Genomic DNA, 57,671 nt, shown 5'->3' with positions numbered 1-57,671 from the left:
GCGTGGCCAGGACCCAGTTCAAGGCGGCTGGCGGTCGGCGGATACCCGCGGTCGTGCCGCTGTTGGCCGCCGTGATGGCCGCCGGGGCGGCGCTGTTCGCGGTCGGCCGAGCGACCGCACCATCCCCGCCGGCCGCACCACGGTACGCGGATCGGGTTGTCGATGGGGTGCCGGTGGGGTTTCCCGGCACACCCCGTGGGGGTGGCGACGCGGCGGCGGCGTTCACGACCTCGCTGGCCGTCCTCGCGGCCACCCCTGCCGACCAGCGCCGACAGGTGATCGACCAGATCGTCGAGGGGGACCCGTCGTCGGCTGCCGTACCGCTGCTCGGGGCCGAACCGCAGGGGGAGACCGGCCGGTCGATCGCGCAGACGGTGGTGGCCCGCGTGTGGGTGCCCGACATGAAGCGCGACGCGGTGGTCCCGGACGGCCGTGAGGTGTCGGTCCGGTTGATGGTGTTCTCCCTCAGCGGCACCGTTGCCGGTGCCGTGCCCGCCCAGGCCGGAGCTGTGCCCGGTGAGGACACCGGCCTGGCCGGCGGCTGGTACGTGCAGGGGGTGACGGTCCGCTGGTCGTCGGACCGGTGGCGCGTGGTGCGGGCGGACCGGCCGATCGCGGTGCCGCCACCGGACCAGCGCGGCACCTTCCGCGACGGCAGCCCGAGGGACACCCGACTGCTCTCCGACGTGGCGGGCCCCCGCTCGTGGGTGCCGGGAACGGTGTGACCGATGAGGTTCGGTGTCCCGGTGCTCAGGTGGGCGCAGGTCGTGGCGGTCGGTGTCGTCCTTGCCGCAGGTGTGATGGTGGCACCGGATCGGGCTGCGGCGGCACCGGATCGGGCTGCGGCGGCACCGACTCCGGAACCGTCGCCCCCGGCCGTCTGTTCGGTGCCGGACGGCCCCGCCCGTTCCATCGTCCCGGGTTCTGCGCAGCCGCCGCAGGTGGCCTGGTGCCTGCCCTGGGCGCGGTGGGACGACGGCCGAGGCTGGGTGACCGAGTGCAGCGAAGCCGACAGCGCCGTCGACCAGGACCGCTGTGACGCCGTGTCGATCACGTTGGCGTCGCCGCCGCCGGACGGCACGCCGTCCGTGCTCGACGACCGGTTCCCGCCGTCCGGTGAGCCGGCGGTGCGGTGCGAGCAGTTCGCCGACCGTGCCGCTGAGGGCGGTGGCGACGCTCCACGGTGGGCGGCGAAGGAGGACCGGTGTCGGGCGCTGCGGGAGTCGCTGCTGCCGTACTCGTCGCTGCGGTCGAACCAGGGCTGCGGGCTCCTCGATGTGGGATGCCAGGTGGGGTCACAGGTCGAACAGGCGGCGCGGGCCGGGTTCGCCGGGCTGGCTGACGTCGCGGTGGCCGGGTTCGCCTGGGCGTTGAGCAAGCTGGCCGAGGTGGTGTTCGTGGAGTCCTCGGCGACCGCTGACGAGGCGTTCTACGGCGTGTACAACGACCTCAGCGGCGTACTGATCATCATGGTGATGTTGATCTTCATCATCTCCACCGCGATCAACGGGCTGCGGCTCTCCGGTCCCGGGCCGCTGTCGACCCTGGGCGGGCTGGTCCGGGCGATCTTCGGGATCGCCTTCGTCGGTGGAGTCGCGTACCTGCTGATGGCGGCCTGGGACGAGGCCACCGTCGCGCTGATCTCCCGCAACCAGGAACGCGACTGGCAGCCGAGCTTGTGGGTCGAAGCTCTCAACGGCCTCACCGCCGACACCGGCACCATCCTGTTCGCCTTCGTCGTCGCGGTCATCGGTGTCGTCGGGTTGGTGCTGGTGTTCGTGATGCTGATGTTCCGGTCACTGCTCGCCGCCGGAGCGGCCCTGTTCGGGGCGATGGCGATGACGGGCCAGGTGATGACCGAGACCCGGTCGTGGGGCCGCAAGTGGTTCTGGACCTGCAACGCCCTGGCCAGCTCCAAATTCTTCGTCGCAGCGCTGTGGATCTACGGGACCCGAACCGCGTACGAGAGTGACGACGTCCTCAACGTGCTGCGAGGCATGTTCGTCATCGTCCTGATGGTGCTCGCCCCGTGGATCCTGCTGCGGCTGACGAGCATGTGGGACGGCTATCTAGCCGACGTCGACGCTCGGGGCTTCCTGACGTCGGCGGCCACAGCGGTGGGCCTCGACGCCACCCGCCGCTTGGCCGATCCGGGCACCGACGGCGGCGGTGACGGTGGTGGTGACGAGGGTGCGGCGCGGCTGATGACCGGCAACGCGGACGTGATCCCCACCAGCCCCGGCTCCGGCCCCGACGTGTTCGGCACCCGGATGGTGCCCGAGGCGGTGGAGGCGTCACAGGGGCGAGGTGACAGCGGCCAGGTCGGCGCGCCCGCCGCTGGCCCTGGCGAGAGCGGGAACGGCGAGAACGCCGGGGAAGCCGCCGGAGTGGAGCAGGACTCCCGTACGGCGCAGGGGGACGTCGCCCAGGGGCAGGTCACCCTGCCCGGCGACGCCACCGGCCGAGACGGCGCGGTCCCGGTGACCCCCCGCGCGGCCCTGGACGACCAGACGAGCCCGCCGCCTGCCGCCCGTGATCAGCACACCCCGCCAATCGGCGAGAGCGGCGCAACCCACTCCACACCGAACGGTCCGACCTCACCACCGGCCGGCGACGACCCGCCGTCCGCCACCCCGAACAACGGGGACGCGGCGGGACCCGCGGCCGGTGGACGAGGTGGCGCAGCGGCCGGCGGACGAGGGGCCGCAGCAGCCGGTGGCGCAGCCGAGATCCCGATCGTCCCGATCTAGAGGAAGGAGGCAGAGCATGACACAGTTCCACTTCCCACCGAGGTCCACCCGGGGGTCCGTCCTGGGCTTCTCATGGGGCCAGGTCGGCACGGCGGTAGCCGGGGTGATCAGCCTGGTCGTCGCGGCGAACCTGCTGGCCGCAGGCCACCAGAGCGCCGCCGGGGGCCTGCTCCTCCTGGCGCTCCTGCTGATCACCCTGGGCCTGCTCCGGATCCGAGGCCGCCGGGTCACCGAATGGGTGCCGATCGTCGTCAGTACGGTGATCCAACGAGCGGCTCGTCAGGACCGCTACCGGGGCGGGATGTTCGCCGCGAACCCGGGCACGGAGCACCTGCACCTACCGGGCCCTGCGGCCGGGTACCAGTGGCTCACCGCCGTCGCCGCCGACGGGTTGACCGAGGTGGGGCTGCTGCGCCACCGTCGGGAGCACACCGTCACCGCCTCGCTGTCCTGCACCGGCAGCAACCTGGTGCTGGCCGACACAGCCGTGCAACACCAGCGGTTGACGTCGTGGGCGGACGTGCTGAACCTGCTCGGCACCGAGTTCGCCGACAGCGGGCTGACCCGGTGGGCGCTCACCGCGCGAGCGGTGCCGGACGTCCGTAACCGGGCGCAGCGGTACCTCACGGATCGGGCCACCGACGCCGGCGGGATGGCGTACCGGTCGTTGGCGGAGCTGACGGCGGCGGCTGCCCCGACCACGCAACGACACGAGGTGTTCCTGACAGCCGTGTTCGACCTGCGGAAACTCTCGGGCGAGATCGACGACGCGGGTGGCACGGACACCGCCATCGCCACCGTCGTCCTGGACAAACTCGCCGGCGTCCAGGCCGCGGTACGGGAAGCGGGGGTCGACACCAACGGGTGGTTGACCACCCACCAGTACGCGGCGGTGCTACGTAGCCAGATCGACCCGGACAGCGCCGAGGCGGAGATCGCCCCGCACACCGCCGGGCCGATCGCTGCCGAAACCGTCGGCTGGTCGACGTACCGGCACGACTCAGGCATCTCCCAAACCCTCTGGGTGTACGAAATGCCCCGACAACCCGTACCCATGACGTGGATGACCCCGCTGGTCGCCCGGACGGTGGGGCGGCGCACCGTGACGGTCGTGGCCGAGCCGGTACCGGCGCAGCTCGCCCAGCTGGCGACCCGCCGGGACAAGGTCGCCCGGGCGGGCGACGAGGTGACCAAGCGGCGGATGCGGCTGGTCCGCACGGCCCGCGAGGACGAGGAGGCCCGCGCGGTCGAGCAGGTCGACCGGGAACAGGCAGCAGGTCATGTCCGCTACCGGTACGCCGTCCTGGTCACCGTCACGGCGGGCACCGAGGAACAGCTGCGGCACGACGTCCGGGCGGTGACCCGGGTGCTGGGCCGGGCCGGCTGCCAGGCCGTGGTGCTCTACGGCGAGCAGGACCAGGGGTTCGTCGCCGGGGCGCTGCCCCTGGCCCGAGGGCTCAAACCCCTGCGGGGGTGGTTCGCGTGAACCCGGTTCCTCGAGAGGGTTCCTGGTCGCAGCGGATCACCCAGGCCGCCGCAGACCGGGACCTGACAGCGGCACACCGCGCGCATCTGCGAGAGAGCCGTGCGCTGCGGCGGCTCTCCGAAAGGCTGCTGGGGCCGCCCCCGGTCGACGGCCGGGGTGCGTTCGGGCGGGCAGCCGGGCGGGTGTACTGGCGGCTGCGCCTGCCGCCGCTGACGACCACCAGCGCCCAACTGTGCAGCGTGTACCCGTTCGTCTCCGACCCGGGTCTCGGAGTGGACGGCCCGCTGATCGGGCAGGAGGTGTACTCCCGCTCCGGGTTCGTGTTCAGCGTCCACGAGTTGTACCGGGCCGGGATGCTCAGCGCCCCCAACATGGTGGTGACCGGGGAGATCGGGTCGGCGAAGTCGTCGCTGCTCAAGACGATCGCGTTCCGGGGCGTCCCGTTCGGGGTGCGGTTCTTCCTCGTCGACGTCAAAGGGGAGTACGACGGGCTCGCCGCCGCCACCGGCATCCGGCCGGTCCGGATCGGCCCCGGATCCGGTGTGGTCATGAACCCCCTCGCCGGGATCCGACGCCAGCAGGGGCAGGGCGAGACGGAGTGGCTGCAGATCCAGCGGGCCCGCCGGCTGCTCCTGTTGGAAGGGCTCCTGGAGATCCAGCTCGGCACTCCACTGTCCGAGGCGGAACGGTCCCTCATTGAGTACGCCCTCGACGCAGTGACCCGCTCCGACGACGGCACCAGCCCTCACAGGCAGGCCACCCCCACCCTGTCGCGCGTGCTCACCACCATGAGCGACCCGACGGCGTGGGGATACCGGCTCGCCGACGTCCACTACGACATCGACCAGTTCACCGCCGACAGCCGTCGGGTCCGCCTCGCCCTGGAACGACTGATCACCGGGGCGCTCGGCGGGATCTTCGACGGCCCAGACGCGGCCACCCTGTCTGTCGACTTCGACCAGCCGGGCGCGATCCTGGACCTGCGGTCGGTGCGGACCTCGGACCAGATGACGGCGATGGCGATGACCTGCGCCCAGTCGTGGTTGGAAGCCGAACTCACCCGCCCGGACGCACCCCCACGGGTCTGCCTCTACGACGAGTTCGCCCTGGTCAGCCGACACCTCGGTTTGATCCGGCGGATGCGGGAGCAGCTGAAACTCGCCCGTGCCCTGGGCACCGCGAACATCCTGGCCTTCCACCGCTTCACCGACCTGGCGGCCAGTGGCAGCGCCGACTCCGAGCAGGTCCGCATCGCCCGTGGGCTCATCGAGGACACCGGCGTCCGGGTGTCCTACCGCCAGGCCCCAGGCTCCCTCGACGCGGCCCGCGAATTCCTCGGCACCACCGACGTGGAGACCAACCTGCTGCTGCACCTACGGCGGGGCGTCGGGCTGTGGAAGGTCGGGCTGCGGTCGTACGTCGTCAAGCACCAGCTCTCCTCGATCGAGAAGGAGTTGGTGGACACCGACTCCCGGATGCGGCAGGCCGCCACCCCGACCAGGGGCGGGCCGACGTCGGACCACACCCGTACCGGGCAGGTGCGGTGATGGCCAGATCACTCATGTCTCCCGGACATCGCCTGCCCCGGCGCGGTGTGGCCCGCGCCGACATCACCGTCCGCCTGGTGCTGCTGGGCATCACCGTGCTGCTGGTCATGCTGGGCGGCGGCACCCTGTGGTCGGCCGGTCAGGTCGGCGGGCTGCTCACCCACGGGCGGTGGCCCGACAGCCGTCCCGGCGACGCGCCCGGCGTCGTGGTGCGGATCGTCGTCCACCCGGGCAACCCGGCCCGGGCTTGGCCCCCAGCCGCCCGACCCGCCCTGCCGCCGACCCCTGTGCTGTACGGGCTGTGGGCCGCCCTGTTCAGCGGCGCTGTCGCCGGCTTCGGCGTGCCGACGGCGCGGGTGGCCCGGCGGCGGGTACGCCGACAGGGCTTCGCCACCCGCAAGGACCTCGAACGGGTGGCCACCGCCGGTGCGGTGCTGCGACGCGTCGACGTCCTCCGCCCCGGCCTGACCATCCGCGACACCGACCCACCCGACCTGGCGCAGGCGAAGGCTCGGCGGCGCGACGACCCGCTCGAGGTGGCCCGGTTCCTCGGCAACCACGCCCTCACCGGGGAACCCCTGTACCTGGCCAACGAGTACACCGAACTCCTCGCCGGGGCAGCCAGGTTCGCGAACAAGACCTCCCGCTACATCATTCCGCGCGTCGCCGACGCCCGAGGTGCGGTCGTCACCACCTCGACCCGGCTCGACGTCGCCGCCGTCACCTACGACCTGCGCGCCGAGGTCGGCCCCACCTGGATCTTCGAACCGCAGGGGCAGATACCCGGCGTGCCCCGGCTGCGGTGGTCACCGATCGAGGGCGCCGAAGACCCGGACATCGCCGCGCTGCGGGCGAAGGGGTTCGCCGCCGGCGCCGGGCTGAAAGGCAGCGTCGAGAACGGGCAGTACTTCCAGGACCAGGCGGCGGCGATCATCCGGGGCCTCCTGCACGCCGCCGCCCTGGACGACGCCACCACGATGACCGACGTGGCGGGCTGGGCGGCCAACCCCCACGACTCCCGGGCCGAACGCATCCTGCGCCACCACGGGCAGACGGTGTGGGCGGACCGGCTCGCCTTCCACCGCGAGTCCACCGGCCGTAGCCGCGACGCCATCCAAAGCGTCGTGTTCGGGGCACTCGACCCGTTCAGCAACCCGCGGATCCTGCACGCCTGCTCGCCCCCGCGCGGTCAACAGTTCCGGCCCGAACAGTGGCTCGACGAATCCGGAACCCTCTACCTGGTCGGCACCCGCAGCAGCCAGTCCCTGGTCGCGCCCCTGTTCGCCGCCGTCGCCGAAGACATCATCTACCGGACCCTGCAACGGTCCTTCACCGCACCAGGCGGACGGGTCGAACCCTGCCTGTACCTGATCGGCGACGAGATCACCAACATCGCCCCGCTGCCCTCACTCCCGGCGTTGGCCTCCGAAGGCGGGGGAGCGGGCATCGCCCTCTCCATCTCCTGCCAGAACACCCACCAGCTCGAAGAACGGTGGGGACGCGACGGCGGCCAGGCGCTACGCGACGGCGCGAACGCCCGCTTCGTCCTCGGTGGCACCCAGGACGTCTCCGCGCTGCGCGACGCCCAGTCCCTGCTCGGCCAGGTACGGGAGCTGTCGTCGAGCGCGAGCTGGGGCGGCGGCCGGGCCAGCGTCCAGGAGAACACCCGCCGGGAGAACATGATCGACCTGGCGGAGCTGCGCACCCTGCCCACCGGACACGGCCTGGTCCTGCTCGGCAACATGCCCCCGGTCGAGGTGGTGCAACCGGCGTGGTGGGAACGCCCGGACGCTGACCGGTTCCACGCCGCGCAGGCCGCGTTCACCGACCGCCTCCAGCGAGGTGCCTCATGACGGACCGGTCCTTCCTGTTCGAACTGCCCGAACCGGGACAGGCGACCCCGCAGGAACGCGCCACCGGGGAACTGGCCGACCTCATCGACACCTTGCGCGCAACCGTGCACCGGCTCGCCGAGTCACACGTGGCACTCACCGAACGGGTCGACACCTTCGCCGCCCCGACCGCGTGGACACCGGCCCGGCACTGCTGGCGGGAACTCGACGGCGACGCCGCCCGCGAACTGTGGGAATGGCTGACCACCTGGCTCCGATGGCTGGCCGACCGGTACGGACTGGCCCAGGACCTCGGCCCGTGCTGGCCCGCCCACCCGGCACTGGTCGAAGAACTGACAGCGCTCTGCGTCTCCTGGCACCACGCCTACTCCGGTGCCGGCGACCCGGACGCGAGCATCCGCTGGCACGAAGCACTGCACCGTGCACGACACCGATGGCAGCAGTGGGACACCACCCGCTGCCGACACGGACACCACACACCCCGCAAACCGGACACCGTCTGGGCGCAACCCTGGCCGGACGACGCCGACCAGGCCGTCACCGACGACATCAACGCACGACTCGTCCACCCGTCGACGGAGGACACCCCATGACCCATCCCGCAGAGGTCACGAGCGTGTGGGACTGGCAACGGTTCGAGGCCGCTCTCGGTGGCCTCCGCACCGGCGTCAACACCCTCGACGACTACGTCACCGACATCCACGAAGCCCGCGACGACTGGCGCGACGACGAACAGGAGAAACACCGATGGAAGGGCACCGACCAGACCGTACGCCGCGACAACGAACTCGACTGGGCAAGCGACAGGTACCTCGACGGAGACCACACCCGCGACGTCGACGACTGATCACGCCGACCCCCGGTGACCCGATGGCCGACATCGGCCGGACCCTCGACCGGATCGGCCGAGACATCGACACCCTCGTCGAGCAGGCCACCCGGTCTCCCCACCCCGACGCCCGGCAGGTACTGGTCACCGTGCACCACCGGCTTCGGCGGCTCTGCCGACAGCTCAACGCCGCCCTCGACCCGGCCCGCGGCCGCCCGGAGGCAGAACGGTGAGGCGCGCAGCGGCTGTCGGAACGGCCACCGTCGTCCTCCTCACCGCCTGCGGCGTACCCGAGGACGGACGGGTCGGCACCCGCCCACCGGTGACCGCACCACGCGGCGACGACCCGACACGGGAACCCGACGGTCTCGGCCCCACCGGCACCGTCGCCCCGGACCCGGCAGCCGTGGCCGCCGCGATCCGGTTCGTGCGGGCCTGGGCCCGCCCCCACCTGAGCGCCGGCCGATGGCTGGCCGACGTCCGAGCGTACGCCGTCCCCGGCTACGCCGACATCCTCGACACCGTCGACCCGGCCCAGGTGCCCGCCACCCGCGTCGTCGGACCCGGCCAGGTCGCCCTCGCGATCGCCGACCGGACCGACGTGGACGTCCCCACCGACGCCGGCTTCCTCCGGGTGACCGTGGTACGAACCGAGGGTCGGTGGCTGGTCGCCACCATCGGGAGGCGAGACCAGGGCGGTGCCCGGTGAACAACCGGGGCGTCGGGCTACTGGCTGCCCTCACCGCAGCCCTGCTGCTGTGCGGGCTGCCCCTCACCGTCGTCGTCACCGAAGACACCCCGGCCGAAGCGTGTACGCCGAACCGACCGCCTGCCTCGACCGGTACGAGCACGGCCGTCGGGGTGTGGAACGAGGAACAGGTCGGGAACGCCGCCATCATCGTCGCCGTCGGACGGGACCTCGACGTGCCGCCACGCGGATGGGTCGTCGCGGTGGCCACGGCGATGGTCGAGTCGAGCCTGCGGAACCTGGATGGCGGTGATCGCGACTCCCTCGGCCTGTTCCAGCAACGCCCCAGCCAGGGGTGGGGAACCCCTACCCAGATCCTCGACCCCGCCTACGCGTCGACCGCGTTCTACGAGAAGCTGCTGCGCCTCGACGGCTGGGAACAGATGCCGCTCACCGTCGCCGCCCAGCGGGTGCAGATCTCCGCCTTCCCCGACCGGTACGGCGAGTTCGAACAGGACGCCGAGCAGGTCGTCGCCGCCGTCGCCGGGGTGGCCACCATCACCGAACTACCCGGGGCCAGCCCCGCCGGGTGCCCAGGCCCGGCCGCGATAGCCGCCTCCGGCTGGACCCAGCCCCTCGACGCCGTGGTGGGCAGCGGGTACGGCCCCCGCGCCGGCCGCCTCCACGCCGGCGTGGACATGTCCGTACCCCACAACACCGTCATCCGCGCCGCCGCCGACGGCCAGGTCATCTGGTCCGGCTGCGACCCGAGCACCGGCAACTGCGACATCGACGGCAGCCCGACCACCAGCGGCTGCGGATGGTACGTCGACCTGATCCACGCCGACGGCTTCGGCACCCGCTACTGCCACCTGATCCGCCGCCCCGACGTCACCGAGGGAGACACAGTGCAGGCCGGCCAGACCATCGGCCTGGTCGGCAGCAGCGGACGATCCTCCGGCCCGCACCTGCACTTCCAAACCCACGAGGGCGCCTGCCCCGGAACGCGGTGCGACCTCAGCAACGCCAACTCCACCGACCCCGAGCCGTTCATGCGCGACCGGGGCGCCCCACTCGGGAGGTGAGACCCCACAGCCACCCAACCAGCAGGCGACCAGGAAACACCACGGGGGAAACGCACATGGGAAACAGCAACAGACGACCTCGCCGGATCGCCGGCGTCTACCGTCCAACCCTCCGGCGGGCACCCGGACCGCCTCCACGGCCGGGACCCCTTGCTCAGTTGTTCCGGACCGCGAACACGATCCGCGCCCACCTCGAACGCGCGGTCCTACGCGACGAAGGCATGACCTGGACGTCGTACGACGTCCTCGTCCTCGTCTGCGCCCGCCGCGTTGTAGACACCCGGACGGCAGCGGCCGAGATCGGCATCGCCAAAGCCACCCTGACCCACACCCTGGTCACCCTGGTCGACCACAACCTCGTCCGCCGCGACCTGCACGAGAACGACCGCCGCCGGGTGGTCCTGCGCCCCACCACCCAGGGAATGGACCTCGCCCGCCAGTTGCAGGCCCGGGTCGACGCCGAACAGGCCCGCCTGTTCACCGAACCCGGCCTGCCCACGGGCGACAGCCTGGCCCGGGTGCTCCGAGCCCTGGCCACCCGAACCCGGCACGCCCAGGACAACTCCGGCTCGCCCTGATGCAGCACCCCCCGACCAGGGCTGTACTGCCCGTCGGGTTTCTCGTCTGCGCGATTCACAACCTCGGTGAGGAGCAGCGTGTCCACCTACGCACCACCAGCCCCATCGCACGTCCCCGCCGCCGCGCCCGGCTGGCGCCTCGGCCTGCTCTACGGTCCTGCCATCTACGGCGTGAGCGCAGCCGCCGTCGCCCTCCCCGTCGCCGCCCACGACCTCGGCGTCCGAGCCGCCGTCGCCGTGTGGATCCTGGCCGTCCACGCACTCGGCCTCGGCGTCGGTGCCGCCGTCGCAGGCCGAGCGACCGACCTGTGGGGTCCACGCCGGGTTCTCAGCATCGGCATAGGACTGCTCGCCACCGGATCGGCGACCTGCCTACTCGCGGCCACTCTCACCGTCGTGGTCACCGGCCGAGGGCTCCTCGCCGCCGGATCAGGTGCGGTCACCGCCACCGTCCTCGCCCTCGGAGCCCACACCCCAGAGGACGAACGGCCCGCCACGCTTGCCCGGATCGGAACCTTGATGGCCCTCTTCTCCGCCACCGCACCCCTCGCCGGAGCACTCGCCACCACCGTGTCGTGGCGGCTGGCGCTGGTCCTGCCCGCCGCCGCCATAGCGGTGATCCCACTCTGCTGGCCCCTGACCCGCCGCCATTCCCGCCGCCCGGGCCGCGTCGACTGGGCAGGGGCGGCCCTGCTGACCCTCACCGCCCTGGCCCTCCTCCTGGCCACGCAGTCTGCGGTCGTCCGACTGCCCCGGACCGCCGTCCTCGCGACAGTCGCGACTGCGTGTGCTGCCGGGGCGCTGCTCATCCTGCACACGAAACGCCATCCGGCCGGTTTCCTGCCAGCCGTCGTGGTCCGCGATCCACGCCTCTACCAGTTCGGTCTCATCGGAGCCGGCGTCTACGGTGGTCTGTTCGCCTGCGTCTACGCCGTCCCGCAGATGCTGACCCGCCTCGGGCACAGCGCCGAGATGGTCGGGCTGCTCCTCCTTCCCGCAGCTGCCGCAGGGGTCATCCTCGCGCGCCTCGCTGCCGCCGCGAGCCGCCACCTGCCCCCGCACCGAGTGCTTGCCGCCCTGGCGGCGGTGTTCAGCATGGCGGTGGCGCTCACCGCAGCAGTGGCCCCGCATCCCGCCATGCTCGTCGGAGCAGCGACACTGGCCTTCGCCACCTTCGCCGTCGCGCAGATGGTCCTCACCGCCGCCATCGCCGCCCGAACCGGACAGGACGTCCGAGGGGCGGCTGTGGGCGTAATCAACCTGATCTTCTTCCTGGGAGGCGCGTTCGGGTCCGCAGCCTGCGCGGCCATGTGGGACCCCTGGGGACTACCAACCGCGTTCGCCGCCACAGCTTTGCTTCCGGCCCTAGCCAGCATCAGCATCGGAATCCTACCCACCGCAGACCAGCCGGATACCAAGGGATGACCGACTGAGACGAAGCCGGTGCAGAAGCTGGCCGACAGGTCCTACGCCTTCAGGGGTCGGGTCATTGCGTCAGCGAGGTCGTGATGAAGAGATCTCCCGGGGTCCTAGCCCGAGGGACCGCAGTGGTCCATCGCCTGCCGGCAAGTGAGACAGGAGCAGGGGAGGCACAATTAGACCAGAACAACAGCCTAGTGAGTGCCTCGTCTTGGAACGTTGGTCGTGTAATCCGTCGGTTCTGAGTACCTGTCGGGCAGGCTGTCTCCCAGCAACTCGTCTGGGGAGGTGGTGGCTGGTGGGGAGACGGCCGGAGGTGTTCGTCCGGCAGGTGTCGATGGCCGAGGGTCGACGGTTGCAGCGGATCACCCGGACCTCGAAGGATCCGGTGAAGCTGCGGTGGGCGATCGTGGTGTTGATGTCTGCCCAGGGGCAGCCCGCTCCTGATATCGCCTATCTGCTGCGGACCAGCGAGGACTATGTGCGGGACGTGATCCACGCGTTCAACGATCGGGGGTTCGACGCCCTATCCCCAAAATGGAGCGGGGGCGCACCGAGACGGATCGATGAGCAGACCCGGGACTGGATCTGCGTCATCGCCCGGTGCGACCCCCGTTTCCTCGGCCGACCGTTCTCCTGCTGGTCCCTGACCAAGCTGCGCGACTATCTGATCGACGCCGGCTACGTCACGACGATCAGCGTCGAGACTGTCCGGCGGGTCCTGCCCGCGCGCGGCGTGTCCTGGCAGGCCACCAAGACCTGGAAGGCCAGCACCGACCCCGACTTCACGGCGAAGATGCGCCGGATCCACGACCCTTACGACCACCCACCCGCCGACGGCCGGGTCCTGTGTGTCGACGAGTTCGGACCGTTGAACCTGCAACCCCGACCCGGCCGCGCCTGGCGGCCAGCCGGACGCCCTGTGCGACTACGGGCCACCTACACCCGCGATCAAGGCGTGCGGCACATGATCGCCGCCCTCGACCTGGCCACCGGACGCCTGCACTACCGCATCCGCGACCGGAAACGCTGGCATGAGTTCCTCAGCTTCCTCAAGACCATGCGCCGCCGCTGGCCGGCCGAGAAGTTGTACCTGATCTGCGACAACTTCTCTCCGCACAAGCATCCCGAGGTCCGCACCTGGTGCGCCGCCAACCAGGTCGACCTGGTCTTCCTGCCGACGTATGCGTCCTGGCTGAACTGGATCGAAGCCGAGTTCGCCGCCGTGCGCTACTTCGCCCCCAACGGCACCGACCACCGCACCCACACCGAGCAGGACACCGCGATCGGAGCCTACATCCGACGGCGTAACCAACGAGCCCGACCGAGAACCGGATTCGCGACCAACTCCAAGATCCGCCATGCCGATTACCCGTTCAAAGCTGCGTGACGAGGCACTAGTGCCTCGTCTTGGAACGTTGATCGTGTAATCCACCAGTTCTGAGGATCTATCGGGCAGGCTGTCTCCCAGCACTCGTCTGGGGAGGTGATGGCCGGTGGGTAGACGGCCGGAGGTGTTCGTCCGGCAGGTGTCGATGGTCGAAGGGCGGCGGTTGCAGCGGATCACGCGGACGGCGAAGGATCCGGTGAAGCTGCGCAGGGCGATCGTGGTGCTGATGTCCGCTCAGGGGCAGCCGGCTCCGGACATCGCCCACCTGCTGCGGACCAGCGAGGACTACGTGCGGGACGTGATCCACGCGTTCAACGAGCGGGGGTTCGACGCGCTGTCCCCAAAATGGAGCGGGGGCGCACCGAGACGGATCGATGAGCAGACCCGGGATTGGATCTGCGTCATCGCCCGGTGCGACCCCCGTTTCCTCGGCCAGCCGTTCTCCTGCTGGTCGCTTGCGAAGCTGCGGGACTACCTGATCGCCGCTGGTCACGTCACGACGGTCAGCGTCGAGACCGTCCGCCGGATCCTGCACGAACGCGGTGTGACGTGGCAGGCCACGAAGACGTGGAAGGCCAGCACCGACCCCGACTTCACGTCGAAGATGCGCCGGGTCCTGGACCTCTACGACCACCCGCCCGCCGACGGCAGGGTGCTGTGCGTCGACGAGTTCGGGCCGTTAAACCTGCAACCCCGCCCAGGACGGGCCTGGCGGCCGCAGGGGAAGCCGGTGCGGCTGCGTGCCACCTACACCCGTGACCAGGGCGTCCGGCACATGATCGCCGCCCTGGATTTGACCACCGGCCGGCTGCACTACCGCATCCGCGACCGCAAACGCTGGCGCGAGTTCCTGTCCTTCCTCAAGACCCTGCGCCGCCGCTGGCCCGATCAGCGTCTCTACCTGATCTTGGACAACTTCTCCCCGCACAAGCACCCCGAGGTCCGCGCCTGGTGCGCCGCCAACGAGGTAGAGCTGGTGTTCCTGCCGACGTACGCGTCCTGGCTGAACTGGATCGAGGCCGAGTTCGCCGCCGTGCGCTACTTCGCCCTCAACGGCACCGACCACCGCACCCACACCGAGCAGGACACCGCCATCGGCGACTACATCCGCTGGCGCAACCACCGAGCCCGACCGAAATCCGGATTCGCCACCGGCTCCAAGCTTGAGTTTTAACCGGCTGCCTTGGTGATCTTCGATCAGCGGGGCGGGTTTCGGTGTGTCGCAGGACATGGGTACGGCCACCCGTGATCCTTTGGAGTGTCGAAGCTTCAAGGGATGCGGGGTGGCCGTGGGGTCTACTATGCCAGGGATCGTCGGTTGTGTCTGTGACTGATCCGGCGGTGGCGCGTGCGGGGTTGGTCGAGTTCCGGGCCGGGTTGTATCGGTGTTTCGGACGGCGCGCGGATGCGTTGTTCGAGTTGGTGGATGCCGTGTTGACCGCGGACGGGCCGGTGGCGTCGTTGGTGGAGTTGTCGTTGGAGAACGTCTTCCGGCGTGGTCATGGTGCGTTGTATGACGCGGTGGCGTGTGGTGAGGTCGATGTCGCGGCGTTGGCGACGCTGATCTCTCGGACGTGGGTGCCGGTGGACGACGGGCCGGTGAAGATCGCGATGGACGTGTCGGCGTGGCCGCGGCCGGACGCGGTGACGTCTGAAGGACGGTGTCACTGCTATACGGCGTGTCGCTGCGATGGTATGCGCAAGACGATCCCGGGGTGGCCGTTCTCGTTCGCCGCGGGGTTGGAGTGGGGTGCCTCGTCGTGGACTGCCGTGTTGGATGCGGCGCGGATCGGGCCGGATGACGACGCGACCGTGGTCACGGTCGCGCAGATCGCTGCGGTGGTGGCCCGGCTGACGGCCGCCGGTGTGCTGGTGGGGCGTCCGGCGGCGGTGTTCGTGTTCGACTCGGGCTATGACCTGACCCGGATCACCCATCTGGCGGGTGCTCTAGGGGTCCAGGTGCTGGGGCGAGTCCGCAGTGACCGGGTGTTCTACACGCCTGCGCCGAGACGACTGCGCGATGGTCGGCCGGGCCGGCCGAAGCTGCACGGTGATCGGTTCGAGTTGTCGAATCCGGCGGCTCTGCCCACGGCTGAGCAGACGCTGTCGGGTCACAGCTCTCGCTACGGAGCGGTGGAGGTCAGTGCCTGGCATGGGCTGCACCAGAAACTGAGCAGTCAGGGCGGGTGGAAGGGCCACGTCGGTGCGCTGCCGATCGTGGCGGGCACGGTGATCCGCATCCAGGTCGAACGTCTGCCGGGCAGCCGCGCGCCGCAGGATCTGTGGCTGTGGCACACCGCACCGGCAGGGACCGTCTTCGACCTGGACCTGTTGTGGAAGACGTATTTGCGTCGTTTCGACGTGGAACACACGTTCCGGTTCCTCAAGAGCGTGCTGGGCTGGACCGCGCCGCAGGTCCGCACACCGCAGCAGGGCGAGCGGTGGACCTGGCTGATCCTGGCCGCGCACGCTCAGCTGCGGCTGGCCAGAACCCTCACCGTCGATCTGCGCCGTCGGTGGGAGAAGACGGTGGCCGCGGACCGGCCGATGACTCCGGGCAGGGTCCGACGAGGTTTTCCCACGCTGCGCCGACATCTCGGTACTCCCGCCAGAAGACCGAAACCCACCATCCCTGGTCCCGGTCGCCCGAAAGGCACCACGAGACCCCCGCGGACCCGCCACGGCGTCGGCAAGACTCGGTCCAAAGTAGACAGAACGGATCCAACGAGGCATCACGTCAAGGGTTAAAACTCAAGCCAAGATCCGCCACCCGGATTACCCGTTCAAGGCTGCATGACGAGGCACTAGCTGGATCCATGAGCGAGGCTGCCGCAGAGTGCGGCAGCCTCGCTAACGCCTTTGCGTGGTTCGAAAACTCGGGTCACTCCGGCTGTGAGAACCTGGGATGTCTCGATGGGTCGCCCGAGGCTCTAAGGAGACGAAGGACCTCCTCCACATTGCGCCGGTTGGCACCCCAGTCGAAGAGCGTCGTCTTGACCTTCGATCGACTCGACACGGTCACACGTGCAGTGCCACCAATGACCGGGTCGATTCTACAGGTGATAACTTCGCCCCATGACCTGGCGCTGACCCCGACCGCAGCGGTCACCATCGCGTCCCCGACGGTTCTCACGTCGCGTACGCCCTTCATAGAGGCGAGCGCTTCTTGGATGCGCCCGAGTAGTTGCCCCGCACTGCCAGCAAAGCATAGATCTTTCTCGAAACTTCTCATCAGGTGGATCTTTCCTTGTTGTCAGCTTTCAGAGAGGCCGCAGTTGTCCGCTCGCATTTCGCAGCCTCTCCTGATCAAAACGACTCCGGTGCCGATCAATGCTCCTGCCCCCAGTCCCGCTGGGCCGCCGAGGACTGCTCCGGCACCTGCGAACCCTCCCACCACTCCAAGATCTGCGTACAGGTCGTTCCAGGAGTACATGCCCGTTGGGTCGATAAAAGTAACCGGGTTGCCTGCCGCATAGCCGTACCGGTTCCCCTGTTGTGGGTCCCCGATGAACGACAGGTTGTCCTGTTGGGTGAAGCGGCCTTGGATGGGGTTGTACCAGCGTTGGCCGTACTTGGTGTAGGTGGTGGCGGGGTCGTGGATGCCGCCGGCGTAGCGGATGATGTTGGTTTGTCCGAGGCCGGTCTCGGTGGCGGTGAGGCCATTGCCGTAGGGGTCGTAGGTGTAGGTGGCGGCGGCGGTGCCGTCGGCCTTGACGATGGCGATGACGGAGCCGAGGGCGTCGAGGACGTAGGCGTGGTCGGTGGTGCCGATGCGCAGTCCGAGGGGGGTGCCGAGGCCGTCGCGTTCGACGTGGATGGTGGGGTTGAGGCCGTTGGTCCAGGACTGGAGCCAGGGCATGCCGTGCTGGTCGTCGCGGCCGTAGGTGAGGTTGATGGTGCCGGCGCGGGTGAGTTCCACCTGGTCGGTGCCGGCGTAGGCGTAGGTGGTGGTCGCGGCGGGGGTGGTGGCGGTGGTCATCTGCTTGGCGGCGTTGTAGCCGATGCTCCCGACCGTGGGGGAACTGGTGCGGGTCTGGTTGCCCCGGGTGTCGTGGGTGTTGTACATGCTGGTGATCTGGTTGGCCGAGTTGTAGGTGTAGCTCTGGGTGCTGGTGCCGTCGACCATCAGGCTGGTGCGGTTGCCGTTGGTGTCGTAGTCGTACTCGTAGGTTGTGCCGTGGTGGTTGGTGGCCTTGGTGAGGCGGTCGCCGTCGTCGTAGTCGTATCGGGTGACGGCGTTGGTCGTCTCGTTGCGTTGCCACTGGCGTAGGCCGGTGTCGTCGGCTTTGGCGGTGGAGCAGGGCTGGCCGGCGGTGTACTCGGCGTAGCAGTAGGTGACGTCGTGGACGGTGGTGGGGGTGGTGGAGTTGCGGGTGGCGGTGATGCGCTTGGGCCGGTCCGACTTGTCGTAGCTCGTGGTGACCCGGAGCGCCCAGGTGCTGTTGGTCTCGGTCGTGGCGAACCACATGGTGGTGCGGTTGCCGTCCTTGTCGTAGGCGAAGTTGTAGCGGGTACCGCCGGCGGTGTCCATGCGGACCAGCCAGTTGCGGTTGTTGTAGTAGTAGCGGGTGGTGCCGCGGCCGTCGATGAGTTGTTCGAGGTTGCCGGCGGGGTCGGGACGGTAGGTCTGCAGAGGGCTGCCCGGGGCGGTGCGCTGGCGCAGCCGGTTGAGTTGGTCGTAGAGGTAGGTGGTGGTGCCGGTGGCATCGACCCGGGTAATGAGGTTCCCGGAGCCGCCGTAGTCGTAGGTGACCGTCGTGGTGGCGGTGCAGCCGGAGTATGCGGTGGTGGTCAGCCGGTCGTCGAGGCTGTAGGTATACGTGGTGGTGCAGCCGCCGGCGGTCTCGGTGGCGAGTCGGCCGTAGGTGTCGTAGGTGAACGTCTTGGCCGTCAGGGTGTTGCCGGTCGGCGGGGTCATGGTGGTGAGCTGCTTGTTGCTGTCGTAGCTGTAGGTGGTGTCGTTGGTGCCGTTGCCGGGGTCGGTGGACGACTTGACGGTGCCGTCGGAGTTGTAGTCGACCTTCGCCTCGGCCGCGAGGGCGTCCTCCGAGGAGGTGCGGTTGCCGGCACCGTTGTAGGTGTAGGTCGAGGAGTTGCCCTGGGTGTTGGTCGACGACGAGGGCTGGAAGTTCGCCGTCGGGTTCGTCGAGGTAGCGGTGTTGGCGTACGCGGCCGAGGCGCTGGCCCCGGTCGGTGACTCGGACTGGGTCTGGGACTGTCCGCTGTTGGCGCCGTAGGTGTTGCTGGTCTGTCCGCCTTCGGCGGTGGTGCTGGTGGCGACGTCGCTGAACGGGGTGTAGGTCTTGCTACGGGTGTTGCCGGCCGGGTCGGTGACCTCGGTGACCCGCTTGTTGGAGTTCACCTCGTAGCTGGTGTGCGGCACGCTGGTCACCGGAAGGGACAGGTCCTCCCGGGGGCCTGCCACGTCGGTCTTCGTCGAGCTGGTGTACGCCAGTCGGGTGGTGGAGCCGCGCATGGTGGTGTTGTCGGTGATCTGGGTCAGGGAGGTGACCCGGTGCTGGCTGTCGTAGGTGATCGTGACGAAGGTGTCGTCCTCCAGGATGATCTTCGTCAGGTTCCCGGCGGTGTCGTACTCGAACTGGACCTGCCGCCAGGTGGCACTCTGGATGGTGGTCAACCGGCCTGCGGTGTCGTAGTCGTAGGACACCTGCCGCCAGTTGCCGTCGCTGCCGGTGTGCCGGTAGCGGGTCAACAGGTCCCCGGTGTACGTGACGGCGGCCGTCCGCACCGAACCGACCCCCCGGTCCGAGGTGACGGTGGTCATCTTGCCGGCGTTGTAGGCGAAGTCGGTGACGTTGCCGTTGCGGTCCTCGGTCTTGTCCAGCAGACCGGCGGAGGTGAAGAAGAGGACTTTCCCGCTGTCGTTCTCGGTCAGTTTCCACCCGGAACCGTCGGCGGCGAGCTTCGCCTTGAACTCCCCGGGGGTGGTGTATCCGGAACCGGAGGCGGTGAACGTGCCGACCACACCGTCGGCGGCGACGTAGGTGACCGAGTCGTCGTCGGCCTCGATCAACCGGACGTCCACCCCGGAACGGGTACGCCAACCCGGCCCGTGGGCGCCGTCGGCGATGTCGCTGCCCAACAGGAGGCTGTTGAACGACGCGCCGAGGGTCACGTTCTCCGCGATCCCCGGCAACGTCAACTCGGTACTGGTCAGCAGCAGGTTCCCCGACCCCACGTTCACCCTGGCCTGCAGCCGGTCGGTCAGCGAGAACGACAACTGGGTGGCGTTACGGACCGGACCGGTGCCCTTCGGCACCGACGGTGCCGCTCCCGCCGTCGCCCGAGCGGCCGCAGCGGGCGGGGCGTCGAACAGCCACATCGTCGGCCCAGACATGGGCGACACGACCGGCTCGATCCCATCGATTTCACTACTGCTCGGTGGCGCCGCGACGACGGGATTTCCCGCCGGTACGACCACCACCGACGCGGCCAATAGCGCTGACGCTATCCCCACGACCATTTTCCGTCGACCCATTAATACTCCCTCTATGTCCGGTGGACGTGTTTCCGCCGGTATGAAGCCATGCAGAAGCCGCGCAGCAGCGAAACTGCTGTGCGAGACCAAAAATGGTGGGAACTAGCTGACGGTCACCCGACGGCTGGCCGCTGCACGCCGGTCGCCTGCGGAACGGCCCGATTCGTTGACCCCGTTGACGTGGGCGGGCATGGCCACGAGGATCGCCAGATCGCGCTCGACCCGACGCCGCGCATCGGCCAGCGCGGACACCACAACCGAACCCAGATAAACAAGAACCGCGATGCCCAACAGATTGTTCACCGCACCACGCTGCATCGTGGACAGCATGTCGTAACCGCACCCATCGGAGCCCCCGCAATTAATTGCCGTGCGACAAGTTGCAGGAACGCTATCGATGGAACGGGTGGAAGTCAATGACGATTACCCTCAGACAGGATCAAGCGGAACAAAAAATCCAAAGTGGGCGCATGGACTACTGAGAGTCATGCGAAGATTACGTGCTCATGGGGGTTGGCCTGGGTCCGGGACCAGCCCGCCGATCGAGGGGCGGACCCTCAGCCGAGCTCTGGATCGCCGGAGGGCGTACCGGGAACTGCGAGGCGCTGATGGGCGTCGTGGGTGTGCTGGTCGAGGTGTGCGGGGACCGGTGTGACGTGGGGGCGCGGTCGGGTGTCGTGGATGGCTTGAACCTTGGCTGCGGTGCTGGTGACGGCTTCGGTCAGGGATGACTGGCGGGTGGCGGCGCGGCGGGTCAGTTCCGCAGCTGCGGCGAGGCCGGCGTAGCGGGTGGGGAGGGCGCTGTCGTACCAGCGTTGCCAGGTCGCGTGCTGAGAGTCGAGGGTGGCCGCGCGGTGGGCGTACCTGGTCATGTGGTGGTCGAGGGTCGACAGTGTGCGGCGCAGTTCTGTGGCGTGGCGGGCCGCTTCTGTGGTGCGGGTACGCAGGGCGGCTTGGGCGGCGAGTTGTCGGGTACGGGACGGGCCGCGTTGCCACCAGCGGGGTTGTCGTCGTTGGGCGTCTGCCTGTAGCCGGTCCTTGGCGGCGTCGACGGTGGTGAGGAGGTGCGTGATGTCATGGCGGTGGTGTTCGGCGGCGGTGAGGTCGAGGTGGGCGGCTCGGAGTTCGTCGGCGACGTAGCTCGGTGCTGCCGCATCGGCCCTCTGTTGGGCAGCGACCAGTCGGGTGAGTTCGGCGTCGGTGGCGGTGGTCAGGTGCCCGGCGAGGGTGGCGGTGCCGAGGACAAGGCGCGCCCGTTGCCAGGCGTTCCACTGCGGGATGTTCTTGCCGGGGGGTTCCGGTCCGAGGGGATGGTCGCTGGTGATTCGGTAGGAGTCCCGGTAGGTGACGAGTACCTCGGCTCGGGTGAGCCACTGCCGGCGACCGAGGTCGTCGGTGGGGACGTCGCCGAGTGCGCGGCTCCACTCGGGGCGGGTGTGGGCGGTGAGTTCGGCGAGGGCGGCGGTGCGGCGGTCGCAGATCGTGGCGACCTGGCGGAGGGCGTCGCCGACGTCACCGGTGACATCGGCCGGAATTCGGGCGGTGCAGCTCTGCCATTGTTCGGGTGCGGTGGCCGTGGCTGGGTCCGCGGCGGCATGGTGGAGGAGCCGGTCGATGCGCCACGTCAGTACCGCGGCGATGTCCTCAGCGGTGTCCAGCTCGCGTACCCGGATCACCCGTCGGAGGACGTCGCCGGGGTCGTGGCCGGCGACGGCATAGGTGGTGAGCCGGTGAATGAGTGCAGGGAGAGCGAGATCGCCGACGAGTCGGTCGGCGAGGATGGGGCCGACGTGTCGACGGACGATGGCGAGGTATTCGGGGATGCGGGCGCGGGCGATGAGGTCGTCGTAGATCGGCATCCAGGTGTGGAGGGCGTCGGCGTCGGCCCAGAGTTGTTGTTCGGTTTCGGTGGCGGTGCGAGCGGGGTTGGCGCGGCGCATGATGTCGGCGAGGACAGCGACGCGGGCGGTGGGTGGTTGGGGCGGGGTGCCTTCGCGTGGTTCGTCGTCGGTGACGACGTACGCCTCGTTGAGGGTGTGGCCGCGGGTGAGCATGACGTAGAGCCGCGCGAGTGAGGTGCTGTCGGTGATCAGGGCTCGAGCAGTGTGGACGGTCTGGCCCTGAGCCGAGTCGGCGGTCTGGGCGTACGCGAGGTGGGTGTGTCGCACGACGTACGCGGTGGGCAGGGTGGCGGTCGTGCCGGTACGCGCGTTGGTGACCTGTAGTCCGTCGGTGGCGATGGCGTCGATGCGCCACTGGTCGCGGTTGGTGACGTGGCTGCCGGGCGACCCGAGCCGGCGGTCGTTGCGACGCGTGACGACGATGTCGCCGACGCTGGCGCGATTGCCGTCGCGGAGCCAGACGCTGGAGCCCGTCGACACCCGGCCGGCGCGGAGGAGCATCTCGCGCGCCTGTCGTGCGATGTCGGTGGCTTCCGCTTCGGTGTCGACGAGGATCAGGCCGGGGACACCTCGTGTGGTGTCAGCGAGCCAGCGGGTCAGCAGGTGTTGGACGAGCTGCTGGCGGTGTCCGCCGATGAGACGTCCTCGGTGGTCGTATTCGGCCAGGACGGTGGGGTCGCCGCTGCGCAGGCGCAGCGACGCCGGCCCTTCCCAGGCGTGAGTGAAGCGGTGGGTGTGCGTCAGCCGGGTGGTGGCGCCGAGGGTGGTGAGGTGGCGCAGAAGTCCACCTGGCCCGACGGCCGAGGTCTGGTGTGGGTCGCCGACGAGGATGAGCTTGCCGCCCACCGGGTCGAGCTGGGCGGTGACCCGGGCGAGGTCGTGACTGGAGACCTGGGACGCCTCGTCGACGATGACCCACTGCCCGGGTGCGAACCGCCAGTGGCGGCTGGTCGTGCCCTGCGGTGGTCGATGTTGGGCGTGCAACCACCTCGCGATGTTCTCGGTTCGCAAGATTCTGCCGTCGGGTTGGCGGGTGTCGTCCGCGAGCAGGTTGGCGGCCGCCTGGCCGACGGTGAGACCGATGACAGGAATCCCAGCGCGATGGGCCACGGCCACGACGGCCCGCTGGAGGTAGGTCTTACCGGTGCCGGCGGGGCCGATGACGCCGGTGATCCGGCGGTCGTCGCCGACGAGGAAGCGCAGCGCGGCCTGTTTTTCGGCGGACAGTTCCAGCGATCGTGCTGCGTCGTCGACTGCTTCCCTGGGCGCCGCCTGAGCACTGAGGCGGCGGGCGTAGGTGAGTACCTGTTTCTCGGCGGCGAGCACGGCGTGGGTGGTCAGGGCCACGTCTCGATGCCGCCGGTACTCGCTCTGCCTGTCACTGGCGCGGCGCAGGGCCGGCGCCCAGTGGACGAGAGACGGCGGGGCGAGTGTCCGAAGCCCGGCGACCTGCTCGGTGACGGCCTGTTCGGCGAGGCTCTTGACTCGTAGCCAGTCGGCGTCGGGGCTGTGGCCGGGGCGCACGGCGAGGACCTGGCCGATGGCGAGTTCGAGGTGGTCCTGGCCGAACACGGCGCGCTGCCGACCGAGGGTGTCCACCGCACGGGCCACGGCCAGCCGTTCGTCGGCCCGTACGGCGGCGTCGACGACGCGCTGTCGGTCGGATTCGGGTACGCCTAGCCGGACCGCAGCGGCGTGCAGCGTCGTTTCGTCGAGAGCATCTGGTTCCCGGGCGAGTCGACGGGCGCGGCGTAGTACCCGCTGGGCGGTGGTAGTGGTGTCGTCTGGCGGGCGGCCGGTCAGGATTCGGCGTATCTGTTGGCTGGTGTCGAGCCCGGCGGCGCGGTCTTCGGCATGCCAGCGGCGTACCGCGTCGTGGGTCGATTCTGCGCCCTTGTGCAGGCGGCGGGTCCGGAGCGTCGCGTCCTGGGCACGTGCCCGCCACCGTCGGGCGGAAGTTCGTGGGGTGGCAGGCTCGCGGCCGATCTCGGTGAGAATCTCGGTTCGCCGTTTCGCGTAGTGCCGCAGCGAGGCGTCGCTGATGCCGACGATCTCGCGGATGCCGCTGTCGGGTCGGGCGGCGAAGACGATGCCCCGACGAGCTCGGAGTTCAGCCTCGACGGCCCGTTCGTAGGCGATGCGAGCGCCGATGGCGGCCCGGTAGAGACCTCTTCCGTCGAGGGCGAGCCACTGCGACCCACCGTCGGGCGTCACGGCCTTGACCTTGGCGGACACCACGATGTGCGCGTGCAGCTGCGGGTCGCGGGCCCGACTCATCCGGTGGTCGAAGACCATGGCCGCGAGGCCTGCGGTGTCGAGCTGTCGGATACCACCGGCACCGGCGCGGGCGAAGGCACCGTGCCGCTCGAGGTGATCGACGACCAGGCGTACGCCGGCCTGGTGGGCGGCGATGACGTCACGTTTGACGTCGTCGTCGCCGAAGGCCCAGAGGAGCGAGACGCTGTTGACCGGGGAGACGGTGACGTCGAAGGCGGAGACCGAGCGCCGCTCCGGAGCGGTCATCGCGTCGTGCCATGCCTTGTCGCGCTGCTCGACGGTGGCGTCGTCGGGCAGGAGCGACAGCGCACGCTCCGCGGCGGCTGCGCGATACTCGTCGGTCATGGGCGCGTACGTGCGCCACCGCTGGCCGAGCTGGTAGCCGGCCTCTGGGTGTCGCCCCTGTCCGACGAGGTAGCGCATCTGGCTCTCTTTGACACGGCCGCTCACCACGAGGACCGCAGCCCCTGTGCCCGTCCACCATCCGGGGCTCTCACCGCGAGCCGTCGGGTCGGTGTAGTAGGGCGTCGGACCGCCGGCCGTCGGCGTCTGCGAGTCGTGACGACCGGCCGCGACCTGTTCCATCACGTATCGGTAGCCGCTTCCAGGGGAGATGCGCGTGATGGACAACATGAGGAGAAGATAGAAGATCAATTCCTGTTGCGCGGCTGAGAATGCTAGGTGGTGTATCGCTTCTAAGATTCAGTGGTGATGTGCCGGATGGGGTTTCCGCTGTTGGTGGGTGGTGGTGGGTGCGTTGGATCGGTCGGTGGAGCGATTCTGAATTTGTGACCAGGATCGAACGAGTTCGAATTCGTTGCCGGGGTGTCCTTTGCGGAGACTGAATTGTGGTTACGGTCGGAGCATGGCGAGTAGAACGGGAAACGATGCGGTTCTGGCGTTGCGGGCGCGTCAGGAGGTGGAGCGGCGGGCGGTCCGTGCGGTCGAGCAGTCGGCTGCGGTTTTGGCGGAGGCGGAGCATCGCCGTCGGGAAGCGTTGGCGCGGCTGGATGCGGAGCGCGGTGATGCGGCGGCGGCGCATGATCTGGCGGTGGTGGTGCTGGCGACGCTGCTGCGCGATGACGGGTTGGCGGCGGAGTTGGCCGGGGTCGACGTGGGGCGGGTGCGCGCGTTGCGGCGTTCGGTGGATCGTTCCCGGGTGCGGGAGCGGGTGGAGGCGTTGGGTTCGGTGGTGCCCCGTCGGCGGAGGGCTTCCGGGGCGGGGGTTGGTCCGGTCGACGGTGCCCGGCCGGTCGCCGACCTCGGGGACGGCGACTGACCGGGCCTGTCTGGTCAGGTGACGTCGAGTCCGCAGCCGGTGCACACCAGGACGGTTCCGGCGGCGAGCCAGGTGGTGTCGTCGGGCGTGGTGCACTGCTCGGGGGTGGCGGCGGGCCAGGGGCCGTTGACGACCGGGCGTCCGGGGTAGACCCAGAGTTCGTCGGCTGCGCCGTGGTGAACGACCGGTGGTCCTGGTACGGGGCTGTGGAGAGGTAGTGGCGTGCGGTACCGGTGGGGGGTTGCGGTGAGGTCGGCGGGGGTGAACGGCGGGACCTTGCGGTGGACGTACTGTCGGTATCGGTCGAAGTCCCGGTAGGTGGGCGAGGCGAGTTCGGCGCGGTCGATCAGGCCGAGGGCTTCGTAGGGCAGGTTCCGTAGGTGGTGGTCCTTGGCTGCGGCGAGGTGGGCGGCGGCGCGTGTGTCGCGTTCGGCTTGGCGGTGTGCGCGTTGGGCTTGGGTGGTGCGGGGTGCGGTGAGGGTGTCGGGGTGGGCGTCGAGGTAGGCGGCGACGGCTTGCCAGATGGTGTCGCGTCCATGGCGGGCGGTGAGGGCGTCGAGGTGTCCGTCGGCGAGGTATCGGACGGCGTCGTGTCTGGTGAGGTGCAGGGGGCCGCCGTTGTAGGTGGCGGCCCAGTCCTGGCAGGTGTGGGCGATGGTGACTCGGTCGGGCTGGCTGAGTTCGCTCATGGTTGCTGGGGCTCCGGGTGTCGGGTGTGAGTGGGCACGGCGTCGGCGTGCTCGATGCGCGCTGTCGTCTGCTGTCCGGGGGGCGGGGTGGCCCGGTCTCTTCTGGGCCACCCCGGGGGCTGCTACCGGAAGCGGCGGCGTCGATTGGCGTGGGGGGTGCCGGTGTTCTGGTCGAGGCCTTGGTGCCATTCCTGGACGCCGGGGCCGTGACGCTTGGCGGCGTACATTGCTGCGTCGGCTCGCCCGAGTAGCTCTTCGGGGCGGCAGTCGCGGGGGTTGGCTGTGGCGGTGCCGATGCTGGCCCGGCAGCGGATCGTCTGTCCGGCGACTGTCACGGTGGTGGCGTCGAGCGTGGCGGCTGCGCGGCGGGCGTTGCGGTGCCCGGCCTGGGTTCCACCGTCGGTGATGATCAGGAATTCGTCGCCACTGAGTCGACCGAGATATGCGCCGGGCAGGTCGAGTGCGGCGAGTGCGGCGGCGACTCGTCGTAGGACTCGGTCTCCGACGGCGTGGCCGTGGGTGTCGTTGATGCGCTTGAAGGTGTCGAGGTCGAGCATCGCCACGCTGATGGGCCTGGTGGTGTCGGACAGCAGGGTGTCGAGGTGGTGTCGGAGTGCGCGCCGGTTGGGTAGTCCGGTCAGCGGGTCGTGGTTGGCCTCGTGCCGGGCGTGGGCGAGTTTGGCGCGGAGTCGTGAGGTGTGTGCGAGGAGGGCGAGGCAGCTGGCGGTGGTGGTGCCGAGCAGCGTCGCGAGGATCGCGGTGTGCATGGGCGTCCTTGGGTTGGGGTTCGTGTGGGTGTCCGGTGGGGGTTCGCCGTCCCCTCCGAACAGCTATTACTATACCTCCTTCGGAGGTTGGTATCTACCCCGGTCAGTGGATGGACGGGGTGATCACTCTGGCCCGGTATCGGTGCCGGTCGGATCTACCGACCGGCACCGATACCCACAGGCAGCTACTCATGTGCCTGGCGGGGTGGTTCGCCGAGCACCCGGACCTGTTCGGTGAGGATCAGGGGAGCGTCGGCGGGGCCTTTGACGTGGGGGCGGACGTAGGTGCGCTTGCGCTGGGTGCGGCCGGGACCGTAGGGCTGGTCCCGGAAGAATCCGCGTACCCACCACCGGCGGGTGTAGACGCGTGCGGTGGCCCCTGCGGTGGTGTCCGACGGTGCTTGGTTCTTGCGCCGAAGTCGTACGAGCCGGATGGCGGGGGAGGGGCGGTTGGCGCGCTGGTACGCCTTCCGGATCGCCTTGTCGGCCGGTTCGTCGACGAGTTCTGCGTCGGGCTGGGTGGTGAGGATCCACGTGGCGATCAGGCAGCTCAGCATGGTGCGGATGTCGTCGGTGGCTGGGGCGTGGGTCTGCTCGAAGTGCAGGGTCGAGCCGGTGTTGACGGGGGCGAGCCAGCCGACCCGCTCGCGCAGGTCCTGTAGCCCTCGTTCGGTGAGCTTTCGTGGCTCGTGGAGCGTTTCGGCGGTGGTGTAGAAGGTGACCCAGACGCCGCCGGGGATGGGTCCCCACTGTGCTGCGATCACGGGTACGGATACCCCCGTGGTGGGTTCGGTGGATCGGAGGATGGGCGACTGCCAGATCAGCATGCCGCCGGTGGCGGGCATCTCGGCGGGGCTGATCCGGACGTCGGGGAGGTCGCGTGCGGCGTGGGCGGCGAGGGCGCTGAACTCGGCGTCGACCCAGAAGAGGTGTCCGGTGTCGAGGTGGTTGGCCATGAGGGCGGTGTAGGCGCGCATGAGGTCGGGGGTGGCGGCGTCGATGGGTGTGGCGGGGGCGTCGAGGGGGGCACCGGGGTGGAGGTGTCCGGGGATGTCGTAGGTCCGTCCGTAGGTGAGCAGGTTGAGGAGGTACGCCTGCCCGGTGGTGCGCCAGAACCGGGCGAGTCGGTCTCGGACCTTGGGTAGCTGCCGGGGGCGTAGGTGGCGGGTGGGCGAGGCGTCGATCGGCTCGGGCGCGGCGGTTCGGGTGGGCCGGTCGAGCGGTCGCAGGATGGGGGTCGTGGGGGTGGCCGCGAACAGGGCTTGGTGGAGGGGGCGGAGCATCGCGGCAGTGGTGGTCGCGTCGTGGGCGTTGGCCAGGTGGGTGGCACGCTGGGTGAGGGCTTCGGGGTCTCGCCGCTGGACGAGGGTGGAGCAGTCCTGGCAGGCCGACCAGTCGCCGCCGAGATTGTGGGTGGCCATGGCGCTGCCGTTGTCCGCGATGGCTTCGATTTCCAGTGGGCTGAAGGTGAAGACCGCGACGGGGTTCGGTGCGGAGCAGAAGTCGCATCGCATGTTGACGGTGGATAGGTGGCTGAGCGGGACCGGGACGGTGGGGTGGTCGTCGGCGGCGGTGTGGGGATGGACATAGGCCCAGGCGCTGTCGTCCCGGGTGGTGACGATCGTCAGCGGGCTGGCGCAGGTGGCGCAGCCGTAGGTTTCGGTGGGTCTTCTGCGGTCGGGCATGGGGATGCGTCTCCTGGATTCGTGTGGGGTGTCCGGTGGGGGTTCGCCGTCCCCTCCGAACACTTATTACTATACCTCTTTTTGTGTTCTGGGTCCATTGGCTAATTTCGTTGGTTGCGGTCAAGGTGCCGGTGGTCGCGCTCGCTCCATGCGCTGCGCGGGGCTCGTGCGCCACCGCTTTTCCTGCGGCGGTGGGGGCGAGCTTGCTCGCTGCGGCGCGCGCAGTGGAGGTCAAGCCCGAGCGCGGGGTTTCGAGGAAACATCATGCGGGGTGTGCATGATGTTTGCGAGCCGCGTTCGGGCTTGACCGGAGCGAGCACGACGCTAGCCTGGTGCGGCCTCACCGGTGGAGGGGTTCAGAGACTGTGCGGCCGCAGGCCGCTTCCGGTCTTGCTCTTAACGTCGGCGGTGCGCGGTCAACGGGTGGTCACGCGGGGGGCTCACTCGGTGGGCGGGGCAGTCTCGTCCAGGATCTGCCACAGGGTGCGGCGTTTCCACCGGCGTCGGACTCGCCCCTGGGTGCCTACCGACTCGTCGTCGGCGAGGTGCAGGACGTACTCGGGCAGGGTGCGGCTGTAGCCGAGGACTCGGGCAGCCTCTGTGGTGCCGACGAGTTCGTCGGGTTCACCGGACCGGTCGGGCTGGCCGTGCGGCGTTCCGGCGGGGCGGCCCGTGTGGGGTGCTCCCTTTCCCGTTCGGCTGCCGGCGAGTTCCCACACGGTGCTGCGCTTCCACCGGCGTCGCTTGCGGCCGGTGGGGGTGAGGGATTCGTCGTCGACGCGGTGGAGAAGCAGTGACCACATGCGGTTCTGGCCGGTGAGGGAGGCACGGCTGCGGTAACCGAGCATGCGGGCGATGGTGGTGGCGTCGACCAGTTCGTCCGGGTCGCCGGTGCGGTCGACTTTGGCGTCGGTGCTGTTCCAGGCTTGGTCGCGGGGGAGCACGTAGGCGCGGATGTCATCGGCGAACCATGAGCGGTCGTCGTCGGCGCGGTCGGGGAATCCGTTGAGATACCGATCCCGGTAGAGCCGGTCGAGGTGGCTGACGGAGATGCCGAGCAGCTCTGCTGCCTCTGCTCGGGAGACGAGCGGACGGCCGTGATGGGTGCCGGTGGACATCGCTCGATGATGCCGGATGGGGGAGGCCGTTCCTCGGGCGGCCGTGTGGGTCGGCTGTCGCGTGTCGCGGTCAGGCCGGGTGACTCGGGGGTCACGTACGATGACGGCACGCGCGCGGCGTGAGGGCTCTTGGGGCCTGTGTGGCGTCGGGCGTGAGACGGTCCGGGGGGAGTTCGCCAAACTAACCCCCCGGCCGTCGCTAATCCCCCGTCGCCACCGGTCGCCGTCACGCCGCTGCTTCCCGGGTACGGGGCAGACGAAGGTAGAAGCGTCCGGCGCGGGCCAGGATCCCGTAGTGGGTGTCCCAACGGGCGATGACGCGGCCGGTGGAGAGCTGCCGTGCGACGTACTCCCCGCGTTGGGCGTCCCAGCCGCCGACGCAGAGGCGGCCCCACCGGGTGTCGGGCGAGGTGTGCGGCTGGGATGGCCGGACGAGTGTCCACTGATCGCCCTGGTGGTGGACGAGCAGTCCGCCGTCGTGGCCGTCGCGGAACAGCCAGAGCTTCTCCTCGTCACGGAAGAGCACGACGTCACCGAGAGCGTCGAGGACGGAGATGTGCTGTCCAGAATGTTCGACGTCCGACCGTGTGGCGGTGGGTGAACTGGGTGAGGCGGGAGTTGTTTCGCTCATTGCTGGTCCTCGGGGCTCGGCACCGGATCGGTGGGGCATCGGTGAGGTGCTGTGGGATGCCGCCGGTCGGGAGCCGGTGTGGTCGGCTCCCGACCGGCGGGTGACCTACGCGGCCGGTCGGCGGGTGGCGTCGCGGTCGGCGACCGCGTCGACGATGAGCTGTTCCACCGCCCCGAGTTGGAATCCGTTGGCGACGCACCACTGCAGCCACGCTGCCACGGCCGGGTCGGGTGCCCGCCACGAGGTGCGGGTGATGGCGCTCTCGTGGGCGGCGGCGATGGCGGCCAGCGAGATGACGCTGTAGCGGGCGTCGCTTGCGCGGGCCGGAACCCGGGTGGTGCCCACTCGCGTGGTCTTGCCGGGGGTGAGGAGGTCGTCGAGCAGCTTCCGCCCTCCGTTGATCCACGTCGACAGGACGTATCCGGAGTTGGCGAGGGCTTGTGCGGTCAGTTTGGCGGTGCCCTTGGGTGGGGTCTTGGCGGCGAGGAGATCGGCCAGCCACTCACGTCGGACGGTGTTCGCCGAGTCCATCAGCTTGTTGTTCTCGACGACGCGTCGCCGTTCGGCCTTCTCCTCCTCGGTGCGTGGTCCGCTGCGGGTGGGCAGGGCGTAGCTGGGCAGGGTGTGGCCGTGGTCCTGCCAGTCGGTGCAGTAGCTGGTTTCGACGAGCCGGTGGTCGTAGGAGAGGTGGAGCCGCACCGTGTGGCCGGGGCAGGTGCGGTGGTCTTCGGCGGTGATGGTCTGGCCTGCGGGGTCGCGCAGGTCCGTCGTCTCCTTGGTCTTCGGGTCGTGGTAGCTGGGGGTGGTGTCGAGCAGCGTGACGCCCGCTGCGGTCAGCTCGCCACGTCGGGCGGCCTCGGCCCGACGGCCGTCTCGTGCCGACCGGGCGTGTTCGACGGCGCGGGCGTAGGCGAACGGTCCGGCTTCTGCCTCGCGCAACAGGGTGTCGACGGTGTCGGGTTCCTCGGCGAACTCGGCGAGGGCGGCTGCCTGGGTGAGGTCGAGTCCGAGCGCGTGCGTACGCCCGGCGTGTTCCTGCTTGAGGACGGCGACGGAGCGGCCTGCCCGGACCTGGTCCGGGGTGTATCCGGTGCGGCGGGCGATCTCGTCGTCGCCCATGCCCGCGAGGGCGAGCTGCTGGATTCCTCGGGCCTGCTGGGTGGCGCTGGGGTCCTTGCGGTGGACCTGCCGCAGCATGTTGATGATCTGCGTACGGTTGTCGGCCAGGTCGTCGCGGACGATGGCCTGGATGTACTCGTGCTTGGCCTCGACGGCGGACCGGTACCGCTGCTCGCCGTCGACGAGCAGGTAGGTGCCGTCGCCGGTGTTCAGCGGCGTGACGATGACCGGGGACAGGAGCCCGGCGACCCCGTCTTCCTGGAGGTTCTCCACGATCCCGGGCAGTGCCTGCGCGTCGTCGCGGACGTTGCGGCTGTTCACCTGGATCTGCGCGATGGCGAGCAGGGCGTATCGGCCGGGCAGGGCAGGGTGACCGTCCTCGGCGTCGACCCGGAGCGTCTCGGCCGGGTCGGTGGGCTGGCTGTTTCGGTCGGTGTGCTGTTGGTCGTTGACGCTGTTCGTGGGCACGAGCGTGTTCCTTTCGTCGGGGTGTTGGTGACCGGTCGGGGTCGGGTTGCCGTCCGAGGCCGGACCGGTGGTCTGACTGGTGTCGCCGGGGCTCCCTGAGCGCCCGGTGCTATGCGGCGTGGGTGACGGCGGTGAGGTGGGGTTGCGCTGCGGGGTTGGGCATGTGGCAGTCGGCGCAGGTGGTGGTGGCCCAGCGGTGGTGGCTGGTGCCGTCGCCTCCCGGACATGGGGCGCACTGCAGGTCGCCGAGGGGGGTGGTGTTGAGGCAGACGGGGCAGAGTCCCCACGTCGCGGTGGGTGGCCCGGTGATGGGGGTGTCGCACTGTCGGCAGAGGAGTCCGGCTTGGCGGAGGGCCTGGCCGAGGACGTCGGCGGCGGCGATGCTGCGGCGGGCGGTGGCGGCGAGGTTCTTCCACGCGGTGGTGTCCTGGATGCGTCGCCAGGTGACGGCGTCCAGGGCTTGGGGCGGAAGGCTGTCGGGGTCATCGAGTTGGGCGTGTAGGTACGCCTCGACCTCGGTTCTGCCGAACAGCGGCCCGGTCCACTGGTAGCTGCGGGCCAGGACGGACACGAGGTGCCGGGCGTCGGGTTCGGTGAGGTTGCGGGGCAGGGACACACCGTGGGGTAGCCCGATGAACAGGGGCATGATCACTCCAGGGAACGAGCTGGGTGGAAGTGCGCCGCTGTGGCGGCGCGCGGTCCGGGTGCCGCCGGAGGATGGGCCGACGGCACCCGGATGCGGGTCAGAGCGTGGCGGCGATCTCCATTGCCCGGACTCCGACGCCTTCCATGTCGAAGGCGGCGTCAGGGTCGGTGAGGGTCCGGGCCGCGCTGGTGACGGCGTGCATGATCCCGCCGGAGGTGCGGTCACCGCCGTCGATGAAGTGATTGAGGATCAGTCGCTGCTGGTCCTCGGTGAAACGCAGTCGTTGGCTCACAAGCCGGATGGTGTGGTCGGGGTCGGCGATCCTGCGGCCGGACTTCTCCTCGATCTCGGTGATCTTGCGCTCCACGTAGCGGACGTCGAGGAAGCGGCGTACGGCGTCGCGGGCCTGCCGGGCGATCAGCGTCAGGTTCGCCTGGTGGGTGTCGTTGCTCCACCGGACGGTGCCCTCGTCCATCCTGGCCCCGAGGTGTACGGCGCGCAGGACATCCTTGGTGAGCTTCAGCCCGTTGTCGCAGATCTGGACGACGATGCGGGGGGTGACGGTGAACGCGCCGCCACCGGTCTCGCTGTTGGTGAAGTCGAAACCGGCGAAGACGGTGGGATTGTCCGCGCCGGTGGCTCCAGTGAACGGGCTGCGGTAGTTCTTGAGAAGGTCCGGTGCGAGGGTCTTGATGGCCTCGGAGTGCACGCGGACGACCATGCGACGCTCGCTGAGGTCGCACTCCACCTTCACCTGCATGCCCGACTCGCGGATGCCGGACAGGACTGCCATCAACACGTCCAGGTTGTCGATGATCTTGTACCCGTCGCTGAGGAAGGCGCGGAGGATGCCGCCGCCCGCGCCGTCGGACAGGCAACGAGCGAGGTAGCGCTTGCCCTGAGCGAGCTCGAGCCAGCCGTTGATGTTGGCGTCGTAGAGGTGCAGTGCCTGGGTGCGGGTCTTGCGCAGGTAGGCGGTCGGAACGCCCAGCTTCTCGCCGAGTCCGGCGTCGCCCATGTCGGTGGGCCGGTAGAGGCCGTCGGCGGAGGTGACGCCGGATGCGCTGATGCTGGGCTCTGCGCCGGTGATCCGCAGGTGCCCGGCCTCGGCTCGGAGCATGGCGGTTCCGGCGACGATGTCGAGCTTGTGGGCCTGCTGCCGGTGGAGGACTTCGTTGAGTTCGCTCAGTGAGGCCCGGCGGGCGGTGAGTGGGATGGTGTCGAGCGCGTTGTTCACGTCTGAGCCTTCCGGTGGTCGGTTGTTGGCGACGGGGGAGAGGTTGCCGTCCCTCCCTCATCTATTTAATAGTACATGGACTCGCCCTGTGATTCAAGTGGTGCTTGGTGAACCGAGGTCGGGTGAGGTGCTGACTAGGCGCAACTCGGTGTGGAGGTGCAGCCTACGCATTCTTCGGCTGACTCTTTTTCGGCCGCCGGGGGCGAGTTCGCTCGCCCGGGACCGGGAGGTGGCAGTCAAATATGGTGCACGGGTTTCGAAGAAAAGATCATGCGGGGTTTGCATGATGTTTTCTGAGCGTGTGCCGGATTTGACTGCCGGCTACCGGGACCTACAATTTCCGGCGTAGCCGGCGGCCGAAAAGAGGAAGGTCGGTGCGGCCGGAGGCCGCTCCGGCAAGGATTCTCGGCCTGTGCCGGCCCTGAGGCACGAGGGTGACTGCCCACGGAGGTGGCAGGGTGGGCCGGGCGCGGACAGGACGCTCGGCGGTGGTGGTCCGGCCCGCCCGGTGTCTGCGGGAGCAACGGTCTGTACCGCGACGGCGGTGGGAAAATTCATCACCATCAGAGACAGGCCGAAGGGCGGGGTCGCCGACGGGCGCCTTCCGGTTACCGGTTCCGCGAGTTGATCCATTCCTGTACGCGTCGGCGCTTCCAGTATCGGTTGACGCCTTGCGTCGGGGCGGGCTCTTCGCGGTCTGGGCGGGGTAGATAGCCGTCTCTGTTGTCGCGCCAGGCTGTCCTGCTGATGCCGACGTACTTGTCCCAGCCGCCCTGGGTTATGGACAGTAGGTCACGGAAAGCAGTAGCGGGAATCAGTTCCTCGGGGTCGCCGTCGAGGTCGACGCGGTGGACTCGGGCGCGGAGAGGCTCCGCGACCTGTGGCAGGAGGACGTCTCGGACGTGTTCGAGTTCGTCGACGGGAAACCACGCCTTCTTGTCCAGCTTGATCGAGGCGGGCCAGCCCGATCCCTGGGCGCGTTGTTTCGGTGACGTCCTGAGCCGTACCGTCTGCTCGGATCGGCCGGTCAACTCTGCCGCACCGGCGATGTCGGTGTGGGGTCGACCATCGATGTTGCGGATCTCCACGACCGTCCCTGGCTGTGCCGGTGGCTCGCCGTTGCAGCGGCCGGAGGAACATCGTCAGCCCGAAGGCGTACGAAGCGGCAACCCTCCGGCCGCCATCTACCAACAACCCCAACCGCAGCTCCGAGCGGTGGCCCGAAGCGTGGTCGACGTGGCGCCGATGCTAGCAGGAGACCGTGCCAGTGCAGGCTGTCCAAGCGGTGGGGCCGTGATCAGGAGTTTCCCTTGCCTGCGCTGGGGCAGTCCGTGGCGACCGGAGCGCTTGCACCGAAGGGGATCACCCCTGCCTACGTGGGGCCGAGAGGAGCACGTTCTCTCGCTCGGCAGCAGATGGCAACCCGAAAGGCCAGCCGATCTCGTCCGATCCTGCTGGTCCCGCACCTTTGCCGCGCCCCTGGGTCACGTCCGCGCTGGTGGTGTAGGAGACGGCCATCGCGTGATCCGGTATACGAAGGGGCGCGGATCTCCACGTGAACCGGAGTAGGGATGCTTGGCGGATTGGATGCCCGCATTCGGCCGTCCAGGACGCCGGTCCGGTCGGCGAGACCGGTCATGCCGGTGCCGCTGGCCTGGTCGGCACCACCGAGCCCGTTGTCGGTGATCTGCAGGGGTGAGCACGTCGGCGTGGTGCCGCCCCGTGATCCGGGCGGCGGTCGCCCCGCTGTGCTTGGCGATGTTGGTCATCGCCTCGGTGCCCCTGGTGCCAGCGGACACCGTGCTGCTCGACGGCGAGGCGGCCGGGGCACGGTGACAGGGACACAGGAACGTGTCTGGTGAGCAGCGAGGGTGGCAGCCTCTGATAATCAGGCGCGGAGAAGGCCGTAAGAATGGATGAGCCTATCCCTAGTGGGAGGCGTCTCTCCTGCCACGATCCGCTCGGTGGCATCGAGCGTCTCCTCGAGCCTCATCAGCAGAGGATTGGGCATGAACCCTCTGTCCAGCCCGCATGCGTTGACGAGTTCGCTGAGTTCGTCCACCTGGGGTTCGCTGATTGCGCTGCGGCATCGAGGGTCGCTGAGAAGGTCGCGAGCAGCGTAACCGTCGTCGATCGCCGACCTGGCGAGTCCGCCGAGAACGTAGTGGGTCGCAGGGTGGTGCGTACCACCGAGGGTTTCGACCAGGGTGAGCCCGAGGCGGGTGTGGAAGACGGCGAGGCCGGACACCGCGCGATCAAGTCCCTGGTAGGCGAGCAGGGCGTTTTCGCGTTCGATGGGGGTGGAGGTCTGCTGGCAAGTCAGGGCCAGGCAGGCGGTGATCGCCTGCTCCCAGGGTTCGCCGGGTTCGGTGTGCTGTACCAGTTCCAGGGCTCGGTCGTGTCGGCCGGCGGTGGCGTGCGCGATGACGGCGATCTGGCGGCCGTCGAGCATGCGGTTGCCGATGCCGTGATGCTGGTCGACCCGGTGGCGGGCGTCGTCCCAACGGCCGCTGGCAGCGAGGGCGCGGGATCCTGAGGAGAGCAGGACCGCCCAGAGCCACTGGCGGAGTTCTCGGTGTTGCGTGGATTCTGCGGTGAGGCGCGAGCCAGGGATGTCGACGCCGTCGACAACGGTGTCGGTGCGGGTACTGATGGCTTTGTAGAGATCCTCCAGGATCTGCCATGCCTGGTCACCGTCCCCGGCACGGGCACGGAGGCGGGCGAGGTTGATGACGGGTTCGAGGCTGTGACTGGCGCTTCGGAAGTCCTGTGCTGGTCGCGCGAGCGTGGTGCGGGCGAATCGTACGGACCACTGGCGGGCGAGGTCGGGTAGGCCGCAGTCTGATGCGAGGAGGGCGGCCAGGTTGAACACCGATGCGGCTGCGGCGGTGTCGTGGTGGCGGATGGCGGTGGCGGCCCGGTGTTCGAGGTCTGCGACGCGCTGAGGGAGGGGTATGCAGGCAGGCCGAGGCCGGGGGACGAGCGGGAACCGTCGAGCCTGCATTCCGGTGGCGTCCATCAGATGCCGCCTTCCCGACCGCTGGTGAGGGTAGGTCCGGGGGGTTGTTGTGGGTGACGATCGGCTGCTGGCGATGGTGCGGCGAGGTCGGGACCGAAGATCACGGCGGTGGCGTTGGTGGCGAGGACCGCCTGGGTGACGGCCGAGAGGCCCAGACGATTCATGGCGAAGATGACGTGATGCGTCAGGATGGCACGGAGACCTCGGCGCAGGTCGCCGACCGCGGCGAGGTATGCCAGATCCCGACCGGCCGAGGCGAAGGAGGCACCCCACTCGCAGGTGCCGCCGGGAAGGCCGCTCGGGTCGGGCAGGCGCATCATGTCGGTGCTCAGTAGGTGGTGTAGCGAAGATCGTAGAGCGGAGCTGGGGATCGGGCCGGGACCGTCGACCGGCGGCCTGTGTCGGGCGATCCTGCTCCACACATCGCCCTGCTCGTACCAGTCGAGGCCAGCTGCGCGCAGAAGGGTGCCGGCCAGCAGGATCGCCAGTTCCCGCCGTCGTCGTGTCGCGGGTTGCGGGGTGGTGGCGGCGAGGTAGTCCAGCACGTGTCGGCTGTCGGCGTGGAACAGTCGGTGCGCCACCGTCATCGATTGGGTGCCGCCGAAGGCGTGGGTTTCGGGCTCGTAGACGACCTCCACGACCCGAGTGATCTCCGGGATGCAGCGGAGGCTTTCGAGCAGGTGTTCCCGTGCGCCTGTCGTCTCCGGGGCGGGGAGGTAGCGCAGTCGCCACTGCGGGGACTTGCGGATGAAGAACCAGGCGGTGATGTGCTTGTGCGCCTCGGCTTGGGTGAAGAGGGGGCCGAGGTGGCTGACGGCGACCTCTTCGCCCTGGGCCGCCTCGGAGAGTTCGATGGTGATCTGGCGCCACGGCGAGTTCGTCATCGGAGGTCCTTCCAGAGAGAGTGCGAGTTCAGGCCAGCAGGAGCACGGCGTCCCAGGCGGATGCGGGCAGGGTCCCAGTACCGGCGGCATGGAGTGCGAGGGCGGCCCCGGCGGCCCCGTCCATGAGTTCGGTGTCGTTGAGCGGCTCGTCGACCTGGGTGGCGAGCTGCGCTGCCAGGCCGGGCAGCTCGGCGGCGAGCGCAGGGTCGCGGGCGTCGTGAGCCATGCGGAAGGCGGCTTGCAGCAGGCCGGCTTTCCCGTGGCAGAGACCGATCTCGGGTAGGAGGACCCGTTGATCGGGATTCCGGAGCGCCGAGATCATCGCGTGCTCCGCTGCCGCCTGGCGGGCGACGTCACCAAGGGCGATACCAGCGAGCTGCTGGGCCCGGGCGGTGCCGGCGATGCCGTAGCACCAGGAAGGTCGGGGCCGCGGTACTGCCATCCGACCCTGGGCGTGGTCGACGGTGAGGTAGCCGGGCCACCAGGAACCCGAGCGCTCGTCCTGACGCCACTTGTCGGTCCAGGCGCAGAGGCGTTCAAGTGCCTCGCGTACCGGGGGATTGGCCGTGCCCTGACGGAGGGCGAGAGCAAGCAGCGCGATCACCGCGCTGATGCCGTGGGCGACGCCCAGGTTGCCGTGGCCCTGCGGGAAAGCGGGGTCGGGTTCGCCGGAGAGCCCCGTGGGCATCCACCACGGCGGGGTGTCGCCAGAGCTGGGCCCCTTAGGGAGGGGAAGGGTTAGTCGGACCAGGTAGGCGAGCACGTCTCGCGTGATCGGGTGGGTGGGGTGGCGTCGTAGGTGGTGGACGCCGAGTCCGGTGAGTCCGTGGATCAGGTCGAACTCGCGCATCAGGAGTGGATCGCCCCGGTCGAGGCGGGCGTGGGCGGCGGCCAGGCGGGCGCGGGTGAGCGCGCCCGTCGGGCGGTCGATCGCGGCCAGGGCCCGCTGGTACCGGGTCTGCCCCGCAGTGTGCAGGGCGAAGCCGAGGGCCGGTGCGCCGTGGAACAGGTTGGCGTTCGCACCGGTACTGACGGGTTGAGTGGCGGCGATTTTCAGCCAGGCGTGGGCCGTGGTGTCGGTTCCGTGGCCGGACCGGGCGCGCTCGATGTGGAGCAGGGCGATGCCGACCGCGCCGCCGGCGAGAGACTGTGGTCGAGCCCGTCCGTTCAAGCCCTCCTGGTTGAGGATCCGTGGGTCGGACAGGGCCTCTGCGACGGCGGTGGCTGCTGTCAGCGCCGCTGGATGCGCGGGCATCACTGGGGGCCTCCGGTGCGGGCGTTCCAGCTCAGTGCGGCGGCGCGGGCCAGGTGCAGGCAGCGGCGCTCGCTCTCCAGGTCGGGCCCGATGACGCGGGCGTGGTGCAGGTGCAGCAGGTCGGGCAGCACGCTCTCCGGGGCGACCGTGAGGCCCTCCAGCGTCTCCCGGTAGGTGTGCAGGGCACGGTGGCGTCGGTCCCAGGTGTCGAGCAGGCGGTCGTCGGTGAGGGTGGCCAGACCCGACTGATTTGGGTCGGCGAGCTGTATGGCCTGCTGGTAGACCACGCGGGGTGGGGCGGATCGGTGTGGGCGGGTGTGGTCGATCAGCCAGCGTCGGGCCTCCTCCGGTGCGCCGATGAAGGCCGTAGCGATGTTCAGCATGCTCGCGGCGGTCACCGCATAGATGTCGGAGGCACGGTCCCGTTCGAGGGCGGCGAGCAGCGCGAGGGTGGTCGCCGAGTCGGCGGCGAAGACCTCCTCGACCGCTGTGGCAGCGGAGGGGCCGCCGAGGCGGCCCGTCTCCGGGTAGTCGGTGTCGATCTGAGCCCTGCTGGTCAGGCTGGCCCGGCGCAGGCCCTCCACCCACTCGCTGATTCGGGCGCTGTTCGTAGCGCCGGTGAAGCGGATCCGCAGGTGGGGATCGGGGTCGCTGTAGCGCAGGAACCAGCAGCCCGTGCCGGGGTCGAGCTGCTGAAGCAGGTTCGGTAGGTGCCGGGTGAGGATCCGGGTCTGCCGGTCGGGGTGCCCGTACAGCTTGAGGTAGAGGCCGTCGGCGCGGCCGGGGAGGTTCCCGTGCGTGCGGATGTCGACGATCGTCGGGGAGGCGGACCACCGGGGTGGTGGCGCTGGCGCGGTGGTCGCGACGAGGGGGACGACGATCTCGTGTGGGTATCCGTTGAACCAGCCAGCGGCCTCCGGCGGCGGTGCGGCGCGCAGCACGGCGGTGGGGGAGCGGTGCAGGTGGTCGCGGAGCAACGCCTGGTGAGCCGGTTCGGCCAGGTCCAGGCCGATGCGCTGGTCGCTGCCACCGAGGTGTATCCGGGCTGGGCAACCGACGGAGTCGCGCCAACCGGCCAGGGCGCGGGTCCACTCCTGCCAGCTCGCGACGACGCTGGGCAGAGCGGTCGCGGCCAGTAGCCAACGCGCAGGCGACAGGATCGTCCGCTGGTAGTGCAGTGCGGGCAGGAAGGGCAGGGCGCTGGCGGCGCCCCAGTCGAAGGCGCCGCACTGGGCGGCGAAGGCGGTCGGGGCCTCGGCGAGGAAGCGCACGATGGGCAGGGTGTAGTGCACCTGCTCGACGGCGTTGAGGACGATCGGCTCCACCGGGCGACGCCGGGAGATCGACGTCAGGTACACCCGGTTCGCGTCCGCGGTGACGGCGATGTCGTCGAGGGGTATCCGGTTGGTCGCGTCGTCGTGGTACTTGCCGAGGGTGATGACGTGCGGCAGTACCTGGGGAGCACGCGCCAGATCCTCGGTGGCCGTGTAGACGGTCGCCGCCGCCACCTGGGCGAGCAGGGCGCCGCGAGTCGTGGTCGGCAGGGCCGCGTACTGTCCGGTGATCCGGTCCCGGTCTGGCGGGTCGAGTAGGTCGAGGAATCGGCCGGTGGTGGTGCCTGCGTTGCGGGACACCCCGACGACCTGGAGCCGGAACGTCCCCTGGTCGATCTCCTCGGGAATGCGGGCGTGCACGGTCAGGGTCAGTTCGCTACTGGGTTGGATCGCCGCGACGGGTTCTTCGGCGGCGAGCTCGGAGATCATCGCGTCGTCGAGGACGACTTCGTACTTGCGCCGCAACGTAGCGTCCTGGGCCAGCGCCAGCAGCTTCCGGTCTCGATCGGTCAGGGTCGCAGGCGGAGCGGGTGCGATGCCTCGGTAACCGGCGGGAAAGCCCAGGCCGACGTCGGGGTTGACCGCGTCCCGGACCGGGACCAGCGCGCCGGGTCCGTAGCGTTCCAGGAACCGGCTGTGCCATGCCGCCCAGCCAGTGCGGGGCGCCGGGGCGAGACGCAGGAGAGCTGCCGCTGCTGTCGCAGCCTCCAGGGCCACAGCAGCGGGTAGCCGTAGCTCCAGATCCAGGCGGAGGTCCACCGCGACTGGCGGACCGTCTGTGGGGTGCAGGGCATTCATCGTCGCAGCGAGCCGGGCGCGTCGGGTACCGCTCGCGATAGCCGGAGCAGCGTCGTGCCGTACGGCCTGCTCCCTGAGGGTGTCCAGCTTCCGAAGCAGCCGGCGCGCCGGGGCGAGTGTTTCCTGGTCGTCGGTGCCGGTCAGGGCCTGTGCGACACCGTCGGCTAGGGCAGACAGCGGATCAGTGCACATGGTTCCTGGTCGAAGCGAGGTCAGGAGGAGTTGCTGCGACACCATCTCCGCGAGCAACGTGAAGACTCTGCCCCGGGCGGCCTCGTGGTCCATGGCGAGCTGGCGGGCCAGGTCGCCCAGCCGGATGGGGTCCCTCGCCGCAGCCAGGGCGGCACGGACGGGTCCGCTGGCGCGCACGTGAAGGTGGGTGGGCGGCGCACCGAGACTGCGGCAGGGGCGGTCCTCCAGCACGACCTGGCCGTCCCGGTAGGTCAACAGATTGTTGGCGCGAACCATCAGGCGCGGCAGCAGCGCCGGATCTGCCTCCAGCGTGTCGACCAGCTCGGCCAGCCACTGGGCCCGGGTGCGCGCCACCGGCCGATGGCCGTCACCGATCCGGACCGCAGCGGTCGGTGCCAGCCGGATGGGTGCCACCCCGGCGAAGAGGCCGTACGGGGTGGCCCGCCCGGTGGCTCTCAGCAGGTACCGCATGACCGACAGCACCACCCGACGAGCCGCACGCTCACCCACCTGCGAGCCACCGCAAATGGCGCGGGCACGTTCGGCGAGTTCCGGGCTGGCCTGCTCCAGGGTGGCGGAGAACGCCCGCCCGGCTAGAACCTCCTGCAACCACGGCCGCCACGAGGCGGCACCGGCGCCCTCCCCGGTCAGATCTGGCCACTGGTAGGGGACGGCGTCCGGGGGGCACACCGCTGCGCGCACCACCAGAGCGTCCAGATGCCGGTACATGTGCCCTCCACTGAGTGTGGATCGCCTGACCGTGCGGCGGTCCGCACGGTCAGGCGATCCGGATCCCGGCCTACTTCGGGCAGGAGGTGCAGGCGGACTGGCAGGTCTTGCCGCACCCGTCGTTGGTCATGTAGATGAGCTTGTCGACGCCGGCACCGGACTCGACGAACGTGACGTCCAGCTCCCAATCCGCAGGGTCGAACTCGCTGAGGTTCCCGTCGCTGGTCGGCGGGGTTGTCCTTTGCTGGGTCATGGTTGCCATGACGCCTCCTTCGAGGGTGGTGAACTTTCCGGCACCTCGGTTCGGGGTGCCGGACGAACTGTCAGGGCCAGGTGACCGCGACGACCCCGTGTCGCTTGCGGGCGTACCACCCGTTCGGTGGTGCGCCGGTGCTGGTGGGTAGGTACTCGATGCGCGCGGCGTCGCGCCGACGATGGTCGGCCGCCCAGCGGCGCAGCAGGGTGAGGTACCGGTCGGCGACCGCCTCGGCGCGCGGCCCGTAGGCGTACACCCCGCTCTCCCAGCCGTCGGTTTTCTCGTTCTCGCGTTTGGTGCGGTAGGCGAAGCTGCCGCCCTCGACCAGGACGGCGGTACCGTAGGTCACCGCCGGGGTGAAGACCCCCTGGTCGACGAGGCGCTGACCGGCGTGCAGGAACGGCACCGACGGAGCGCTGGTAACGACGAACAGCTCCAGCTCGTCGGGCAAATCGAAGGCCGCCCCGGACCAGCGCTCGATGCTGGGGGAGTACATGGCCTCGCGCAGGGCGGGAATGTCGAACTCCGGATGCGGGCCGTCGAGCCGCAGGGTCGCCTCGGCGGTGATCGGCACCAACGACTCGCTGTACGTACCGGCGCCCTGCATGGGCACGAAGCCGCCGAGCCGGTAGCTGTGGCTGACCAGTCCCGGTCCGGACCGGTCGAAGGCGATGCAGCGGGACAGGCCGGCGAACCGCAGCGGCACGACGATCCGGCCCCGCCCGGTCAGCTGATCGATCCACGCCGGCGGGATGTCCCAGGCCCCCACCGTGACGATGATCCGGTCGTAGGGGGCACACTCCGGCACGCCGTGTTCCGCGTCGGCCCGCACCGCCCGGACCTGCTCGTAGCCGGCCGTCTGGAGGCAGGTGTGTGCCCGGGCGACGATCTCGGGGTCGATGTCCACCGACGTCACCGAGCCGGTGGGGCCGACCAGCTCCGCGATCAAGGCGGCGTTGTACCCGCCGGAGCCGATCTCCAGCACCCGCATGCCCGGTTCGATCTGCGCCTGCTCGAGCATCACGGCCTGGATGTGCGCCGCGGAGACCGAGCTCAGTGCTGTGCCGTCGGGGTCGGTCTTCGTCACCAGGGGAGTGTTCGAGTCGTACACCACCTCCAACGCCTCGCCGGGGGCGAAGAGATGGCGGGGCACGACCGAGAAGGCAGCGGCAACGGCCTCCGACGTGATCGGGTCCTCGAGCAACTCGGAGACCATCGCCGCGCGCAGTGCTGCGGGGTCCGAGGTGTCCGTCTCGTTCATGGTGGTCATGGGTTATACGCCCTGCCTGTATGGGTTGGTGTTGCTATCGGTTGGTACGGGGTGGTGGCCTTCTTGGCCAGATGGCGAGGAAGGCCACCAAGGGACTGGAGCCTGTCGCCGGTCAGCTACCGGATGCCCTGTATACGATCACTCAAGGTGAGTTCGGGTGGGAATGCCGACCCACGGTCCGACCTCGACACCGACCTGTGCCCCTCCGAACGGATGTTGTGGAGGGACAGTGGGAACAGGGCAGGCTCGGAGCAGAGACGCTCCGGGACCGCCTCTGCTCCGAGCCCACCTACTGAGCTGTGGAAACCTGGCCTGCAGGTTGTGGTGGCCGAGCAGCCAGCGGACCCCCTCACGCTTCAGGAGGTCTTGGGTTCCCGTGCCGAGCTGCCCCCCTTTGGCGGACGCTCGAAGCTGGTGCCCGGTTCCCCTCAAGTCGACCTGGTGAGCTTGCTTCCGGTAGCCGGGTCTCGCACTACTCGATCGATGCGGACCGCGTGTGGGACGATGGCGCGGTGCACCCCAAAGAAGACTGCCTTGTAATTTGGGACGTGGATGGCACGCTGATCCCGGCTGACCTTCGTTGGCTACGCCGCGCAATCGCACGGACCCATGGGCTCGGCGAAGCGGACGTCATATTCCCCGATAAGAAGGTCCATGGCTACACGGACGAGACGATAGCAATCGATTCGGCGATAGCCTCCGGCGTTCCCGCTGCGGAGGCTGAGCTGAGCATCCCGCGATTCCGTCGTGTGCTGGTCGAGGCTCTTCTTGAGGGCCGCCACGAACTTGCACAAGCTCAGCCGCCCTACGAAGGCGCACTAAACAGTATCACCAGACTGAAGAAGCAGGGTTTCGTTCAGACTGTTCTGACCGGAAACCTTCGTCGTGCAGCGGAGGTCAAGTTGCAGACGCTTGGTCTGGCAGCCGACCTGGATCTCAGCATAGGCGGATTCGGTTCCGATGAACGTGATCGCCTCAAATTGCCGGAGGTTGTGGCGCGGCGCTTCGCGATGAAGTATGGCAGGCCCCTCATTCCGGGTAAAACGGTAGTGATTGGCGATGCTCCCAATGATATCGCCTGTGCGAGACATGCCGGCTTTTGGGTGGTAGTGGTTACGCACCGGACCACCAGAGGGGAACTTTCTGTACATGAGCCGGATGCCATTATCGAGAGCCTTCAGCCGGAGCTTCTGGTTGCAGCGATAAGCTCCCTAGTGAGAGAGTGATGGGCTGGGGGAGACCGCCTTCATCTTTGCGTCTAGCTCTCGTACCGGACGTTCGGACTCCCATCGTGACAAATCTTGCCTCACGCGTAGAGCCCGGGAAATGCCACGAAGATTCCCTGCTGACATTAACTGTGGGTAAGAATCACCAAGCACCGCGCAGGATTCTTCGAGCCGGCCCGCAAGTGCATAGGCTCTCGAAAGATCCACGCGTGCTGCGAGCGCGACGTTCACATTGCTGCGATCGTTTGCCAGCTCGACCAAAGTGCCTTCGAGAACTCGGATGGCGGTTGTCGGCGCATCGAGAAGAATGTGACAAGTGCCTTCATACACCTGCAAGCGTGACGAATTCCAGTCACTGTAAAGGCCTGCGCGGTCTTCTGCCGTGATTCCGGCCGCTGCCGTCCTCGCCTTCTCTAGTGCCAATTGAGCCTCTTTCGCCATGCGGAGAGAGGCATATGCCTGGGCCTGTTCGGCAGCGACCCGGGCCTGTGCTGCGAATCCGAGGTGGCTCGACGCCGCCTCGGCCTCGTGGAGCAGCCGGAGGCCGATCATGACGTCTCCGTCGAATTGGATCAGCGTAGCCGCTCCTGAATGTAGGTTGCTCTCGAAGATTCGGGCGGTGGCGCCCAGTTTTGCGTCTCCCAGACTATCGCCGAGGTTTCGAGCGTAGGCGCAATGAGCTAAAGCCATAGTGTGATTGCCCTGGGCGCTCCAGAGGCGGCTAGCGACGATCGAAGCCTCGCCGAGCATGGCGCCGATGTCGGCGCGCAAGGGATTCGAGGCAGCCTTTCGAAATAGGGTAGAAAGGCTGTCTCGGTGGGCCTCGACTATGCTTAATAGTGCATCGGGTGCTACTGCCTGCCGTTGCTGGGCCAACATGTTTGTGATACGTGAAAAACTGCTCCAGTCGCCGCTCCCGATATCTTCGAAGCTGCTTTCAATCGGAGTTGGTGGTGGAAGTGGCTGCCGCCTCGTTGATGAGATCGTCGGGTTGCGGAGGGATGAAGTCTGACTTCTGATGATCTGGGCGGTCGTGCCGCGATCCGACGGTCGGGGCTTCTGCAACCCAAGCTCATGATCCGCGGAAACGCCGGTGACTCGCCTCAACGCTGCCCGCCGCTCATTACTCGCCCACCGATGCTCGCCACGCTCGAGCTTCCCGATCCAGCGGGAGTCAACGTAGTAGCTGCCGAGGTTGCGGTCGGGATAAAGATTATCGAGTTCGGCATTGACAGCGTCGGCCATCTCACTGCGGGACATCGAACGCCCGGAGTGGTAGGGGGACCGGAGGCGACCGCGGGCAATGATGAGCAGCTCATTCGGTTGCTGATTCGCCTCGGTCTCTGGATGACGCGGCATCAGCCCTCCTTCGAGATCCGTTCCGATGGCCAGCTGCCGTTAGGTAGCTGGATCAAGGGAAATCTGGTGGGGTCGAGTGGAACCCGCTAGAGCGACATGCTCTAATGAATATAGTCCAAGCCGCCGGGCTGAACCACAGGACCTTGCCGCAAGAGTCTTTCGTGTCGCGTACGCCGAGTACGGCATTTCCCTGAGCGGCTCCGACCTCGATGCAGTTGCCTTCGGCGTCGCTCCGAGTGGACTTTTTCCAACTGACTTTTCCGTGCTCTGTCATGTCTTTCCTTGAACGGGATCGAGAAATTGCGCCGCATCGGTGAGTAATTCGATGCTGGGTCCGGGTGGTAAGGCGGCGGATTTGAGCCGGCTGTGCAACTCGCGGTACGGCTCAGTTTCTCGTCGCTCGACGAGTATTAGATCGGTGGTAAGGGTGTCGACAGCTACTGCGATTGTTGGGTATTTGTCGGAGTACCGGTAGATCGAATAGGCCGACCGAGGGGCGCTTTGGCTCTTGATCGTGGCGTCGATAGGAAGCACTCGCACCGTCACAGCTGGATGTGACTCGCCTACAGTAACGATATGGCGCAGTTGTGCTGCCATAATCGCTGGCTCGGCAGCGCGGCGACGCACGGCGAGTTCGTCGAGGATGACCTCGTATCGTGGGCCATCCGATGCCAACAGGAGCTCTTGGCGGCGGGCACGGGCAGCAACTACCGCAGCGGGGTCCAAGTCGGAGGGCAGGCGGGCAGGATCGCTGCGTGTGCGCGCCGCCACGAACTCGGGTATCTGCAAAAGCCCGGGCACCAGTGCCAAGGCGTATTCGCTTATTGCCGCGGTGCCACTTTCGAGATCTGCGTAGCGTGCCTGCCGATGGCCCATTGCTGCTGCGTCGGTATCCCACCATCCGACGGTCCATCCATCGACGGCTGCGGAAATGATCTCCTCCCTGCGGCGTGAACCAACCTGCAGGTGATCACAAATAGCTACGACAAGGTCGATATCAGGGCCACGCTGGGCGTTTTCCAGCATGCTGATGTGCCTCCGAGGAAATCCGACACCGCGCGCGAGATCGGCACTCGATCGTTCGTACTCACGGCGGAGAACACGAATCTCCCGAGCCAGCCAGTGGCGGCGCACGTAAGGACTGGGGACGGCCACTCTCAACCTCCCACGATATGGCGTCGCCAGCAAGAGTCTGCTCCTGCCAGTTGACCGCGTACTCAAATTCGGTAAGCCAGACATCTCACACCCAGCAAGGGATTGAGCGTGAGCACATACGGGCAGCGAGTGTAGCTCTCGCACCCGGATCCTGCCCGAGGCGAGCCGACTGCTGGAACGGCATATCAGCAGGTCAAGGTCGGGTCGGACCTCTAGTAAGGACGACAGATCCGACATGAGATCGGTCCCCCGAGAACCTGTCAGTCGGTCGGGGTTTGCAGTCGGACCGGAAGTCGGCATTCCCGGCAGGGGGTCCTCGCGTAATTGTTACATCGACCGACTTGTGGGGTGGATTTCATCGGTTTCAGGTGCCTCCTCTGGCTATCGGAGCTTTAAATAACGAGCCGGCCAGGTCGGCTGGGGTCTCCAACCGGGGTGGCGAAGACAGGGCCGATCCAGGCCCTGGTAGCCGTCGATTAATCAAATGGCAAAGCTGCTGGGAGGTGCTTATGCGATTGCGTTTCGCAACGTACAACATGCTCGACCTGACGTTGAGCGCGAACAGTGTTCAGGAGGCCGACCGGCAGCGGCGTGTTGTCGAGACGATCAGGGCGATCGACCCGGATGTGATTGCGGTGCAGGAGGTGAAGTGTGCGCCGGGTCGGGTTGATCGTTTGGTGGCCGAGTTGGGGGAGCGGACCGGTCTGACCAGTGTGGTGCGGCAGGTCGATGGTCGGGACGTGCACGCGGTGGCGGTGGGCGACAACACGGTGCATGTGGCGTTGCTGTGGCGCGACGGTCTCATTCCCTTGCCGGCGTCGTTTCGGGCGTTCAGTCCGGCGGTGCATCACCACGGTGGGTGGCGGGGTGTGGGGTACGGGTCGTTGGTTCGTGTGGCTTTCCAGATGGGGGGTCGTCCGTTGATGTTTGCGTCGTATCACGCGCCGGCGTTCGGTCGGCATCGGCGGATCGATCAGGCCGAGGTCGCGTTGGCTGCGGTGACCGGGCCGAACGCGGCGGTGTTGGTCGGCTCCGACTTCAACTCCGTCGGTGCCGCTCGCGTGGGCGGGGAGTCTTACGACCGGGATCCGTATACGGGTCAGCCGTGGTGGCCGGATCTGGTGCATCAGTGTCGGGAGGTCACGCATCCGGGGACGAGTCATCGGGCGGATCGGCGTCCGGCAGAGGTGTGGGAGGCGGGTGGTCTGCACGACGTCGCGGCTGCTGTTCGCGCTCCGTGGGTGGCGACGACGGGTCATTGGCCGTCGTGTCCGTACAGCGTGCGGGGGATCCGTCGGCGGATCGACATGATCCACGCGACCAGGACGGTGTTGCAGGCGGTGCGGGGTGTCGCGGTGGTCGACAACGAGGTGTCGAGGGCGGCGAGTGATCACCTGCCGGTGGTGGCGGAGGTCGACCTGCGGGCGTTGCCGATGGCCCAGGGTGCGGTTGCGGGCCGGTGAGCAGGGTCGACGAGAGCGCTCACCGGCTGGATCGGTTCGATGCCGCCCGCCGGACCCTGCGGGCGCACGGTCACGACCGATCCTGCCCCGGATGCCGTGACCAGGTCTGTGAGCAGTGGCGGTGGGCGGTGCAGGAGTTGGCCCTTCATCCGGGCGGGCGGCTCCTCCTGGACGAACTACGAATCCCCTACCCGTGTGTTCCGAGTGAGAGAGGACCGGCACGGTGACACACCACCCGGCCGTTGGTGAGCGACACGAGCCCCGGCACCTGTGCTCCACGTTGATGTCACCGCAAACCGTGGTCGGTACGGCGGCGGTGTCGCGGTTGGCGGACGACTTCTTCTTCATCGCTCACACCGACTACGGGCGGCCCCGCCTGTTCGGATCCGCCCTGTCCCATGGCCTGGCCGCGGCGTTGCTGATCGAGTTGCACTCGATCGATCGGATCACGGTCGCCGGTGGTCGGGTGCGGGTGCGCGACACGACGGCACCCCAGGACGCCCTGCTGCACACGGTGCTGGAGCGGCTGTCCGCCGAGCCCGGGTACAGCGTTCGGGAGTGGTTGTACTACCTGGCCGACACCGCCTACGAGCGGGTGGCCGAGCGGATGCGGTATGCCGGGATGTTGACCACGCAGGTGCACCGCCGATGGTGGCGTACCCACACGGTCCACCGGCCGACCGACATCAACCAGGCGGCGTGGCCGTTCGCCCGTCTGTCGCAGCACCTCCGCCAGGGCCGTCCTCTGAGCGGGGCGGACCGTCCGCTTGCCGGGTTGGTCGTGCACACCCAGATGAGCAGCACACTCCTCGACGGCGCAGGCCCGGCCGCGTACGACCGGCTCCGCGCGGCCGCCACCGGCGTGGCGCCGCCGGTGCGGGACCTGCTCGCCGACCTCGACGCCGTGGTCGGCAACGCGGTCCTGTCCCACCGCACCACCTGACCTGGGCCAGATCACCTGACCGGTCCGCACCACCTTTAACGGCCTTCACCACCCCAACGGCCGACCTCGTGGCCGGGCCGTCCCCTCCTTCTCCTTCTTGTGGAAGTGGCATTGTCATGACTCGTTCGGCATCATCAGGAACCGTCTCGGCTGCTCTGGCGCGGGGCCGTCTCGGTACCGCGCACGTGGTGTTCTTTGTGGTCGCCGCGGCCGCTCCGTTGACCGTGGTGGCCGGTGGGGCGACTACCGGGTACGCGGTCACCGGGGTGACCGGTATTCCGGTGGCGTATCTGGTCGTCGCCGCCGTTCTCGGGCTGTTCGCGGTCGGCTATGTGGCCATGTCTCGCCACGTCGTGAACGCCGGGGCGTTCTACACCTACATCCGCCACGGCCTCGGCCGTCCTGCCGGCGTCGCTGCCGCAGCCGTCGCCCTGGTCGCGTACAACGCGATGCAGATCGGCCTGTACGGCGGCTTCGGCGCCGTCACCGCCGACTACCTCAACAGCCGCTACGGGGCTGGTGTCGCGTGGTGGGTGTGCGCCCTCGCCGCGTGGGCGGCCGTCGCGGTCCTCGGCCTGCTGCGCATCGACCTCAACGGCCGGATCCTCGCCGCCGTCCTCATCGCCGAGTGCGCCGTGGTCGTGGTCTTCGACGCGGTGATGATCACCCACCCCGCCCCGCCCGGGGTCACCCTCGACACCCTGCACCCCGGCCTGGTGGTCAGCGCCGGCATCGGCGCCGCCCTGGTCACCGCGATCACCGGCTTCGTCGGCTTCGAAGGCACCACCGTGTTCTCCGAGGAGACCCGGGACCCGAGACGCACCATCGCCCGCGCGACGTTCATCGCCGTCGGGCTGACCGGTCTGCTCTACGCCGGGTCGGCGTGGGCGATGTCCGTGGCCACCGGCCCGCACCGCATCGTCGACGCCGCCCGCACCGACGGCACCGAACTGATCTTCACCCTCACCGCCCCCCACCTCCCCGACACCCTCATCACCCTGGCCCGGCTGCTGTTCATCACCAGCCTCTTCGCCGCACTCCTGTCCTTCCACCACACCGTCGCCCGGTACCTGTTCGCCCTCGGCCGAGAGCAGGTTCTGCCCGCCGTTCTGGGACGTACCAGCCGCCGCACCGGCGCACCGAAGACCGGCTCCCTGGTCCAGAGCGCCCTCGCCGTGCTGGTCCTGGCCGTCTACGCGGCCACTGGGGCGGATCCGGTCGTGCACCTGTTCTTCTGGATCACCGTCACCGGCGGCCTCGGCGTCCTCATCCTCATGACCGCCACCTCCCTCGCCGTGGCCGGGTTCTTCCACCGCCAAACCCCGGCCATCCGACAGATCGAAGGAACCTGGCGCACCCGCCTCGCACCGCTCCTGGCCGCCGTCGCCCTGGCCGCGATCCTCACCGCCACCCTCACCGAGTTCGCCACCCTCCTCGGCGTCGACCCCACCTCACCACTGCGGTGGATGTTCCCCGCCACCTACGCCGTCGCCGCCGCCATCGGTACGGCCTGGGCCCACGTCCTGCGCCGCACCCGCCCCGACGTGTACGCCGCGATCGGGCTCGGCGCCGACAGTGTCACCGCCGGCACACGGACCACCGCCTCCACCCACCACCAGCACGTGTGAGGACCCCACCATGACCGACACCGTGACCGTGCGCCGGGCGACACCCGACGACACCGACACCCTCATCCCCGTCCTCGCCGCCGCGTTCCACGCCGGTCCGGTCGCCGACTGGCTCATCCCCGACCCGGTCGAACGCGCCATCATCTACCGCGCCTACTTCACCGCCGTCCTACGCCACGCACTGACGCACGGGCACGTCGACACGACCAGGGACCGCACCGGCGTCGCGATCTGGTACCCCCGCCCCCAACCGCCACCACCACCCGACCCCGACCACCTGGCGGCGCTGGGCGAGGCCACCGGAGCCTATGCGCCGGTATTCGCCCTCCTCGACGCCCTTCTCGACACCAGCCACCCGGTTGAACCGCACCACCACCTCGCCTACCTCGCCGTCCACCCCGACCGCCAACGCCGGGGCATCGGCGCAGCGCTCCTCGACGGCTACCACCGACGCCTCGACACCAAGGGCCTTCCCGCCTACCTGGAAGCCACCAACCTCCGCAACCGTGCCCTCTACCACCGGCTCGGCTACCGAACCGGAACCCCCATCCACATCACCGACGGCCCCACCATCTGGCGCATGTGGCGACCCGGCAAAAACGTCCTCCCCACCGGCTTCCTGAACACAGCCACGCCCCTCGACTGCTCACTCACCGACGGTCTACCGACGTAAGTCACGGTCGACCACCGCAGCCACAACGCGGACGCCACCGCCCAGGCCGGTATCCCGGTCGAGACGCCGACGGTTCGTACGCACCCGTCGGGTCGTTCCCGGGCTGAGGCGGCCCCACCCCGCTGACCCGCTCGCGCCGCCTCCAACCCAGCGCTCACGAAGCCCGGCTGACCCCTGCCTGCCGTCACACGAAACCCGAACCCCGGAAAGAGGCACCTCTTGTCCACCCCTGCGTCGATCACCGCACCCAACCCCGACCCGAACACCACAGCGCGGTCAACGGGCGACCTTCCCTACCACCGGCTGTCGGCATCCTCGACCAACCAGCGGACGTTCCTGGCCGCACTGACGGCACTCGCCGCAGTGCAGCTCACCATCCTCGCCTCACAAGCCGCAGCCCACCTGCTCCCACCACTTCCCGTACTCGGCCCGTTCACCCCCATGGCCTGGAGCATCATCGGCGTCGCCGCCGCGCTCCCGATCACCCTCCTCGCCGTACGACTGATCGAACAACGCCCCACCGGAACACTCAGCAGCGTGGCGGGCCGCATACGGCGGCGCTGGCTGACGATCTGCCTCCTCACCGCTGCACCGATCGTGGTCACCGGCACCGTCACAGGACTCCTACTCATCACTCTCACCGACACCGAACCCCGCACCACTGCCAGTACGCCGCCACAGTGGGCGGGCCTCGCACCGTTCCTCACCACCGTCACCACCATGCTCGTCTTCGTGGTGGCCCAAGCCGCCGCCGAGGAATACATCAGCCGCGGCGTACTCCTCCAAGCCGTCGGCCGACTCCTCGGCACACCCTGGTCAGCCATCGCCGTTCAGGCAGCGGTCTTCACCGCCCTCCACGGCACGGGCACCCCATGGGGCACCCTCGCCCTGATCACGATCGGCTCGACCCTCGGGTGGATCACCATCCGCACCGGCGGCCTCGAAGCCGCCATCGCCATCCACCTGACCGTCAACCTGCCCCCCTTCCTGGCATCCGCCGCGTTCCCCCACCTCGCCGACCCCACAGCGAACACCGCAGATACCACCTGGCAAGCCGCCGCCACCCAGGCAACCACCGTCCTCATCTACGCCGCCACCATCCACGGCCTCGCCGCTACCCGTCCCATCGCCGCCCTACTCACCCCCCGGAAGCCGCGTTGACCAGCCCACCCCACACCACGACCGTGCAAACCGACCGCCGGCAGCGAGACCAGGTACCCGAGCCCGCGCCCATCCCGCGCACCCGTCTGCCGCAGCGAACCGGACATCCTGTTCCGCCTCCACCTCACCCGATGGCTGATCGCCCTGGCCCTCATCCTCCTGATGGCGTCCATCGTCGTCCGATGAGCACCGACTACGTTCCCAGAGTCGACGGCTCGGTCCGTTCTGCGGGGAAGCCCGTGGCCGTCACTGTCGGTGTGAGAGTGAGGCCCGATGTGAACGTAATCGAAAGGCCGTTCGGCGAGGTCGAGGCAGCATCCCGCTATCAGGGGACACCTGCTCCGCAGCGCACGGCACCGCTGCCGTCGGCACCGGGTGTGAGTTAACGTGAGGCCACAATGTTGGCCCTACCCAAGCTTGAGGTGCGACCTGATGGTGAGATCCGCCTTCGCTGCCACCGGTGGCGGTGGCCGTAGTGAGCGTAGAGGTGACTGAAATGGCCGATTCCGGTGCAGATGCTCAGCCTCTGTCGGTCAAGCTGCGGCAGCTGCTCGACGAGCGGAGGAAGCCGGACGGCAGGCGGTACACCCTTGATGAGCTGTCCGCAGCCACCGGTCTGTCCCCGAGTTACCTGAAGTACCTGTTGAGCGGGCAGCGAGACAATCCCTCGAAGAATGCGCTCCAGCTGCTGGCCACCTTCTTCTCGGTCGACCCGAGCTACTTCTTCGACGTGACGGGCGATCCGGATCTGGATCGCATCACCATGTTGGCGAGGAATCTTCCCCCGGGAGCGCCGCGAGCCCACCTCCGGGCGATCGTCGAACAGGTGATCCTCTTCGACAGGGCAGCGGAGGGGCGAGGAGACGATTCGGAGCCCGGCGCATTGAACCGCCCGGAGTGACACCCGGCGGTTGTCAGACCAGGTTCAGCGTCACTGCATAGGTGACAGCACCGATGGGGGCACCGGCCACCGCGCCGACGACGACCTGCGCGGTGGTGTGGTCGCCGAGCCGAACCCGGGACCAGCACACGGCCGCCACCACGATCCAGGCCGGCAGCATGGGTGCGCCGACGATGCCCGTCAGTACGGCCGCCGAGCCGGCCGACACTGCGGCATGGCCGCTGGCCTTCCAGACGAGGTTCATCAGGGTCACCGCACCGAGAACCGTGAACATCACCGCGACCATTGCCACCACCGCAGGTGGAGCCTGCAACCAGGTCAGCACGCCGACACCCACGAGGACCGACGCCAGGGCGACGGTGAACGGGAGACGCCGCTGCTCGCGTACGCCGACGTGATGGTCTGAGAGGCGGCCCAGGCGGACGCCGGTCCAGATGACCCCGTACGGGACGAGCGCGGTGAACACGAGTGCGATTCCACCCCAGAGGAGAGTCTCACCGACGGTGCCGGTCGTCACCGCGGCCACGGCGAGGGGTGTCACGGCCGCGAGCACGGCGGGAGCAAGAGCCTCAGTCAGTACGCGGGCGACCCGGTCGAGGCCGTCGCGAGTGGTCGGTGGGACGCTCGGTGAGAGCAGGTCCGTTTCGACAGGGTTTGACATGTTTTTCCCTTTGCGTGGAGTGAAACTTCCACGACTATGAGCGCCTGGGCCGTGTGGCGGTAGTGATCTATCGCTATGCTCGCCGATAGGCCACTATTGTGGCTCCGATTGGTCGTCGCTGGTTCCTGGTAGGTCGGGGGGAGGGGCTGAATGGCGGACAGGGTTCGGAGGTCAGCTTCGAGGAGGAACATGACGCGGGGTCAATGGCGTCGGCACCAGCGTCATGCGGAGACACTACTGCGACGCCTCGATGTCCAGATACCTGCGCCCCTGACGATCACGGGCCTGGTCGCCGCCCTCGAACGTCGCCGTGGTCGGCCGATCAACATGATGGCCATGACCTCGGCGGCCACCGTGCCCTGCGGGCTCTGGCTCGCCACCGAGCACCGTGACTACGTCCTCTACAGTGCTCGATCGTCTGCGCTGGTACAGGTGCAGACCGTGTTGCACGAGTTGATGCACATCGCCCTCGGGCATGTCGGCGCCGAGTTCGTGAACACCGCCGACGGACTGCTCGACGACTGTGACTTCACCCCGGTCACCACCGCTCTGGCCCGTTCGGCGCCGCTCGCTCGGACGCCCGCGACCTACGAGGAACAGCAAGAGCTGGATGCGGAGGTCCTTGCCACCTATCTCGGTGCCCGCCTCGACAGCCGGCGCGACGTGATCGACGTGAAAGAGCTCGAAAGCGAGACCGCAGCGGTGATGCAACGAATCGCTGCTGCCTTAACCGAGTAGCGGAGGCCGTTCGCAGTGGGACACATCATCGCCGCACTCGTGGCCACGGTGGCGCTCGTAATTCGCCTCGCCTCCCTGCGCCGCAACCCGAGAGACCCGAAGGCGTGGGCGGCGGCCGGCATCTGCCTGGGCTTCGGGTTGGCTGTCATCATCGGGTGGGAGCCGGTCTACCGCGCGATCGACCACGTCTCCACCGTCTCGAACCTGGCGAAGATCCTGGAGAACGGATCCGCTCTCCTGGCGGGCTTCGCCGTGCAGGCTCTGTTCCTGTATCTGGGGGATCCGGAACGGGCCGGGGGCCGCGTCCGGTGGCGGGTGACGTACCTGGTCGCCGTGCTGGTGGTCATGGTGGCGTCGTTCTGGGCAGCGGATGTCCGGGTGTCCGAGCCGGCAGACTTCACCGCCCGGTACGCGGATCTCCCGGAGATCGGCGTCTACATGCTCGCGTACCTGTCGTACCTTGCGGTCGCTGTATCCGACATCCTGCGAATGTCGATCCGGTACGCGCGGTACACGAGTGCGAGGCTGCGGATCAGCATGCGGCTGCTGAGCGTGGGGGCAGCATTCGGCGGTGGGTACGTACTGCACAAGGTCCTGTTCATCGGGCTTCGTCTGGCCGGAGCCGACCCGCCGTGGTCGGAACCGACCGGCTCGCAGACGCTGATCACCATCTCGGTGTGCCTCATCTGCTCCAGTCTGGTCCTGTCGTCGGCCTGGAAGGCGACGGACAACCTGATCACCTGGCCCCGCCGCAGCCGCGCCTTCCGCGACCTGCATCCGCTGTGGTTCACGCTCTACCAAGCTGACCCGTCGATCGCCCTCGCGCCGCCACACCGTCCCGATCAGCCGAGGCGGGCGTGGTTTGGCGTCCGGAATCGGTTGTACAGGCGCTGTGTCGAGATCGGAGACGGCTTACTGGCGTTGGGAGATCTCGACCAGCAGGTCATCGAGCGGACCCGACGCCTTGCGGCGGACCAGGGCTGGGAGGCGGACCGAGCCCAGGCGGCGGGCGAGGCGGCAGCCGTGTTGGTGGCGATCAGACGACGCAAGCAGGGAGTGGTCGACGATGCGACCCGTGCTCCACGCCTCGAAGCGGCAGCAGAGTTCGAGGACCGCGCTGACCTCGATGCCGACGCCCAACGCCTCAGATTGATCTCCATCGCGCTGCCCACAGACGTGGTTCAGAGCGCGGCTCCCGAATCGGAGCCGTCCGCGTGAACGCGGGTGCCGCCCCTCCCTGCTGTCGGAGTTCTCGTGACGGCGAAAACGTGGCGGCGGAGATCCGCGACGAGGGCAGAGACGGGAAGGACGGTTCGTGACCACTGAGGGCAACCCGCCGAACCGCACCGTGTTGGTGTTGTCGGCGGTCGGGCCGATCGTCGAGTTGCCGGTGACCGCCCTGGCGGTTGGATCGTTCCCGGAGGTCGCGCAGGACGCCGCTTTCGGATCCTCCGGCTCGCAGGTGGCCATGGCCGTCGCGCTGGTGGCGGTGATCGTGGCGGTAGCGACGATGTGGGCCGGCAGCCGGGTGGGGGTCGGCACCCGTATGGCGGTGGGTGTCACCTCGTGGATCGCGGCAGGGCTGGTGGCCACCCTGGCCGTGGGGTTCCTCGTCGGAGCGCGCTGGGTGGTTCTCGCGGTCCTGCTGGCGCACAGCACCGTTGCGCTGGGTGTTCTCGGCGGACTGGCCGTACGGCCGGCGACCCGTCCCGCTGACGGCAGTGAGAGGGCAGTGAGCGGATGAACGACGAGATCATCGACAAGCTCCGTCGACTCCACCAGCACACTACGGAACTGACTGCCTTGCTGGCCGCCGTGCAGTCGAAGTCTCCACCGCAGCAGGCGGTGGGCACGGACGCGCGCGGATCGGTCCAGGTGGCAATCGGAGCTGACGGGCTTCCCACTGTCATCGAGGTGGCGGGGGACTGGCAGCGCCGCGTGGAGCCACAGGATCTGGGTCGGAGCGTCCGGGCCGCGTACGAAGACGCTGTTGCGGCGGGGCAGCGGGCCTGGGCTGCGGGTTTCGACGATGACGCCTGGGCAGCCGAGGTGAATCGGGTCAGGTCCCGCGATCGGGACCGGCCC

At 68.8% G+C, this 57,671-nt stretch carries 50 protein-coding genes (1 of these 50 only partly in view); 28 read left to right on the top strand and 22 right to left on the bottom strand.

The features are described 5' to 3' along the window. Positions 1 to 2: 2 nt before the first annotated feature. The 15 genes from WHN02_RS22870 to WHN02_RS22800 all read left to right on the top strand — a co-directional run bounded on the left by WHN02_RS22870 (position 3) and on the right by WHN02_RS22800 (position 16,373). Entirely contained in the window at positions 3 to 725 is a 723-nt protein-coding gene (locus WHN02_RS22870; protein ID WP_434740763.1) for a hypothetical protein, read from the top strand. Positions 726 to 728: 3 nt separating this feature from the next. Continuing rightward, positions 729 to 2,750, top strand: a complete 2,022-nt coding sequence (locus WHN02_RS22865) for a hypothetical protein (protein ID WP_434740762.1) — start codon at positions 729 to 731, stop codon at positions 2,748 to 2,750. Positions 2,751 to 2,766: 16 nt separating this feature from the next. After that, a complete protein-coding gene (locus WHN02_RS22860) occupies positions 2,767 to 4,236 on the top strand; it encodes an SCO6880 family protein (protein WP_434740761.1) in 1,470 nt (489 codons plus the stop codon). Continuing rightward, on the top strand, positions 4,233 to 5,783 hold the full coding sequence (locus WHN02_RS22855; protein WP_434740760.1) for a hypothetical protein: 1,551 nt from the start codon (positions 4,233 to 4,235) through the stop codon (positions 5,781 to 5,783). Before WHN02_RS22860 ends, WHN02_RS22855 begins: the two co-directional genes overlap by 4 nt. Beyond that, positions 5,783 to 7,636 carry a type IV secretory system conjugative DNA transfer family protein gene (locus WHN02_RS22850; protein ID WP_434740759.1) on the top strand — a complete coding sequence of 618 codons (1,854 nt, stop codon included), beginning with the start codon at positions 5,783 to 5,785 and terminating at the stop codon, positions 7,634 to 7,636. The genes WHN02_RS22855 and WHN02_RS22850 overlap by 1 nt, the downstream gene beginning before the upstream one ends. Beyond that, complete coding sequence (locus tag WHN02_RS22845) at positions 7,633 to 8,229, top strand: hypothetical protein (protein WP_434740758.1); 597 nt, start codon at positions 7,633 to 7,635, stop codon at positions 8,227 to 8,229. The genes WHN02_RS22850 and WHN02_RS22845 overlap by 4 nt, the downstream gene beginning before the upstream one ends. Beyond that, a complete protein-coding gene (locus WHN02_RS22840; protein ID WP_434740757.1) occupies positions 8,226 to 8,483 on the top strand; it encodes a hypothetical protein in 258 nt (85 codons plus the stop codon). The genes WHN02_RS22845 and WHN02_RS22840 overlap by 4 nt, the downstream gene beginning before the upstream one ends. A gap of 23 nt (positions 8,484 to 8,506) precedes the next feature. Continuing rightward, positions 8,507 to 8,698: a hypothetical protein gene (locus WHN02_RS22835; protein WP_434740756.1), complete on the top strand. Its 192-nt coding sequence runs from the start codon at positions 8,507 to 8,509 to the stop codon at positions 8,696 to 8,698. Then, positions 8,695 to 9,174 (top strand): hypothetical protein, encoded by a 480-nt coding sequence (locus tag WHN02_RS22830; RefSeq protein ID WP_434740755.1) that lies wholly within the window; start codon positions 8,695 to 8,697, stop codon positions 9,172 to 9,174. The genes WHN02_RS22835 and WHN02_RS22830 overlap by 4 nt, the downstream gene beginning before the upstream one ends. Continuing rightward, entirely contained in the window at positions 9,171 to 10,238 is a 1,068-nt protein-coding gene (locus WHN02_RS22825; RefSeq protein WP_434740754.1) for a M23 family metallopeptidase, read from the top strand. Before WHN02_RS22830 ends, WHN02_RS22825 begins: the two co-directional genes overlap by 4 nt. A gap of 158 nt (positions 10,239 to 10,396) precedes the next feature. Further along, entirely contained in the window at positions 10,397 to 10,816 is a 420-nt protein-coding gene (locus WHN02_RS22820) for a MarR family winged helix-turn-helix transcriptional regulator (RefSeq protein WP_434740753.1), read from the top strand. A gap of 78 nt (positions 10,817 to 10,894) precedes the next feature. Beyond that, a complete protein-coding gene (locus WHN02_RS22815; RefSeq protein ID WP_434740752.1) occupies positions 10,895 to 12,241 on the top strand; it encodes an MFS transporter in 1,347 nt (448 codons plus the stop codon). A gap of 292 nt (positions 12,242 to 12,533) precedes the next feature. Further along, on the top strand, positions 12,534 to 13,625 hold the full coding sequence (locus WHN02_RS22810; RefSeq protein WP_434740751.1) for an IS630 family transposase: 1,092 nt from the start codon (positions 12,534 to 12,536) through the stop codon (positions 13,623 to 13,625). Positions 13,626 to 13,731: 106 nt separating this feature from the next. Next, positions 13,732 to 14,799, top strand: a complete 1,068-nt coding sequence (locus tag WHN02_RS22805; RefSeq protein ID WP_434740750.1) for an IS630 family transposase — start codon at positions 13,732 to 13,734, stop codon at positions 14,797 to 14,799. A 152-nt stretch (positions 14,800 to 14,951) separates the two neighbouring features. Continuing rightward, entirely contained in the window at positions 14,952 to 16,373 is a 1,422-nt protein-coding gene (locus WHN02_RS22800) for an NF041680 family putative transposase (protein WP_434740749.1), read from the top strand. A gap of 505 nt (positions 16,374 to 16,878) precedes the next feature. On the opposite strand, the gene WHN02_RS22795 is transcribed toward WHN02_RS22800, so the two are convergent. The 3 genes from WHN02_RS22795 to mobF form a co-directional block, all read right to left on the bottom strand. Continuing rightward, a complete protein-coding gene (locus WHN02_RS22795) occupies positions 16,879 to 19,983 on the bottom strand; it encodes an RHS repeat domain-containing protein (RefSeq protein WP_434740748.1) in 3,105 nt (1,034 codons plus the stop codon). Between the two features lie 243 nt (positions 19,984 to 20,226). Beyond that, positions 20,227 to 20,454: a hypothetical protein gene (locus WHN02_RS22790; RefSeq protein ID WP_434740747.1), complete on the bottom strand. Its 228-nt coding sequence runs from the start codon at positions 20,452 to 20,454 to the stop codon at positions 20,227 to 20,229. A gap of 227 nt (positions 20,455 to 20,681) precedes the next feature. Continuing rightward, positions 20,682 to 24,887, bottom strand: coding sequence for a MobF family relaxase (gene mobF / locus WHN02_RS22785; protein WP_434744030.1), 4,206 nt, complete (start codon positions 24,885 to 24,887; stop codon positions 20,682 to 20,684). Between the two features lie 280 nt (positions 24,888 to 25,167). On the opposite strand from mobF, the gene WHN02_RS22780 reads away from it, so the two are divergent. Further along, positions 25,168 to 25,581, top strand: a complete 414-nt coding sequence (locus tag WHN02_RS22780; protein ID WP_434740746.1) for a hypothetical protein — start codon at positions 25,168 to 25,170, stop codon at positions 25,579 to 25,581. Positions 25,582 to 25,595: 14 nt separating this feature from the next. On the opposite strand, the gene WHN02_RS22775 is transcribed toward WHN02_RS22780, so the two are convergent. The 9 genes from WHN02_RS22775 to WHN02_RS22735 form a co-directional block, all read right to left on the bottom strand. Beyond that, positions 25,596 to 26,270, bottom strand: coding sequence for a hypothetical protein (locus WHN02_RS22775; RefSeq protein WP_434740745.1), 675 nt, complete (start codon positions 26,268 to 26,270; stop codon positions 25,596 to 25,598). 122 nt (positions 26,271 to 26,392) lie between these two features. After that, on the bottom strand, positions 26,393 to 27,037 hold the full coding sequence (locus WHN02_RS22770) for a GGDEF domain-containing protein (protein ID WP_434740744.1): 645 nt from the start codon (positions 27,035 to 27,037) through the stop codon (positions 26,393 to 26,395). 185 nt (positions 27,038 to 27,222) lie between these two features. After that, the gene (locus tag WHN02_RS22765) at positions 27,223 to 28,722 is read right to left on the bottom strand and encodes a hypothetical protein (RefSeq protein WP_434740743.1); all 1,500 of its coding nucleotides are present in this window, start codon (positions 28,720 to 28,722) and stop codon (positions 27,223 to 27,225) included. Between the two features lie 440 nt (positions 28,723 to 29,162). Next, positions 29,163 to 29,840, bottom strand: a complete 678-nt coding sequence (locus WHN02_RS22760) for a hypothetical protein (protein WP_434740742.1) — start codon at positions 29,838 to 29,840, stop codon at positions 29,163 to 29,165. 226 nt (positions 29,841 to 30,066) lie between these two features. After that, entirely contained in the window at positions 30,067 to 30,471 is a 405-nt protein-coding gene (locus WHN02_RS22755) for a hypothetical protein (RefSeq protein WP_434740741.1), read from the bottom strand. Between the two features lie 105 nt (positions 30,472 to 30,576). Further along, positions 30,577 to 32,058, bottom strand: a complete 1,482-nt coding sequence (locus WHN02_RS22750) for a ParB/RepB/Spo0J family partition protein (protein WP_434740740.1) — start codon at positions 32,056 to 32,058, stop codon at positions 30,577 to 30,579. A 109-nt stretch (positions 32,059 to 32,167) separates the two neighbouring features. Next, a complete protein-coding gene (locus WHN02_RS22745; RefSeq protein ID WP_434740739.1) occupies positions 32,168 to 32,704 on the bottom strand; it encodes a hypothetical protein in 537 nt (178 codons plus the stop codon). Positions 32,705 to 32,801: 97 nt separating this feature from the next. After that, complete coding sequence (locus WHN02_RS22740) at positions 32,802 to 33,941, bottom strand: DUF932 domain-containing protein (RefSeq protein WP_434740738.1); 1,140 nt, start codon at positions 33,939 to 33,941, stop codon at positions 32,802 to 32,804. A 608-nt stretch (positions 33,942 to 34,549) separates the two neighbouring features. Continuing rightward, positions 34,550 to 35,029 carry a hypothetical protein gene (locus WHN02_RS22735; RefSeq protein ID WP_434740737.1) on the bottom strand — a complete coding sequence of 160 codons (480 nt, stop codon included), beginning with the start codon at positions 35,027 to 35,029 and terminating at the stop codon, positions 34,550 to 34,552. 607 nt (positions 35,030 to 35,636) lie between these two features. Between WHN02_RS22735 and WHN02_RS22730 the strand changes: the two genes are divergently transcribed. Next, the gene (locus WHN02_RS22730) at positions 35,637 to 35,777 is read left to right on the top strand and encodes a hypothetical protein (RefSeq protein WP_434740736.1); all 141 of its coding nucleotides are present in this window, start codon (positions 35,637 to 35,639) and stop codon (positions 35,775 to 35,777) included. Between the two features lie 52 nt (positions 35,778 to 35,829). On the opposite strand, the gene WHN02_RS22725 is transcribed toward WHN02_RS22730, so the two are convergent. The 6 genes from WHN02_RS22725 to fxlM all read right to left on the bottom strand — a co-directional run bounded on the left by WHN02_RS22725 (position 35,830) and on the right by fxlM (position 43,678). Next, the gene (locus WHN02_RS22725) at positions 35,830 to 36,960 is read right to left on the bottom strand and encodes a hypothetical protein (protein ID WP_434740735.1); all 1,131 of its coding nucleotides are present in this window, start codon (positions 36,958 to 36,960) and stop codon (positions 35,830 to 35,832) included. Further along, the gene (locus tag WHN02_RS22720; protein WP_434740734.1) at positions 36,960 to 37,844 is read right to left on the bottom strand and encodes a thiopeptide-type bacteriocin biosynthesis protein; all 885 of its coding nucleotides are present in this window, start codon (positions 37,842 to 37,844) and stop codon (positions 36,960 to 36,962) included. Before WHN02_RS22720 ends, WHN02_RS22725 begins: the two co-directional genes overlap by 1 nt. Before the next feature lie 28 nt (positions 37,845 to 37,872). Further along, positions 37,873 to 39,099 carry a lanthionine synthetase C family protein gene (locus WHN02_RS22715; protein ID WP_434740733.1) on the bottom strand — a complete coding sequence of 409 codons (1,227 nt, stop codon included), beginning with the start codon at positions 39,097 to 39,099 and terminating at the stop codon, positions 37,873 to 37,875. Beyond that, the gene (locus tag WHN02_RS22710) at positions 39,099 to 42,152 is read right to left on the bottom strand and encodes a lantibiotic dehydratase (protein WP_434740732.1); all 3,054 of its coding nucleotides are present in this window, start codon (positions 42,150 to 42,152) and stop codon (positions 39,099 to 39,101) included. Before WHN02_RS22710 ends, WHN02_RS22715 begins: the two co-directional genes overlap by 1 nt. A 70-nt stretch (positions 42,153 to 42,222) precedes the next feature. Next, positions 42,223 to 42,414: an FxLD family lanthipeptide gene (locus WHN02_RS22705; RefSeq protein ID WP_434740731.1), complete on the bottom strand. Its 192-nt coding sequence runs from the start codon at positions 42,412 to 42,414 to the stop codon at positions 42,223 to 42,225. Between the two features lie 61 nt (positions 42,415 to 42,475). After that, complete coding sequence (gene fxlM / locus WHN02_RS22700) at positions 42,476 to 43,678, bottom strand: methyltransferase, FxLD system (RefSeq protein WP_434740730.1); 1,203 nt, start codon at positions 43,676 to 43,678, stop codon at positions 42,476 to 42,478. A 548-nt stretch (positions 43,679 to 44,226) separates the two neighbouring features. Between fxlM and WHN02_RS22695 the strand changes: the two genes are divergently transcribed. Beyond that, entirely contained in the window at positions 44,227 to 44,904 is a 678-nt protein-coding gene (locus WHN02_RS22695) for an HAD family hydrolase (protein ID WP_434740729.1), read from the top strand. Here the strand turns inward: WHN02_RS22695 and WHN02_RS22690 are convergent. From WHN02_RS22690 to WHN02_RS22680, 3 genes are read right to left on the bottom strand one after another with little or no spacing between them, the layout of a single operon-like run. Next, a complete protein-coding gene (locus tag WHN02_RS22690; protein ID WP_434740728.1) occupies positions 44,890 to 46,263 on the bottom strand; it encodes an XRE family transcriptional regulator in 1,374 nt (457 codons plus the stop codon). The genes WHN02_RS22695 and WHN02_RS22690 overlap by 15 nt on opposite strands. A gap of 52 nt (positions 46,264 to 46,315) precedes the next feature. Next, on the bottom strand, positions 46,316 to 46,537 hold the full coding sequence (locus WHN02_RS22685; protein ID WP_434740727.1) for a DUF397 domain-containing protein: 222 nt from the start codon (positions 46,535 to 46,537) through the stop codon (positions 46,316 to 46,318). Continuing rightward, complete coding sequence (locus WHN02_RS22680) at positions 46,534 to 47,397, bottom strand: helix-turn-helix domain-containing protein (RefSeq protein WP_434744029.1); 864 nt, start codon at positions 47,395 to 47,397, stop codon at positions 46,534 to 46,536. Before WHN02_RS22680 ends, WHN02_RS22685 begins: the two co-directional genes overlap by 4 nt. A 530-nt stretch (positions 47,398 to 47,927) precedes the next feature. On the opposite strand from WHN02_RS22680, the gene WHN02_RS22675 reads away from it, so the two are divergent. The 6 genes from WHN02_RS22675 to WHN02_RS22650 all read left to right on the top strand — a co-directional run bounded on the left by WHN02_RS22675 (position 47,928) and on the right by WHN02_RS22650 (position 54,187). Continuing rightward, the gene (locus WHN02_RS22675; protein WP_434740726.1) at positions 47,928 to 48,881 is read left to right on the top strand and encodes an endonuclease/exonuclease/phosphatase family protein; all 954 of its coding nucleotides are present in this window, start codon (positions 47,928 to 47,930) and stop codon (positions 48,879 to 48,881) included. 283 nt (positions 48,882 to 49,164) lie between these two features. Then, positions 49,165 to 49,824 (top strand): GOLPH3/VPS74 family protein, encoded by a 660-nt coding sequence (locus WHN02_RS22670; RefSeq protein ID WP_434740725.1) that lies wholly within the window; start codon positions 49,165 to 49,167, stop codon positions 49,822 to 49,824. A gap of 116 nt (positions 49,825 to 49,940) precedes the next feature. Then, positions 49,941 to 51,452 (top strand): APC family permease, encoded by a 1,512-nt coding sequence (locus WHN02_RS22665; RefSeq protein WP_434740724.1) that lies wholly within the window; start codon positions 49,941 to 49,943, stop codon positions 51,450 to 51,452. Between the two features lie 10 nt (positions 51,453 to 51,462). Then, entirely contained in the window at positions 51,463 to 52,125 is a 663-nt protein-coding gene (locus WHN02_RS22660) for a GNAT family N-acetyltransferase (RefSeq protein WP_434740723.1), read from the top strand. Between the two features lie 219 nt (positions 52,126 to 52,344). Then, the gene (locus WHN02_RS22655) at positions 52,345 to 53,286 is read left to right on the top strand and encodes a lysostaphin resistance A-like protein (RefSeq protein ID WP_434740722.1); all 942 of its coding nucleotides are present in this window, start codon (positions 52,345 to 52,347) and stop codon (positions 53,284 to 53,286) included. Positions 53,287 to 53,761: 475 nt separating this feature from the next. Further along, a complete protein-coding gene (locus WHN02_RS22650; RefSeq protein WP_434740721.1) occupies positions 53,762 to 54,187 on the top strand; it encodes a helix-turn-helix domain-containing protein in 426 nt (141 codons plus the stop codon). A gap of 13 nt (positions 54,188 to 54,200) precedes the next feature. Here WHN02_RS22650 and WHN02_RS22645 read toward each other — a convergent pair whose 3' ends face one another. Then, complete coding sequence (locus WHN02_RS22645; RefSeq protein WP_434740720.1) at positions 54,201 to 54,728, bottom strand: hypothetical protein; 528 nt, start codon at positions 54,726 to 54,728, stop codon at positions 54,201 to 54,203. Positions 54,729 to 55,037: 309 nt separating this feature from the next. Between WHN02_RS22645 and WHN02_RS22640 the strand changes: the two genes are divergently transcribed. The 4 genes from WHN02_RS22640 to WHN02_RS22625 form a co-directional block, all read left to right on the top strand. After that, positions 55,038 to 55,586, top strand: coding sequence for a hypothetical protein (locus tag WHN02_RS22640; RefSeq protein ID WP_434740719.1), 549 nt, complete (start codon positions 55,038 to 55,040; stop codon positions 55,584 to 55,586). Positions 55,587 to 55,601: 15 nt separating this feature from the next. After that, on the top strand, positions 55,602 to 56,804 hold the full coding sequence (locus tag WHN02_RS22635; protein ID WP_434740718.1) for an MAB_1171c family putative transporter: 1,203 nt from the start codon (positions 55,602 to 55,604) through the stop codon (positions 56,802 to 56,804). A 97-nt stretch (positions 56,805 to 56,901) separates the two neighbouring features. Beyond that, positions 56,902 to 57,330 (top strand): hypothetical protein, encoded by a 429-nt coding sequence (locus WHN02_RS22630; RefSeq protein ID WP_434740717.1) that lies wholly within the window; start codon positions 56,902 to 56,904, stop codon positions 57,328 to 57,330. Further along, on the top strand, positions 57,327 to 57,671 hold the 5' end (the start) of the coding sequence (locus tag WHN02_RS22625; RefSeq protein ID WP_434740716.1) for a hypothetical protein. 393 nt of this gene lie beyond the right edge of the window; 345 of the gene's 738 nt are visible here — the first part of the coding sequence; the start codon lies at positions 57,327 to 57,329; the stop codon falls past the right edge of the window. The genes WHN02_RS22630 and WHN02_RS22625 overlap by 4 nt, the downstream gene beginning before the upstream one ends.

The organism is Micromonospora sp. SH-82, from assembly GCF_051132485.1.
Classification (GTDB): domain Bacteria; phylum Actinomycetota; class Actinomycetes; order Mycobacteriales; family Micromonosporaceae; genus Micromonospora.
This window is presented reverse-complemented; position numbering and strand designations above follow the sequence as displayed.

Coding starts and splice junctions, on each gene's coding strand:
- WHN02_RS22840 (WP_434740757.1), top strand. CDS start 8,226: ATGACCCATCCCGCAGAGGTCACGAGCGTGTGGGACTGGCAACGGTTC.
- WHN02_RS22770 (WP_434740744.1), bottom strand. CDS start 27,037: ATGCACACCGCGATCCTCGCGACGCTGCTCGGCACCACCACCGCCAGC.
- WHN02_RS22780 (WP_434740746.1), top strand. CDS start 25,168: ATGGCGAGTAGAACGGGAAACGATGCGGTTCTGGCGTTGCGGGCGCGT.
- WHN02_RS22660 (WP_434740723.1), top strand. CDS start 51,463: ATGACCGACACCGTGACCGTGCGCCGGGCGACACCCGACGACACCGAC.
- WHN02_RS22640 (WP_434740719.1), top strand. CDS start 55,038: ATGACGCGGGGTCAATGGCGTCGGCACCAGCGTCATGCGGAGACACTA.
- mobF (WP_434744030.1), bottom strand. CDS start 24,887: ATGGAACAGGTCGCGGCCGGTCGTCACGACTCGCAGACGCCGACGGCC.
- WHN02_RS22665 (WP_434740724.1), top strand. CDS start 49,941: ATGACTCGTTCGGCATCATCAGGAACCGTCTCGGCTGCTCTGGCGCGG.
- fxlM (WP_434740730.1), bottom strand. CDS start 43,678: ATGACCACCATGAACGAGACGGACACCTCGGACCCCGCAGCACTGCGC.
- WHN02_RS22685 (WP_434740727.1), bottom strand. CDS start 46,537: ATGACAGAGCACGGAAAAGTCAGTTGGAAAAAGTCCACTCGGAGCGAC.
- WHN02_RS22860 (WP_434740761.1), top strand. CDS start 2,767: ATGACACAGTTCCACTTCCCACCGAGGTCCACCCGGGGGTCCGTCCTG.
- WHN02_RS22755 (WP_434740741.1), bottom strand. CDS start 30,471: ATGAGCGAAACAACTCCCGCCTCACCCAGTTCACCCACCGCCACACGG.
- WHN02_RS22865 (WP_434740762.1), top strand. CDS start 729: ATGAGGTTCGGTGTCCCGGTGCTCAGGTGGGCGCAGGTCGTGGCGGTC.
- WHN02_RS22725 (WP_434740735.1), bottom strand. CDS start 36,960: ATGGACGCCACCGGAATGCAGGCTCGACGGTTCCCGCTCGTCCCCCGG.
- WHN02_RS22745 (WP_434740739.1), bottom strand. CDS start 32,704: ATGCCCCTGTTCATCGGGCTACCCCACGGTGTGTCCCTGCCCCGCAAC.
- WHN02_RS22760 (WP_434740742.1), bottom strand. CDS start 29,840: ATGTCCACCGGCACCCATCACGGCCGTCCGCTCGTCTCCCGAGCAGAG.
- WHN02_RS22675 (WP_434740726.1), top strand. CDS start 47,928: ATGCGATTGCGTTTCGCAACGTACAACATGCTCGACCTGACGTTGAGC.
- WHN02_RS22715 (WP_434740733.1), bottom strand. CDS start 39,099: ATGCCCGCGCATCCAGCGGCGCTGACAGCAGCCACCGCCGTCGCAGAG.
- WHN02_RS22790 (WP_434740747.1), bottom strand. CDS start 20,454: ATGCTGTCCACGATGCAGCGTGGTGCGGTGAACAATCTGTTGGGCATC.
- WHN02_RS22845 (WP_434740758.1), top strand. CDS start 7,633: ATGACGGACCGGTCCTTCCTGTTCGAACTGCCCGAACCGGGACAGGCG.
- WHN02_RS22775 (WP_434740745.1), bottom strand. CDS start 26,270: ATGAGCGAACTCAGCCAGCCCGACCGAGTCACCATCGCCCACACCTGC.
- WHN02_RS22670 (WP_434740725.1), top strand. CDS start 49,165: ATGTCACCGCAAACCGTGGTCGGTACGGCGGCGGTGTCGCGGTTGGCG.
- WHN02_RS22690 (WP_434740728.1), bottom strand. CDS start 46,263: ATGCCGCGTCATCCAGAGACCGAGGCGAATCAGCAACCGAATGAGCTG.
- WHN02_RS22710 (WP_434740732.1), bottom strand. CDS start 42,152: ATGTACCGGCATCTGGACGCTCTGGTGGTGCGCGCAGCGGTGTGCCCC.
- WHN02_RS22705 (WP_434740731.1), bottom strand. CDS start 42,414: ATGGCAACCATGACCCAGCAAAGGACAACCCCGCCGACCAGCGACGGG.
- WHN02_RS22850 (WP_434740759.1), top strand. CDS start 5,783: ATGGCCAGATCACTCATGTCTCCCGGACATCGCCTGCCCCGGCGCGGT.
- WHN02_RS22835 (WP_434740756.1), top strand. CDS start 8,507: ATGGCCGACATCGGCCGGACCCTCGACCGGATCGGCCGAGACATCGAC.
- WHN02_RS22720 (WP_434740734.1), bottom strand. CDS start 37,844: ATGACGAACTCGCCGTGGCGCCAGATCACCATCGAACTCTCCGAGGCG.
- WHN02_RS22765 (WP_434740743.1), bottom strand. CDS start 28,722: ATGCCCGACCGCAGAAGACCCACCGAAACCTACGGCTGCGCCACCTGC.
- WHN02_RS22795 (WP_434740748.1), bottom strand. CDS start 19,983: ATGTCTGGGCCGACGATGTGGCTGTTCGACGCCCCGCCCGCTGCGGCC.